Origin of the sequence: Novosphingobium nitrogenifigens DSM 19370 (genome assembly GCF_000192575.1) — a bacterium.
GTDB lineage: Bacteria > Pseudomonadota > Alphaproteobacteria > Sphingomonadales > Sphingomonadaceae > Novosphingobium > Novosphingobium nitrogenifigens.
Genome location: NZ_GL876935.1, coordinates 343,465 through 401,135, shown reverse-complemented (window position 1 = coordinate 401,135; position 57,671 = coordinate 343,465). Strand labels below are relative to the sequence as shown.

Sequence of the window (57,671 nt, the reverse complement as noted above, 5' to 3'; positions counted from 1 at the left end):
CCGCCCTTGGCAAGATAGGCGATGCCGAGCGCATCGAGAGCCGCGTCGCCGCCCAGAGCCGCGAGTTCGGGCACATTGGGCGTGGTCAGCGTCGCGATCTTCATCAACCGTTCGAACGCCGCGATGGTCGCTGTATCGGCCAGGACCGAGCCGCTGGTGGCGATCATGACCGGATCGAAAACCACCGGAACGCCCAGCCGTTCGAGTCGGTCGGCGACAACGGCGGCAATCGCGGGCGAGCCGAGCATGCCGATCTTGATCGCATCGATGCCGATGTCCTGCGCGCAGGCGTCGATCTGGGCCGCGACCATGTCCGGTTCGACTGGCGTCACCTTGGTCACGCCACAGGTGTTCTGCGCCGTCAGCGCGGTCACTGCGGTCATGGCGTGGCCGCCGAGCATGGTGATCGTCTTGATGTCGGCCTGGATCCCGGCGCCGCCGCCCGAATCCGACCCTGCGATCGACAGGACGCGCGCGATCACTTCTTGAAGTGCTTCTGCGTCGATGGCGGATGTTTCGCGTGCAGCGCCTTGGCACGCGTGGGGCGGTCCATCAGTTCGCCGCCGCAATTGGGACAGCGATCGTCAAGATCCTCGGCACATTCGGCGCAAAAGGTGCATTCGAGCGAGCAGATGAACGCGCCGGGAGCATCGGCCGGAAGATCGATGCCGCACTGTTCGCAATCGGGACGCATTTCCAGCATGGTCTTGCCCCTTCCTCAAACGGCCTTGCGCACGGCGGCGCAGATGCGTTCGACCACTTCGGCAACCTGCTCGGCATCGTCGCCTTCGGCCATGACGCGGATCACCGGTTCTGTGCCCGACGGGCGGATGACCAGGCGACCCTTTCCGGCAAGTTCGCTTTCCGCCTCGGCAATGACTTCGCGCACGGTCTCGTTTTCGAGCGGCTTGCCCCCGGTGAAACGCACGTTGCGCAAAAGCTGCGGGACGGGATCGAACAGGTGCAGCACTTCGCTCGCCGGTTTGCCGCTGGAAACGAGTGCGGCCAGAACCTGAAGCGCGGCAACGGTGCCGTCGCCGGTGGTCCCGTGATCGGTCAGGATCATGTGGCCCGACTGCTCGCCGCCGACATTGTAGCCGCCCGCGCGCATCTTTTCGAGCACGTGGCGGTCGCCCACCGCCGCGCGGACGAGCTCGAGCCCGCGTGCGTTGAGAAAACGTTCGAGGCCGAGGTTGGACATGACCGTTGCCACGACGCCGCCGCCGCGCAACTGCCCTTGCGCGGCAAGGCGGCTGCCGATGAGGGCCATGATCTGGTCCCCGTCGACGGTATGGCCCTTTTCATCGACCACGATCAGGCGATCGGCGTCGCCGTCGAGCGCGATGCCGATGTCGGCGCGCACTTCGCGGACCTTGTCCTTGATCGCGTCGAGATGAGTCGAGCCCACGCCCAGATTGATGTTCTTGCCGTTGGGTTCGACGCCGATGGCGATGACTTCCGCGCCCAGTTCCCAAAGAGCCGAGGGCGCCACCTGGTAGGCCGCGCCGTTGGCACAATCGAGCACGATGCGCAGGCCGTCGAGGCGGACGTCGTGAGGCAGGCTCGCCTTGATCGCATGGATATAGCGGCCGCGCGCGTCCTCGATGCGGCGGGCTCGGCCGACCGCGTCGGCTGCGGCCAGCGGCAGGTCTTCCTCCAGCATGGCCTCGATCGCGAGTTCGTCCTCGTCCGAGAGCTTGAAGCCGTCAGGGCCGAACAGCTTGATCCCGTTGTCTTCGAACGGGTTGTGGCTGGCCGAGATCATCACGCCGACATCGGCCCGCATTTCGCGGGTCAGCATGGCGACCGCAGGCGTCGGCATCGGGCCGAGCAGCACGACGTCCATGCCCACGCTTGTAAAGCCGGCGGTCATCGCGTTTTCGAGCATGTATCCCGACAGACGCGTATCCTTGCCGATCACCACGCGATGGCGGTGTTCGCCGCGCTGGAAATACGTGCCGGCGGCCTGCCCGACTTTCATGGCGGTGGCGGCGGTCATGACGCCTGCGTTGGTACGGCCGCGAATGCCGTCGGTGCCGAAATACTTGCGCCCCATGCTTGTGACCCTTTGTCGACTCCAGGGAACGGCCGCGCAGAGACGGCCGAAAACGAAATTGTTGTTGATGCCCGATGCGCGGGACAATTGCCTGCGCCACCTACACCACTAAAGTAACTTGCGCATGAACCAGACACGTCCCGAAGGCAACGCGCCAAATGCCGCTTCCCCGGATACCGTTGCACCGGATACCGGGGCAGCGTCCGGCTTCATCCTGCCCGAAATTGCGCAAGTCCCGGCGGGCTGGACGTTCGCCGCGCTCAGCTTGGGGCTGGGCGGAGGGCTCGTCCTCGCTTTTGCCGCGCCACAGGTCATGCCGGGCGTGCTGGCTGTCGCAGGGCCGGTCGGCGACCTGTGGCTGCGCGCGCTTCAGGCGACGATCCTGCCGCTGGTCGCGGCGCTGATCTTTACCGGGGTAGTGCAGACGGCCAATACGGCCAGTGCCGGAGGAATGGCGCGGCAGAGCCTGGGGCTGTTTCTGGGCGTCCTTGCCTTTGGCGCGCTGGTTGCGCTGACCGTACCGACGCTGCTTCTGACGCTGTTGCCGATCCCGGCGAGCGCGGCCTCGGCCTTGCGGGCAAGTCTGGGGGCAGCCGTTCCCTCGACCTTGCCTGGGATCGTCGATTACCTGCGGTCGATCGTGGCGACGAATGTGTTCGATGCCGCCGCCAACGATCACATGTTGCCGGTGATCCTGTTCATGAGCGTCTTTGCGCTTGCGACGACCCGGCTCCATCCGGTCCAGCGCGATCTCATGGCCGGTTTCTTTGCCGCGCTGGCCGGGGCCATGCTGGTCGTGATCGGCTGGGTTCTTGCGCTCGCGCCGATCGGCGTGCTTGCGCTCAGCCTGACGGTCGCGGCCAAGAGCGGCCCTGCGGCCGTCGGGGCGCTGGCTCATTACATTTTCGTGGTCACGGCTTCGGGCGGCGTGGTGTTCCTTGCCGCCTATCCTTTCGCGGCGCTGATTTCGCGCCTGCCGCTGGGGCGTTTCGTGCGCGAGATGATCCCGGTGCAGGTCTTTGCCCTGTCGACGCAATCCTCGCTCGCTTCGCTGCCGTCGATGCTGGGTGCCTGCGAGCGGCTGGGCGTGCGGGTGACGACGGCCGAATTCGTGCTGCCGCTGGCAGTGGCGCTGTTCCGCGCGACGAGCCCTGCGATGAACCTGGCTGTCGTCGTCTATGTCGCTCATTGGTATGGCGTGCCGCTGTCGCTGGGCACGATGGCGACGGGCTGGGCGATGGCGGTCCTCGTCTCGCTCAGTTCGGTCAGCCTGCCCGGGACGATCAGCTATGTCGCGACCGTCGGGCCGATCGCGTTGGCCATGGGCGTGCCGGTGGCGCCGCTCGCCCTGCTGGTCGCGGTGGAGATTGTTCCCGATCTGATGCGGACGCTGGGCAATGTCACATTCGACGTTGCCGTGACCGCAGCCGTCGATCGCAAAGCCGCCGATTGAACAATCAAGCAATCATGCGATCAGCTTGATTGAAAAAACTGACTGGAAAACCCAGAGACAAGGAGTACGGCCGGTGGGCGTCGTTTCAATGGCGACGCCAAATCGCAACCGTCCAACCGCCACATCCCAACGGAGCGAACATGGCTATCATCCTTTCCCCGCTGCCTTATGAAGACACCGCGCTGGCGCCCGCCATTTCGGCGACCACGGTGCAGACTCACCACGGCAAGCATCACCGCACTTATGTCGATCGCACCAACACCGCGATCGAAGGCACCGAACTTGCCGACAAGAGCCTCGAAGACATCGTCGCGGCCGCCATTGCGACCGGCAACAAGGGCCTGTTCAACAACAGCGCGCAGACCTGGAACCACGGTTTCTACTGGTACAGCCTGAGTGCTTCGGCCACGGCTCCCGAAGGCGAACTGGCTGCTGCCATCGACGCCTCGTTCGGTTCGCTCGACGCGCTCAAGGCCGAGCTGGTCGCGCAGGGTACCGGGCACTTCGCTTCGGGCTGGGTCTGGCTGGTTGCCAAGGACGGCAAGCTGTCGGTCGAACAGACTCACGACGCGGCGAGCTATGCCGAACTCTCGGGCAACCCGCTGCTCGTGATCGACCTGTGGGAACACGCCTACTACCTCGACCACAAGAACGTGCGCCCTGACTATCTGAAGCAGATCGTCGAAGGCCACATCAACTGGGCTTTCGCGGGCGAAAACTTCGCGCGCGGCACGCTCTGGAGCTATCCGGCGGCCTGATCGGACAAATCTCGTGCGGCGGGCATCAGGCCTGTCGCACGGGAATTGCCGCACGGGAATTGCTCATTCGGGGGAGAAGGCTTCGTCGGAGTGGGCCGGGTCGGAATGGGCCGATGGCGCATGGTGATCGTTGCGCGCGGGATCGGACAGGCGACCGGGCTGGAACAGCGGTTCGCCGAACAGGAAGCCGAACAGGTTCGGCCGTCCGAGGTGATCGATCAGCGACGACAGCGTCAAGAGGATCGGCATCGACAACAGGGCGCCCAGAACGCCCCAGACCCACGTAAAGAAACTGAACGAGATCAGGATCGACACCGGGTTGAGCGTGAACCGTGCACCCAGGATCGATGGCGTGACGAGATTGGCCTCGATCGCGTGGAGCGCCAGGAACGCGAGCGCCGGGACCAGCCCCAGCACCACCGTATTGGCGGTGCCCAGCCCCACCAGCCCGAGCAGGAAGAACATCGTCAACGGGCCCATGTAGGGCAGGAAATTGAGCGCGAAGGCAAGGCCTCCCCACATGATCGGCGCGGCAAGGCCCCACCACGAAGCGCCGATGAAGACGATGAGGCCCAGCGCCAGATTGATCTGCGCCACGGTCAGGATGTAACTTGCCACGCGATCCTGCACGTCGCGCATCACGCGGGCCATGCGCACCGACGAGGAATAGTTCGCCCGTTCGCGCAAGAGCCGCCGTCGCATCCGCATCCGCGAGGCGATCATGAAAAACGTCATCAGGATCGTGACCATCGCCTGCAGCACGACGCTGGGCGTGGCGATGGCAAGGCGTTCGATGACGGTCGGTTCGGCCAGCGTTACCGGGCGGGGGGAGGCATTGCTGAACGATCCGGTCACGCGCGAGATCTGACGGTCGACTTCGTTGACCCAGGCCAGGTTCTCGCGCACTTCGGCAAAGCGGTGGGCAACTACGCGCGCCATGGCCGGAACCGAATCGACCATGACGAAGGCCGGTTGCAGGATCAGCAGCAGCGAGATCCCGATCACCGCGACCATGACCAGAATGGCAACGATCGAAGCCAGCATGTTGGGCACGCCGATGTGCGTCAGGCGATCGGCGAGCGGCGACAGCACGATCGAGAGTACGAGTGCGGTCATCGGCGGCTGAAACACCACCGCGCCAAGCGACAGGACGAAAGGCAGGGCCATGAGCAGGCCGGCGAGCAGCAGGAGGACGATCGTCGATTGCAGGCGAACCTGCTGGCGCCGCAGTGCAGCATCGCTTTCGATCAGGCTGACAGGGATGAATGCGCCCTGTTCGCAGTCCTCGCTTGTCCGGGGCTCGCTCATGCGAGGCTATCTGCGGCTTGTGCGGCAACCAATCAAGGCTGCCGCTCGCGCATGTCGAAAAAGGACGGGGGCGGAATGATCGGATATGCGATCCGTCCTGCCGCCCGGCATTGTCACAAGGCCCTTTCGTAGATCACGTATTCCTTGTTCACATGGCTGTCGATGGCGTCGGCAATGGCGATCATGCCCTGGTTGTCGTCGAGAATCCATCCGATCTCGCCTCGACTGGCGCCGTAATTGGCGACCGAGTTGCGGCGGATATATTCGATCATCATGAAGGCCAGCTGGCTGGCAAGGCGCGAGGACTGCAGCTTCTTGCGCACGCCCATCAGCGGCACGCGCATGGTGCGCACGCGCGGCTTGTTGAGCCAGCGCAGCAGCTTGATGAAATTGAACGGAAACAGTTTCCCGTTCATCGGTTTGATGACTTCGTTGAGGTCGGGCAGCGTCATCATGAACGCGACCGGTTCGCTTTCGTATTCGGCGATCATGATCAGGTCTTCGCGGACGATCGGCTTGAGTTTCTTGCTCGCATAGGCGATTTCGGTGTCGGTGAAGGGGACAAAGCCCCAGTTGTCCGACCAGGCATCGTTGAGAATGCCGAGGATCAGCGCCGCTTCGGCATTGAAGTCGGCTTTGTTGATCCCGCGAATGCGGATCTTGGGGTTCTTTTCACCCGACTGCACGATGCGCTGGATCAGCGGCGGGAACTGCTTGGAAATATCCAGTTCGTACGTGCGCAGCGCCTTGGCGGGGGTATAGCCGAGCGCCTTGATATAAGTGTTGTAGCGTTCCGGCTGGTGCCCCATCATCACGGTCGGCGGATGATCGAACCCGAGCGTCAACTGGCCCGGTTCTTCCCAGATCGACATCGACAGCGGCGCGAGCACGCGGGTCATGCCCTTGGCCCGCAGCCATTCCTCGGCGCGCGCGATCAGGGCGCGGGCAATGGTTTCATCTTCGGCTTCGAGCAGGCCCCAGTTGCCGGTGCCGGGCCCCATGCCCTGAACCGGGTCCATCGCCACGGCCAGGCGATCGATATGGGCCGAGATGCGCCCGACCGTGCGGCCGCCGCTTCGAGCGAGGAAGAACTGCACATCGGCATGTTCGAAGAACGGGTTCTTGCCAGGGGTGACGAGCTCCATCGCTTCCATGCGCAGTGGCGGAACCCAGTTCGGGTCTCCGGCATTGATGCGATAGGCAAGGTCGACGAATTCCTTGCGTTCGCGCGCGGTCGCGATCGGTTCGATCGTCAGGTCAGCCATCGATGTCCCTTTCCTTCGCGGCGGATCCTTTCCGGTTCATTTCGACCGCGATCATTGCTCATGGCCATTGCCCTGCCTTGGCTGGACATGCAAGCGAGGTGCGCAGGACTGGAGGCAACAACGACAGTTTATAGTTAAGTCCGTTTTGACTGTTGCCTTGCTTAGGAGGACCCCTTAGCAACCGTGCTGCACTTGCGGCATCGCATTCGCGAAATGGCATCGGGACCGGGGCAGGTATCCGGTTTGCCGTTCGGGGCCACACAGGACCGGGAAGTCATATCCATGTCTGCGCGTAAACGCTTTGCCAGGTCGATCGTGGCGCAAGTCTATGCGCAGGCTTCGACGATTCTTGTCCAATTGGCGCTCGTGCCGATCCTGATCAAGGCTTGGGGAACCACGCTTTACGGAACCTGGCTGCTGCTCTCGGCGGTGCCGTTCTATCTGACGTTCAGCGACTTCGGCTTCACGTTCATTGCCAAGAACGAAATGGTCATGGCCGTGGCGGCGGGCAACAAGCGGGCCGCCGTACGCACGTTCCAGAGTGTCTTCGTGATGCTGAGTGCGGCGATCCCGCTCGCTTTCCTGCTGATCGCGGGACCGGCCACGCTGCTTGACCTGTCCAGCCTGTTGTCCTTGCGCGGCTATCCCAATGCCAAGGCGCATGTGGTCTTTGCCCTATTGGTCGCCAATGTCGCGCTCTATCAGTATTTCCCGTTGATTTGCGGGGGGATACGGGCGGAAAACCGTCCGGCGACCGAGGCGACCTGGGCCGCGACCTCGCGTTTGTGCGAAGGGCTGGCGATCGCGGCGGTCGCCTTGTCCGGTGGCGACCTCATCGCGGCGGCGATGGCGGCGATGGTCAATCGCATTGTCTTCCTGATCGGCAGCTATGCCTGGATGCGGCGTCTGTCGCCATGGGTGGCGTTCGGCTGGAGCGAAGCGCGGATGTCGGAAATCCGCCGGTTGTTCCATCCCGCTCTTGCCTACATGTTCATGCCGGTCGCGCAGGCTCTGTTGATCCAGGGACCGGTGCTGATCGTCGGGCACATGCTCGATCCGGCGGCCGTCGTGATCTTTTCGACCAGCCGCACTTTGGCGCGACTTGGGACGGCCGCGACGAACATGCTCAACAATTCGTTCGTGACCGAATATGCTGCCTTGGCGGGGAAGGACGACCTTCCCGGATTTCGCAAGCTGTTCCGGGGGCAGGTGATGGCCAGTCTTGGTGCCATGGCGGCTTATGTCGTGGGGATCATGGTGCTCGACGTGCCGCTGATGCGCCTGTTCACCCACGGCAAGGTTTCCATTATCGAACCCTTTTTCGCGGTCGTCGTCGCGAGTGTCGTTGCCGAAATGTTGTGGGCGACCCTGTTCACGCCGATTTCGGCCGTCAATCGCCACCGTTCGGTGACGTACTGGTATCTCGGATTCTGCGTCTGTGGTGTTGCCGCCATTTATCCGGCAGCGCAGCATTTCGCATTGGCAGGGGCGGCGGCAGGGGTGCTTGCGGTCTATCTGGCGATCATTCCGGTCACTGCGCTGGTCAGCCGTCCGACCCGGCTTCTGGCGGGGCATGCCGCCCGGATGCACTCGGCATTTCGGGCGTAGGCGGCGTTTCGGGCATAAGTCATCAACGGGAGAGAACGCGATGGGCGACGTGCACAAGCCGCTGGATGCGGAAAGTTCCGCCTCGCGGGAAGGCGGGCCGAGCTTTTCGTTGCGGAACCGGATCGAGCGGATCGTCTGGCAGATCGCGTGGGCGGTGCTCGCTTCCTGGACGCCGCCGCAGGCGCGCGGCTGGCGCCGCTTTCTGCTCCGCGCGTTCGGGGCCAAAGTGGGGCGTGGCGCGAATATCTACAGTTCAGCGACGATCTGGCATCCGGTCAATCTCGAATTGGGTGAGGGTGCGACGATCGGACCGCGCGTGCGCATCTACAACCAAGGGCGTATTTCCATCGGCGCCGAAACGATCGTCAGCCAGGGGGCCTACCTCTGCGCCAGCGGGCACGATTACAACGATCAGCACTTTCAGCTCGAACTGCGCCCGATTCATGTCGGCGCGGGGTGCTGGATCGCGACCGACGCATTCGTGGGGCCGGGGGTGACCATCGGTGACGGGGCAGTTTTGGCCGCCCGGGCCGTCGCGGTCCGCGACATCGATCCCTGGACCATTTGCGGAGGCAATCCCGCCCAACCGATCAAGCCGCGTCCGCGCGGTTGAGGAGGCGCTTATGACCGGCAAGGCAAAACCCGTCCGGCTGGCGATCGTGGTCAGCCATCCGATCCAGTACTATGTCCCGCTCTATCAGCGCCTTGCCCGCGATCCCGATATCGCGCTCAAGGTCTTTTACATGAGCGACATTTCGATCCGGGGTGGCTTCGATCCCGGTTTCGGTGGAGAGGTCAAATGGAACATCGACCTTCTCGAGGGCTATGACCACGAATTCGTCGGCAAGCATTACCGCTCGATCAATCCCAACCGTTTCACCGCGACTGTCGTGCCGGAACTGTTCGGCAAGATCCTGCAGGGGCGTTTCGATGCCGTGCTGCTGAACGGCTATGCGCAGGCGGGCAATCTCTTCGCGCTGGCAGGCGCGCTGCTGAGTCGTACCAAAGTGCTGGTACGCTCGGATTCCAATGCCGAGCTGCTCGCGGGCAAGCCCCAGCGACTGCCCAAGCGGCTTTACGTGAAGGGGTTCTTTGCTGCCTGCCACCGCATGCTGGTTTCCGGGCAGCGCAATCGCGATTTCTATCGCTATTGGGGGGTGCCGGATCGCAAGCTGATCCTGGCGCCGTTCACGGTCGACAACGATCGCTTCTATCGGGACAGCCGCCTCGATGCCGATGCCTGCGCGGCTTTGCGGCACTCGCTCGGATGTCCGGATGATCGTCCCATCCTGCTGTTCGCGTCGAAATTCGTGCGACGCAAGCAGCCCGACCTCACCATCCGTGCTGCGGGAGAGCTCGCCCGCGCGGGGCATCGACTTCATCTCGTCATGGCCGGATCGGGCGAGATGGACGAGGAATTGCGCGCCATCGCTGCGGAATATCCCGAGCTCTCGATCCATTTTACCGGTTTCGTCAATCAGGCGGAAATGCCCCCGCTGCTGGGCGCTGCCGACGTTTTCGTGTTTCCTTCGACCGGAGAGCCGTGGGGGCTGATCGTCAACGAGGCCATGGCCGCCGGATTGCCGGTCATTGTCGGCGATGACAGTGGATGCGCGCCCGATTTGGTCGAGCCGGGCGTCAACGGCTACCTTACCCAGGCGCGCGATCTTGACAGCATTCGCCGGGCGATCGAGCCGCTGGTTGCGGATGCAGGTTTGCGAGCCTCGATGGCTCAGGCCAGTCTGAACCGGATCTCTCGCTGGAGCCTTCGCGAAACGGTTGAGGGCGTGCGCCAGGCGCTGGGCCTTTCGAGGGCATGAAACCGGCCGCGGGAATGAAACCGGGGCCAACCTTACCTAAAATTCATGCGCTGGCCCAAGGCGGGGGGAGGAACATTCGGTACCAACGGGCACTGTTTCAGCGTTGGGGTTCAGCGTTTGGCCATCGGCGCCGGAATACCGCTCTGACGGGCGTCTCATCAGCAGGAGAATATGACATGGCGAATGAGCGACGTTTGCGCTCCATCGGCCTTCCGGCGTTGTTGCTGGCTGTTTTCCAGGGTGTGGGGCCAACGCATTGCGGGCCATCTTTCGGATCGCCGGCGGATGCCCGTCTCGGCGACGAAGTGCTGCCGCCTTCGTTGCAGGCCCGAGAGAATGTCATAACTTCGCACAATCGGGCTCTGGAGGCTCTGGTTGCAGAGCCCGCCCCCGTGGGGCCTGTCGTCACGCTCGACGATGCCGATGTGGTTGCCGCTGCGCGCGACAGCGCGGCGAAGGCCGGGCGCAGTGATCTCTATTTCGATTATTTTCGTTTTCGCACCGCCATCGACAAAGTGCGGCGGACCGCAGCAGGGCGGCTCGACATTCCGGCCGGGACCTATCACCTCTATCCACCGCCCGGCTTCCCCAACAATGGCGGCATCATCGATATGCGCGAGTTGTCCCACGTGGTGGTCGACGGGCACGGGGCCTTGCTCCTGTTCTCCTACGTGGGGCGGGCTGACGCGCCGCTTGCGGGGATCCATCCGCGCTCGGGCATTCATGTCACTGGCGGGCAAGGCGTAGTCGTTCGCAATCTGACCATGGATTGGGACGAAACGCTGGCGGTGCCTGTGACCGTGTCCGCCGATGGGGCGGGCGGAACCCAGCAGTTGCACGTCGATCCGCGCTATCCGATCGATTCGGGGGCAACCTTGCCGATCCGGGCCGTGTTTCCCTTCAAGGTCGGAACCCGCACCTATTATCCCTCGCGCGAGATGGGGCCTGCGGAATCGGTCGTTTGGAGGCGCTGGTACAACGGCGGGCGACGGCCCTATGTTTGCGCGCCGCCTGCTGCCGGAGCATCGGCGGCCGATTGCTTCCGCTACACCGGGCGGCAGACTTATGCGCTGGGCCCCAGTCAGAGGTTCGATCCGTTTCCGGCCGAACCGGGAAACTTTCTGGCCACGGCCCGTGACAATGCTTTTGCCGCGATCCTGATCGATGGGGTCGCCACCGACGTGAGAATCGAGAATGTAACGATCTGGTCTTCGCCCGGAGCGGGGATCGTTGTCATCAACGGCGGGCCGGGTATCCGCATCGCCGGAAACCATATCGTGCGAAAGCCTGATGCGTTGCTACGCCCCGGTGAAGCTCCGCGCCTGATTTCCACGCTTTCCGATGGGATTGACATCAATTCTGCGGGCGGCGGTGTCGTTATCGAGAACAACGAAGTCGCCAATCAGGCCGATGACGGTCTGAATATCGTCGCGTCGCTGCGTCCGGCGCAAGTGACCGGCGCCGATAGCGTGACCGCCAAGGGCGGGGCTGTCGGCACCTATTTCCGTGCCGGAGGGAAGGTCGATATCTACGCCGCGAAAGGCAATGCCCTGCTGGCCACGGATATCGCGATCACGTCGGTGGCGCCGGCCGCGACACCGGGGTTCTATGCTCTGACCCTTGGTGGGCTTGCGCAGCCCTTGCCGCAGGGCGTGCCGCTCCTGTTGCGGGTCCATGATTTCGGGAGCACGAATTTCATCGTCCGCAACAATTACTTCCATGACAACATGGAACGCGGGATTGTCGTTCACGGGCAGGACGGGCTGGTGGCCGGAAACCGGATCGAGCGGACCGCTGAAAGCGGGATCCAGGCGGTTTACGACAATGTGACCGGCAATCCGGAAGGCGCCGCGGTCAGCAATCTTATCATTCGCGACAATGTCATTCGTGATGTGTGCCTGCACTGGTTCGCGCCGGAGGGCCGTTCGGTTGCGCTGCCTGCCGCGATCGCGGTCTATTTCGGCCGCCGGACCGATTTCCGGGGGAATGACTTCATGCCCGGAAATGTGCTGGCTCGCCATATCGCGATCACCGGCAACACTGTGCAGAATGTGCCGGGGCCGGGCATTTTCGTGTCGCAGGCGCAGGACGTCACAATCGCGGGGAACACTCTGACGGCGACCGGACGTCATCCGTTCGGCGTTCCGGCACTCGACAATCGCTCTATCGTTGTCGAGGAATCGAGCGATTTTCACGTCGAGGGCAACACGGCTGATCACGAGTCATTCGTCTCGATGGAGCACTGATCGGCCGCGTGCTGACTGATACTGATTGCTGGGAACGGTGCTCACCGCAAATCGGTATCAGTCGTTCCCCAATTTCTTGCCGGTCAGTTCTTCCAGCTTGTGCAGGCGGTCCTTGCGCGTTTTCAACGGTCGCAACTCGCGATCGTATTCGACGACTTTCGCTGCGACGAGGAAACGGTACCAGAACCCTTGCAGGAAGTGATAGATCAACCCGCTCTGGCCGTCGAGAAAGCCGCGCTGGATGATGTAGCGATAGAGGAAATAGCCTGTCGGCCCGACCCAGAAGGGCAGGCGATTGTAGATCTTTTCCTTGATGAACCGTTTGGACGCGGCCTGGAACGACGCGCTGCGAGTGCTGACAGTGTGTTCGAAGGCGAACAGGCGATAGCGGATGTTGAGCGCGTCGATTGCCTCGCGCGTCGCATAGCCGTTGTGCTTCGTCGTGAAGAACGTCAGGTCGTTGAGATTGACGTCGGCAAAGGGATTGTCGAACGTGACCGTCTCGCCGCGATCGACGATGATGTGCTCGTCCATCCAGCGGTCCTCGATCCGCCCCATGCCGCGTCGCCAGATACGAAGCAGGACCAACGGATAGCGTCCGCCGTGGCGGACCCAGCGGCCCATGAAGATGTGCTTGCGCTTGAGATTGATGCCGGTCACCGACGAAGGGAGGCCCGCGAGCCGTTCGCGAATTTCGGCGGCAAGCGGTTCCTCGATCACTTCGTCGGCGTCAAGGCGCATGATCCAGTCGGCGGTGATGGGGGCGTTGTCGAGACCCCACTGGAATTGCCTGGCATAATTGATGAAGGGATTGGTCAGCACGACCGCACCGAGAGAGCGGGCGATTTCCACCGTTCGGTCGGTTGAACCCGAATCGACGATGTAGACCTGTTGTGCGAACGAGGCGACGGACTGCAATGCACGTGCGATATGCCGCTCTTCGTTATGGGTAAGGATCAGGACATCGAGCGTGGCCATGGCCATCGAACTCCAGACAGGCGGGACGGGATAGGCGGTATCGGGTTCAGCGTGCGGCGGCCATTCGACGACGCAGCATCGCGCGGACGGGAATGTCGAACCTGCGGCTGAGCAGCATGGTAAGAGCAATCCCGAGGGCAAGGTTTGCCGACACCGCGAGGGCAAGCGGCAAAGCGGTCAGCGACAGTTTGTGAAGCATGGCCGCAAAGAAGAACGTGATCGGCTGATTGATCGCGTAGAGCGGAAATGAAATCTCGCCCAGCCAGGCAAAGGTCCGCTCGAGCCATGGCCAGTCGATCCGGCACAAGCCAAGAACGATGACTGCCGGGAAGATCCCGAAAATGCACAAGGTTTGGTAGTCGAGCCGATCGTACGGCAATGTCATTGCAACCGACAACAGGACTGCGCCCATCATCGGCAGAATGTTGGAGTGGACCTTGCGCTTCCCGAGTTTCAGCCAGATCAGCACGCCGATGGAAAAGGGAGCGAGTGTCTTGACGAAGGCCTGGGGCTGGTCGGTCCAGCCGACCGAGGCCTTGTAGCTCCCTGCCCAGAAGCCGTAACCGATGTCGATCGCCGCCATGACGAGGACAATGACAAGAAGGGTGCGCCCGCGAAAGTACCTGGCGGTGGCACAGAACAGCATGTTGACCAGCAGTTCGTGGGTCAGCGACCACGCCGGGCCGTTGATCGGATAGGAGTTTCCGCCCGATGAACCGGCTCCGATACGGGGCAGGGGAAGCAGCAGCAACGCGAAGACGGCACCGCCCAACAGAGCCCCGTGGCCGATCCTTCCCTCATAGAGGCGCCATGCAATGCCCAGTACCGCGCCGACCGCCATCATCGGGTAGAGGCGAACAAGGCGTAGTGCAGCAAAGCGACGCCAGCCGATGGCTCCCGAGACGAGCTTGTCCTGATAGGACAATGCGATCACGAGGCCGCTCAACATGAAGAAGAAGTCGACGGCCATGAACGCGTTGGCGAGCATCGGTCGGTCGGTAAAGGACTCGAGGCTGTGCATGGCGGCGACGAAAAGCGCGGCAATGCCCCGATAGCCATCGAGTGCGACAATATGGTTCTTTTCCCGTTGCGGGGCGGTCTGCGGCGCAGGCGTCATGGGCGGCGTTTCCTGAACGGAGCAAGTATGGCACGACGTGCCGGTTGCTCGACGAAAAGGAACGCCAGGATCGCGGCGCCGAGCGTGACGATGGGGCTGGCGAACTGATCGAGAGGGGGATGGATGATCGCGGCGCACAGCGCGCGAACCGGCCCCTGAAGGATGTAGAGCGCATAGCTTGCGCCGCCGAGCAGGATCATCGGACGTGTGGCGAGAAGACGGGTGAGGGCGCCTTCACCATTGGCCAGAGCGAACAGCAGGAGTCCGGCCAGAGGAGCGAACAGGGCCTTTGTCTGCATGGTGTCGGCCTTGGCCATGACGATCAGTATCGCGAGCGCAAGGACGATTTCGACGGCGGTTCCACGCAGGATCGCGCGCGTGCGATCGCACCGCACGAAGATGGCGCAAAGCGTCATGCCCAGCGCGAATTCGGGCATGCGCAGGATCGGGATCCACACTCGGGTATCGGCGCCGAGCAGCGGCACCATTTTTACGCCGGGGGAAATCGACGGAGTTCCGAACACGACGATGATCACCATGCTGAGCAGCGCCAGGCCATGGATCGCGGCGATCGGCAATCGTCGCAGGAGCGGCCAGACCAATGGGAAAAGCAGGTAGAACACGGCCTCGATCGAGAGAGTCCAGGCCTGCATGACCCAGGTATAGCCATGGCCGCTGGCCGGAGGTGTCCATGCCTGTGTCATGGTCAGGACGGATACAGCATCGATGGGCGACAGTGGTGTCGCCAGAACCGGCAGCATCAGCAGCAGCGAGAGCAGGTAGACCGGATAGATACGGGCCACTCGCGCCAGCATGAAATGCGCGGTCCTGCCGGTGGTGAAGGCTTCATCGAAATGGGAATAGGTGATGATGAACCCGGACAGCACGAAGAACAGCGGGACGCCCAGATAACCGTTGGTCAGGATGTGAACCATGACCTCCGGCGCGTGGATCCGATGGGCGAATCCCGCGCCGAAATGGAACATCAATACAGCACTCGCCGCCAGAAAACGCACGCCTGTCAGTGCGGCGAGATTGCGGTTCAGGACTTGCTCTTGAGGCATCCGTGCTGTCCTTGCCGTTATTGTTGCGTTGCAGCGACAGCGCCGCGCGTGAGTTTTGGGTTTACCGAAAAACGGTCTTTGAGATGCAGGAACGGCTTTTCGATGATGAAGTAACTTGCCGTGGCAGCAAGGCACGAGAACACGACGGCCTGCAATGGCGGCATGACGAAGATCGAAAGCGGCAACGTGAACAATTGCTGCCAGATATAGAGGCTATAGGAAATCCTGCCTCCGAATTGCAGGGGAGGTGTGCGCAGTAATGCCGCGAACCATCCGCCGGCTCCATTGGCAAGACCCAGGATCAGGATTCCCGCTGAAAGCGCCTCGATCGTGCGTCCATAAGTCGCACCCCACAGACCCTTAAGGAAGAACTGGAGCAGCGGACACGCGAGCAGCAGAAATGCCAGATTGGCGAAAAAGAGGGGCGTGTTGAGCCGATCGAGCCACGGTCGGAGACGGGCCTCATTCAGGCTGAGAAGCGCCCCGAGCGCAATGGGGTCGGCTCCGGCGTGGAACATTTCCCCCATGGTGCCGCGTTGCGACGGAAAAGCGAAATAGATCGCGACCCGCTCCAACGGGAGCAGCAATACGATCGCTGCAAGAACAACTCCGACACGATTTCGGAGAAGAAGCAAGGCTGCGGGCCAGATCCAATAGAATTGCTCTTCAAGTGCGAGCGACCAGAAATGAGCAAAGACCGCGCGGCCCTGATCGATCACGTCTGACGGCATCAGGAGGGCGTAATAGTTCCACACATGCATTGCTGCGATCAGCGCTTGCGTCGGGTGAATCGATGCGAAACCCACGACCCCGAGCAAAACGGAAAGGGCGATGTAGGAATACGAAGCGGGCCAGATTCTCAGTGCCCGGCGGATATAGAACGCCTTGAGATCGAGCGTTCCGGTTGCCCCTAACTCGGCACAAAGAAGGCGGGTTATGATGTAACCGCTCAGGACAAAAAAGATCAGGACCGCGATGCCGCCGTCAAAAAAAACGGATTCCAGGTGGAAGTCTTTGTCTGTGTAATTTCCCAAGACATGGGACAGGACGACGAGAAAAGCAGCGACGAATCTGAGGCAGTCGAGTTCCTTGAGGCGATTTTTCATGGCTCTTTCGATCGATCCTGATCAGTGTTTTTACGTAGATTGACGTCCTGGGATTTCGTTCAGCCGAATTGATTTCCTAATCGAAAATCTTCTATCTCGCCAAATGGAAATTATTTTTGCCGATTTAAGCGGAATTGCTGCAGTGAAAATGGTAAACATGATTGTAATGAATTATTCATTGCCATGTCATTGGTCGTGAAAGGGTTGTTCTCTCATGAATCTTTCCTGAATCCATCTGGTGTATCTCTTGGTGAGAGGATAATGGATTGAAGCGGTTTGAGCCAGAAATTCACGCAGGTGCGAGGAAATTTTTTGCATTTGCGTTGGTTTGATCGATAGATGGCGGAATATTGTGGTAGTGTCACGCGTTGATGCGTTGTCTGCAGTTGTTTCTCGGGGCCGATTTCGCATCGATTTGTAACAGGTGGCTTTTTTCACGAGTGGCGGTTTGAAATGATGAGTGATGGGGCGCAGGTGTCTATCCCGCGGAAATACAGACCGGAACTTGATGGGCTGCGTGCGATTTGCGTTATCTTTACGCTATTTAACCACATTTCGGGGTGGCATGGTTCCTGAATGGAGCAGTTGGTTGATCACGCCCCTGATGTCGCAGGAGCGTGAGGCAAAAGGGCATGTGAACCTTACCGCATTCTACAGTCGCCGGTTCTTTCGTATCGTGCCGCTTTATGCGTTGACCATTGCTCTTTACGGGCTGATTCTATTGGCACTGCAACATGACGGAGGGGGCGCAGCTCCGGCATGCTATCCCTTGGCTCATGGCATTTCCCCGTTGGCGGCAGTGGTGAGCCTTGTTGTTGTACGTCCTTGTCTATAGGGGCTGTTCTACTTGCCCCATGTCATTGCCGGGGACCCGAACGTGATTGAGGGTGTGCGTGGTTATTTCGGCCCCACCTTCGAATCCCTGCTGGCGATGTTTGCGCGTTTCGACCGGTTTAGTCGCTGGCTCGGGCAGATTGGCGGGGTGAGCGCAGGGCTGCTCGGCCTTTTCTATCTTGCTTCGATTTTCTGGCCGATGTGGTTCTTGACTCTCGGGGTTTCGGCCTTGGGTGCGTTGTTGATCGGCAGCATGTGGGGCAATCCTGACCAGACCTTGCGGCGGGTGCCGTCATGGCGCCCGCTCGTGGAGGCGGGAAAGCTGACTTATGCGATCTACCTCATCCACGTGCTGTGCATTCATGCCGCGTCCGGCTTTGTCACCCGGTTCGCCGGGCCGTCATTCCTGTGGACGTTCGTGGCGTCCTATGCGCTTGCCCTTGTTGTGGGGGCTGTGGTCGCCGCAGCGGTCGAGCAGCCTTTGATCCGTGTCGGGCGCAAGGTTGCCTCGCGCCTCGCTCGTGCTTGACGCGGGAGCGCCGGTGTCGGTTGGGCATCGTGTCGGTTGGGCAGGGGTGGAGCAAGTTCGCCTTGCGTCCGGCTCGGTGAGCTCAACGGCATTGCCGTTGTGATCGGGCGCGGCTTTGTCAGGCGGTCATGCGGGTGGGGGCATTCGATCGAAAGCCGCCTGTTCCGGGCATGCGCCTGATCTTGCAGAGGCCGCCTGCTCAGGTGGCGAGCGGCATTGTCGAGGGTGAGGTGGAGGGGCGTTTCCGCTTGTGCAGGAGTGTCAGTCCGTAGGCGAACAGCACGATGGGCAAGAAGCCGCGGATGACTTCGGCCAAGGTGCTGATATCCGCTTCCCCATAGAAAAACACGCGCGAGGCAACGAATATCGCCCACGGGTTTTGCCAGATGCTGCCGTTGCAAGACAGTTTCAGAATGGCGAACAGGATCAGGCAGAACAAAGGTGCCAAGATGAGGAGGCCGAATGGTCCGCCTGTGCCATAGGCTGTTCCGAGAATGCCAAGGACAAGGCGCGCGTGGTTGCCCGTCTGGGTAATGCCGAACCGCCAGGCGATCAGTTCGCCCAGTGAGGTGTCGGAGTGCTGTCCGATGATTGCGGATGGAAGTATCGTCTTGATCAGAAGGCTGAGGTAAGTGCCCACGCCGATTGGCTTGCGGGTGCCTTCGCGCGCCATGTTGTCGACCGGCATCAGCAGGGTGAAGCGGTCGGTGTGATAGTCGTGCGGAGAGAGGTAGTCGACGTCAGCCGCGTGCGAGTGCGCCCCGCCGGGATTTGTGATCTTGTCTTGCAACTCATAGAGGCGGATCGGATTGAAGTCGGCTTCTGCCAGGACGGAGAAGGTTAGGCCGATGCGTTCGAGTTTGCTGACTTGCATGCCTCGTACGATGTAAATCGCCGGGGAGAGGTAGAGGAACGAGATGGCGGCAACGACCACGACTGCGGCGATGACGCGGGGGCGCACTTTCACGCGATAGGCGATGCCATTGATCAGGATTGTCGCAACGACAATAAGGAAGGTTGCCTTCTGGTTGTTGACGATTGCGAGCACGAACAGGACTGCCGTCGCCGTGGAGATCCAGAACCAGTCCTTGCGTGCTCCCCGACGCAAGACGAGCGAGAGTTGCATCGCGAAGGCAAGCTGGATGATCGGAACGAAATTGCCCAATCCGCCGAAACCGGAATCGCCGGCGCCGCTGCTCAGATCAGAGGCGGTTGCCGAAACCATCGCGTTGACGACACAGAGCGCCAGTGAAAACAGCATGACCGGAACAGTGAAGCGTTCGAGAAACTGCTGATCGGAAAAGGTCTGCTCGAGAACATTCCACCGACGCAGGCGTGTTCCGGGATAGTGGCGCGTCAGCAGGGTGGAGACCAGAAAATAGGCGCTGGTGATAAGGCCAAATCCGATGACCAGCAGACTCAAGCTTGTCGTCGCTACGAGCAGGTTCCTCTGCACCGGCTGACCGACCACCGTCTTGAGGATCAGGGAAAACGTGCCGTAATAAAGGGATAGGGAAAAGAGCAGGGTGTCGATCGGGTCGAAGGTCCTGTGGCGAAGGGGGATGACGCCGGTCAGTGCGACCAGGTCGATCGCGGCCAGAACAAAGACATTGGCGCCCATCACCAGTTGGATGAGCGAGAAAAACGCGATGATGCCGACATAGATCGCCACGTGTTTCGGCATTGTCAGCAAGGTACGGTGCTCCCCACGCGATAACGTGCAACGGGTTTGGATGTGGTGGGCGCGTTGTCAAGCTTCGTGCGCATCATGGCGCCCTTCATTGGGGCCCGATTCCGGCGTGGTGTTCCATACGTGCGAGGATGCGGGCGGCTGCTGCGCGCACCTCGTAATTTTCGGCGTAGCATTGCGCTGCCGCGCGGCCCATCGCGTCGCGCTCTTCCTGTGACATTGCTGCAAACCGGGCAAGGGCGCCGGCTGTGCTTTCGAGATCCTGGGGGACGACGATGCCGCAGGACTGGCGAAGGATCTCGTCGCACAGGTTGACCTTGTCGCTGACAATGACCGGAGTGCCGCAGGCCATGGCCTCTGCCACGACCATGCCGAAGTTTTCTCCGTGCGAGGGAAGGGCGAAGGCCTCGGCCGCGCGGTAGGCGCCCCATTTGACCGGACCGGAGATCATACCCAGCCAGTGGACGTGGTCGGCGATCTCGAGCTCCCGGGAAAGAGCCTGAAGCTCTGCCTGCCAGCCGATCTGGTCCGGGCCCGCAAAAACGAGATCGACGTCGCCCAGTTGGGCGCGGGTCGCGGCGTAGGCCTTGAGCAGGGTGTCGCATCCTTTCTTGGGGTGGATGCGGCTGATGAAGAGAAGAAAGCGCCGATCGCGAAGGTGGGGGAAGCGGGTGAAAAAGGCCTCCCGCTCAGCCTGCGCATCGTCGCCGGGGCCCTGGCAACCATAGCCGATCACTTCGCCGTTGAGGCGATAGGGGCGATAGCTCCCCTCGGCGAGCCTGCGTTCGGCCTCGGTGGTGAAGAAGACGGCCTTGGCTCCATTGAGCAGGGCGCCTTCGGCGAAGGGCCAGATAGCCTGCTTGATTCGGTCCTTCATCGGATAGGCGCTCCGATGCCAGGGGTCGAGCATGCCGTGGGCAAAGACCAGATAGGGCAGCTTTCCACCGGTCAGGGCGATGCGGGTGGCAAGGCTGGCGTAATTCCACAGGCCGTGCAGCAAGGCCACGTCGTAGTCGCCTGCAATCGAGCGAATTTTCCCGACGGTCTGTGGGGAATATCCAAAGCGGTCGAACAGTGGGGAAAGTCCCTTGCCCTTGTTCGGATCTCCGAGGCGTCCGGACGGTATCGGGGACAGGTCCGGGCTGAGATAGGGGGCTGCCGGAGAATCCAGCGTCAGGACGTCGACCTGATGTCCCATGTCGCGCCAGATGCGGGTCATGGTCCGGGCGGTATTGACCGGACCGCCGCCGGCCGGATCGAGGCTCGCGATGATGTCGAGGATTCTCACGATGTTATCGTGCCGTTAACTTGTTGGATGACCGCAGCATCGTTCGCATCTCCGCACTTTGCCTGTTGAAGCTCGTCCGTGTTTTTTTCTTGCAACTGCTGTTCGGATAAACCGCAAAACGAGAATTTGGGTTGGGTAATGGCGCAAGGGCGGGGCGGTCAAGGGTGATGTTCATGTGCAGCATATCGATTGTGCAGGTGCGAAAAGAGAATATCGAGGTTGACGCGTCGACTGAATGTTTCGGGTGATCCTGCTCCATCATTCTGATGCTAAATGAAAATTTATGGTTTAAGGAATTATACGGATTGACGAAATGTTGCGTCAAACCCTGCTGAAGATGGGGCGTCGTATTGACAATTTTGAGCCCTTGCGCTCAAACGGCGCTACGGAATGCGATGAACGGCGCCCATGATTGTCGTGGTGCCGTTCGAAAAATTCAAAGTAATGATGTCTGTTCTTGGGGTTTGACTTGCACGTGCGGGCACTCAATACGGCGGGGGTCGCATTTTTGTGGGGATTTCGGCAATAACTGGTGTGGATTTTCATTATCCGGTTCTTGTCTTTGTTGTATCGGGAGTTTCACTTGGCTGATCGCAAGGTTGCCCTGATTACGGGTGTCACGGGCCAGGACGGGTCCTATCTCGCCGAATTCCTTTTGGAAAAAGGATATGAAGTGCATGGCATCAAGCGCCGTGCCTCGCTGTTCAACACACAGCGTATCGATCATATCTATCAGGATCCTCACGAAGTCCGTCCCGATCTCAAGTTGCATTACGGGGACTTGTCGGACACGTCGAACCTGACCCGCATCATTCAGGAAATTCAGCCCGACGAGATCTACAACCTTGGCGCGCAAAGCCATGTTGCGGTCAGTTTCGAGGCTCCGGAATACACGGCCGACGTTGACGGGATCGGCACGCTGCGTTTGCTCGAGGCGATCCGTTTTCTCGGCCTGGAAAAGAAGACCCGCTTTTATCAGGCCTCCACGTCCGAGCTTTACGGACTGGTTCAGGAAGTGCCGCAGCGGGAAACCACCCCGTTCCATCCTCGTTCGCCTTATGCCGTGGCCAAGCTCTACGCCTATTGGATCACGGTCAATTATCGTGAAGCATACGGTATGTATGCGTGTAACGGAATTCTCTTCAATCATGAAAGTCCGCGCAGAGGCGAAACGTTCGTCACGCGCAAGATTACCCGGGGGCTATCGAATATTGCCCAGGGTTTGGAATCCTGCCTTTACATGGGCAACATCGATTCCCTGCGCGACTGGGGACATGCCCGGGACTACGTCCGCATGCAGTGGATGATGCTGCAGCAGGATCATCCCGAGGACTTCGTGATCGCGACCGGCGTCCAGCAATCGGTGCGCGAATTCATCATGTGGTCGGCCCGGCACCTCGGTATCACGCTCAGCTTTTCAGGCGAGGGTGTGGACGAGGTCGGGATCGTCGAAAGCGTCACGGGTGACGATGCGCCCGGTGTGGTGGCGGGAGATGTCATCGTCCGTATCGATCCGCGGTATTTCCGTCCCGCCGAAGTCGAGACCCTGCTCGGGGATCCCACTCGTGCGAAGGAAAGGCTCGGCTGGGTGCCCCAGATCAGCGCGCAGGAAATGTGTGCGGAAATGGTCGCTGCCGATCTCAAGGAAGCCAAGCGACATGCCTTGCTGAAGGCGCATGGGTACGATTTGCCCGTGGCCATCGAAGGCTGAGCCGATGCGGGTTTTCGTTGCCGGACATCGCGGCATGGTCGGAGGCGCCATCGTGCGCAAGCTGGCCGAGCGAGGCGTGGAGACGGTGGTGCGCACGCATGCCGAACTCGACCTTGCCGACCAGGGTGCGGTTGCAGCCTTCTTTGCGCAGGAACGGCCCGACGCCGTCATCCTCGCGGCTGCAAAGGTGGGCGGAATCCACGCCAACAACACTTATCCTGCCGACTTCATTTATCAGAACCTGATGATCGAATGTAATGTCATTCATCAGGCCTTTGCGAACGGCGTGCAGCGATTGCTGCAACTCGGGTCGTCGTGCATCTATCCTCGCGAGGCGCCCCAGCCGATGCGGGAAGATGCTCTTCTCACTGGCACGCTCGAGCCGACCAACGAGCCTTATGCGATCGCCAAGATTGCCGGGATCAAGCTGTGCGAAAGCTATAACCGGCAGCACGGTGTCGATTATCGCAGTGTGATGCCGACAAACCTTTATGGGCCCGGTGACAATTTCCATCCGGAAAACAGTCACGTTATTCCAGCGCTCATGCGTCGTTTCCACGAAGCGAAAGTTGCGGGCGATCCGGTGGTGACGATCTGGGGGAGCGGCACGCCCCGGCGCGAATTCCTCCACGTCGACGATATGGCAGATGCTTCGCTGTTCGTTTTCGACCTTCCGAAGGACGTCTACCAGGCGAACACGAAGCCGATGCTCAGTCACGTCAACGTCGGCTGCGGCGAGGATGTCTCGATCCTCGAACTGGCCCGGATCGTCGCAGGCGTTGTCGGTTATGAAGGGGACATCGCCACCGACCCGACCAAGCCGGACGGTGCGCCACGCAAGCTCATGGATGTCGCGCGACTGGCGGGCATGGGATGGACGGCCCGGATCGATCTCGCGGCGGGTCTGCAAGAGACGTATCGTTGGTTCCTCGATCATCAGGCGGACTTTCGCGCAGTTTGAAGCGCGCCGTCGGTCTGGCCGGCATCAACTTGATTTAGGATAGCTTCTCGATGAAAGTGCTGCTGATCGGTCTGAACTACGCCCCCGAACCGGTGGGGATCGGTCCCTACAGCGCGGGGACGGCACAGTTTCTTGCCGAGGCAGGCCATGACGTCACCGTCATTTCGGGCAAGGCCTATTATCCCCAGTGGCGGGTGATTGACGACCACCGCGAGGGTGGGGCGCTGGCCTCGCGAGAGCATGGCGTGACCATCATCCGGCTGCCGATTTATGTCCCGGCCAGGCCCAGCGGTCTCAAGCGCCTGATCCATCATGCCAGCTTTGCGTTGCGCGCATTGCCTACTGCTTTGAAACAAGGGTTCCAGGCCCGTCCGGATGTCGTGGTCTGTGTCGCCCCTTCGTTGATTTCGGCAGTGGTCGCGCGGGCCGTCGCCCGTTTGTACAAGGCGCGGTACTGGCTGCACATTCAGGATTTCGAGGTGGAAGCCGCATTCGCCACCGGACTCCTGCGTCCGACGGGCTTGCTCGCAAAGCTTGCGCACCGGTTCGAGCGATGGAATCTGGGGGGAAGCCGGGTCAGTTCGATTTCGCCGCAGATGTGCGCAAAAGTGCGTTCGTACGGCGTTCCCTCGGAACGGGTTTACGAATTCCGCAACTGGGCGGAAATCGACACGATACGTCCGCTGACGCGCACCTCGTCCTATCGGCAGCATTTCGGGATCAAGACCGACCATGTCGCCCTGTATTCCGGGAATATCGGCAACAAGCAGGGGATCGAGATCCTGATCGATGTTGCGCGCGCGCTGCAGCATCGTCGCGACCTGACGTTCGTGATCGCGGGTGACGGGGCTTTGCTCAAGGATCTTGTCGAAGCGGCGCGGGGGCTGGACAATGTCCGCTTCGAACCGCTCCAGCCCCGGGAGCAGCTCAGCGAACTGCTCGGGCTGGCAACCGTTCATCTCTTGCCGCAGCTTGCAGGGGCGGCCGATCTGGTCCTCCCCTCGAAGTTGACGAACATGCTGGCATCGGGTCGCCCGGTCGTTGCAACGGCCGCATCGGGCACTGGTCTGGCAGAGGAAGTCGAAGGGTGCGGGCTTGTTACCGAGCCCGGCGATGTCGATGCCATGGCGGCGGCGATCGTTGATCTGCTCGATGATCCTGCCGCGCGCGATCGCTATGGGGTCGCCGCACGCAAGCGGGCCGAGGAGCGGTGGAGCCGGCGTGCCATTCTGGCGGCATTCGAAGCGGAATTGCGCAGCATCGCTTCGGAAAAGGCCTCCGCCTGGCAGCGGGAGCCTCGCTTCGCCTCCTGAGGCCTGCGCGGACGGAATGACCTGCAATGCGCGTTCATGGCATTGCAGGTCCGATCGGGTCAGTGGCCGAGAAAACTCACATGGACATCGGTGATCGTCGCCTGCTGGTTCGGTGAAAGCCAGAATGCGAGAACCGGCGCCGGGCAGCTTCCGTCGAACGTCGTCGTGACGGCATATGCGCCGGAAGGCGCGGGTTGGCCGGGGTTTGCATCGCTGAGGTCACTGGCGCAATCGAGCGAAACGCTCATCTTGCGCAAAGTTGCCGAAGAGGTCCCGGGGCTTCGCCAGCTGATCCGATATGTTCCTGATCCAACGAGAATTCGTTGCGCGAGAATCTCGAGCGTCGAGGGACTGCTGACAGTGAAGCGGAGCAGGGGATGGCCATTGGCTTCCCGGTCGCTCTGGATGTTGACGTCTCCGCGATGGGGAACGTTCCAGTCGAGTGAGCTGTTGGGACTGTCAAGGTTGATCAGCGCAAAATCGGGATCATGCACGATGCCTGGTGACGCGCCGCAGCTCATCTTGCGAACGGTGGCCGCCTCGTCGAGATAGCCGGCATCGACCAGACGGGAAATCAGCGACCAGGTGTCCTTGCATGACCAGATCCCGGGACCGGCGCGTCGGATGATGTCCGCGCGATCGGCCAGCTTTTCCGGGGGGAGCGCGTCAATGTGATAGGTGAACTGGTTCGCCCATAAAGGGTGGGTTGCGCGTATGCGCTCGGCCAGCGCGTCGCGACCTTCCTCGTAATCGGAAAGGCTGTCGACGACCTGATTGCGGCCGGTCTCGTCATCGGCCTGACGAAGGAAGGAGTCCGCACGCAGGACGGCGGCCTGAAAATCGCCGACCTCGATTCCCTTTTGCAGCCAGTAGATCTGCGTTCCGCCGTCACGCCAGCCCAGTGCGGCCGAAACGGCGAATGTGCGACTGGCCTTGTCCGTCTCTCCTGCAGCCAGTTGCATGCGGCCCAGGGCGCCGATGATGAATTGATCGACCGGCGCGCTGCGCAGTGCTCGTGCAAGCAGGGCAGACGTTCCGGTATAATCCTTGGCGGCCATGGTAAAACGGCTGCGTTGAACCGCGGCACCGTAGTCATAGGGCCAGCCGATGAGACTGGGCATGCCCGGATGCTGTTCGGCAAGACGGTCGGTGCCGCTTGCCAAGGCTGCGAGGATATAGACCCCAATCCCCAGTGCTCCCGCAAGGGCGGCTGGGGAGCGTGTCAGGCGAGGCAGGGCGATGCCGCGTACCCTTGCATGACTTTTGCCCGATCGGGCGCCGCCGCGTGCCGCAGAGCGGCTGCGACGGCGACGCGACGAGACCTCGGTACCGGTGTCCTCTGCCGACACGGATCAGGCCTTCTCGCTTTCCCGATACTGATAGTAATCGTAGCCATAGTACTCGGAGTAGCGGTTGGTCGCCTTCGACGCGTCGAACATGGTGAGCACACCGCCCAGAATGTTGGCCTTGATCCCGCGCAAGCGATGCAGCGAGGACTTGAGCGAACCGCGGCGGCCACGATCTGCCTGAATGATCATCACGACGCCTTCCACCATGGTGGACAAAAGCGGCGCGTCGGCAAGGCCCAGAACCGGCGGGCTGTCGAGAACCACCACGTCGAAACGTTCCGACAGGTCGTGCAGCAGTTCCTTCATGACTTCGGAGCTGAGCAGGTCGGTCGGGCTCGGCGGGATTGGGCCCGACGTCATGGCGGTCAGATTCTCGATCGGCGTCGGCACCAGCGCCTCGACAATCTGGTGCTGGCGCGTCAGCAGGCTGGACAGGCCGATTTTGTTGGCCGTGCCGAGCGCGCCGTGGAGCGACGGGCGGCGCATGTCGACGTCGATCAGGACGACCGACCGACCGAGCTTGGCAATGCCTTGAGCGATGGCAAAGCTGCTGGTCGACTTCCCTTCCGCAGGCTGGGAGCTCGTGACCAGCAGCGTCTTGGGCAAGCCGTGCGGGGTCGAGAACATGAGGGAGTTGCGCAGCGAGTGGTAGCCTTCGCTGAACGGCGACTTGGGGTCCTGCAGTTCGGCAAGCGGGACCTCCTCGTTCGTGACAGGGATGACTCCCAGCAGCGGCACGCCGAGCTTGCGTTCGATGTCCTCGGGGACGCGAACCGAGTCGTCGGTCTGATGGCGAACCGTGACGACCAGTGCGGCAAGGACGACGCCGGCAAGGAACGCAATCGCGAGGTTGCGCATCAGTTTGGGAGCGCTCGGTTCGATCGGATTGTCGGCGGTGTCGATGATCGAGATGTTGCTGGCAGTGATGCCTGCCGCCGCGCTCAATTCCTTGTAGCGCTGGAGCAGGTTCTCATAAAGCGACCGGTTGGTGTCGGCATCGCGTGCAAGCAGGTTGTATTCGACCGAACGATCCTGCTCTGCAAGCGAGGCGCCCTTGAGGTCGGTAACCTGCTGCTTGAGGCTCTGCTCCGCATTCATCGCGGCATCGTATTGTTGCTTGATCGAATCACGAACGCTCTTTGCCACATCGTTGATCTGGTGATTGATCGTGGCTTCCTGTGCTTTCAGCTTCTGGACGCTGGGATAGTCCTCGAGATGGCGCGAGCGTTCGCTTTGCAGGTCCGCAGCGACTTTGGCGCGTTCGATCATCAGGGAGCTGATGGTCGGATTGGTGAGGACTTCGGGAGCAGTCAGAAGATTGCTGCGCGAGACCGACTGCCAGCGCTGTTCGGCGAGGATGCGGTTCTGTTCTGCCGCATTGGCGGCCGCATTCTGCTGCAGCAGGCTGGCCATGGTCACCGAATTCGGAGTCGTGCCTGCTTCCCCGTCGCCGGAATTGCCCGGGTCGCGGGTCTTGATGAGACCTGCCGCACGCGCGTATCCGTTGAGATCGCGTTCCGACTTTTCGAGCTTGGCTTTCGCCTCGGCGAGCTGCCCCGAAATGAAGTCGCGGGCATAGGCGGAGCTGTCGTACCGACGCTGGAGATTGGCCTGAATGAATTCCTGGGCCCAGGTGTTCGCGATCTTGGCCGCCATTCCGGGGTCGGTGGCGGTAAAGGTGATCGTGGCAAGACGCGAATTGCGGGGAAGGGCGCCGGTTTCGTTGTTCAGCAAGAGCCTTAGCGTCTCTTCCTCGAGCTTGCGGCGTGCCTTGCCCGGGGCCGGAGCGCGTGCACCCATCGCGGCGTAGAACGCCGGGTTGCCGACGAGGTTGAGCCGCTCGGCGACGCGTGTCGCGAGGGCCCGGCTGTTGAGGATGTCCATCTGCGTCTGCAGGAAGCGTTCGGTATCGCCTGCAGAGGTCGTATCCGAGGAATTGGTGTCCTCGTTGGCGGCCTTGCCGAGAACCTGAGCGGTCTGGTTGTCGATCTGGACTGTGGTTGACGCCGTGTAGCGCGGTGTCGTCAACATGGTCATGACGATTGCGATGGCGAGGGAGCCCAGAATGATCGTCGTGATGAGGATCGAGTTGCCGCGGATGATCGCGAGGAGAAGGCGGACGTCGAATCCGGCTTCTTCGCTTTCGCCATGAAGGTTCGATCGATCGAGAGCCACCATGCGAGCGGCGTCGAATTCGGACGATGGGAGAGTGTTCTTTGTCTGCACGGGACCGTCCGAAATTAGAGCCGGTAGAAAACGTTGAAGAGCGGCGCTGCCTGGATGAAGTCGCGATAGAGCGACTTTCCGTGCGACAGACCGACCACCACGTCGTCGCCTGCCAGGATCTGGGGGTCGGGGTCGATACCGGCGCGGATCCGGCTGAGATTGAACCGGCCTGCCATTCGCTGTCCGTCCCGCGTCCTGAAGATGACGACTTCTGTGAGCGAGGCGATCTTGGTCGTGCTGTGGGCCATGGCGATGACGCTGAGCAGGGTGGTGTCCTGGCCAATGACGAAGGCGCCGGCCTGATTCACTTCGCCTTCGACCGAGGCCATGTGCGGAACCGGCGTTGTGACGCTGAGTGTGACCTGCGGGTCCTTGAGATAGCGCTTGCCATAAAGCAGGCTGATTTCATGGCTTGCCTCGGCGGGCGAGAGCTCCGCGACGTGAACCGACCCGACCAGCGGCAACTGCACATTGCCGGCATCGTCGACCACCACCTTGGGGATGGCAAGATCGGGTTCGTCGAAGACGGCAAAGCTCAATTCGTCGCCGGGATTGATCGTGTATTTGGTCGGGCTGACAGCCTGGTCAATCGATGGAGCGATACGATAGGCGGCCGCTCCCGTAGGCAGGTGGTCATAGAGTTTGCCCGCGCAGCCCGAAAGCATAAGGCCTGCGGACAAGGCAACAAGGAGATGGGAAGACTTCATTCGCTTACTCACTGCTGGTTGCCATGATTTCCTGCGCCGTCACTGGAACGGCACCCGACTGCGTGCCAGCCAATGCTGCGACGAAAAACGCCGCCCACTGCTTGACTGCCATTTCTTGCTGCTTTGCACAATCGGAAGAACCCCCATCCTCTCATCTCAAGTTTTTTCGTGATCAGGAAGTGAAAGTGGGGTGAGTAGAGCCACTCCCGCGACGATCAGTGCAACAAGGGTTAGACTTCGCATCGGATAGTCCAGCATTGCATGCAAGCCGATGTGCAGCAACGTCCCCAGTGCGAAGAGAACTTGTGCCCGATGGAGCTTGTCCGGCGTGCGGAACATGGCCGTCCTGGTGCTGCGGACACCGAGCCATGCGACGATAGCGACGGTTGCTGCAAGAGCGAACGCGCCGGGAAGGCCGGCTTCGAGAAGCCATTCGAGCCAGTCGTTATGCGCGCGGATCGGCAAGGCCGGGATCAGGACCTCGAGCCGTTCGGACGCTTCATAGAGCGGGACAAAGCTGCTGATGCCGCCCCCGGCAGGCCACACCTTGGCCGTCGCGGACAAGGTATCCTTCCAGATGTCCCATCGGCCTTCCGTCGGCGTATCGAAACGCGCGATGACGCGGTCGATCGAGGCCGTCTGGACGAGAAGCGCGCCGATAACGACAAGGCCCGCGCAAGTGGCGAAAGCCAGAGCCATGCGACCTTTTTTCGTGGCCGGGGCGAAGTCGGGCCAGAGAATCAGGGCCAGGAAGAGAAAAGTCTCGGGGAACAGGCCGATCCCGGTGCGGGAGCCGGTCAAAAGAACGCTGATGGTCAGGACCGCGACCACGATCGCCGTGGATCCCAGAACGGCGATTTTCGGACGACGTTCCTCGATCAGGGCCGCGGCAACGACACCGCACGCAAGAATCGCGACCTGGAAGAAGTCGGTCGTTGCATTGCGGTTGCCCTGGAAGCCCACCACCCAGCCTTTGTTTGCATCGGCATAGAGCGACCAGCCAAATCCGCCGAGCGACGTGATCTGCAAGGCGCCCAGGATGACGGCAGGGATGCTGACAAGGGCAATGACGAGGCACAAGGCCGTGCGTCCGTTACGGTCGAGGCGCGTGAACTCCAAAAACAGCGTGGCCATGGCCATCATGGTCAACAGGGACGCGAACGTCCGTGTCGGCACCATGGTCAGCGGCATCCAGTTGTCAGCAGCTCCGATCAGGGAAAGTGCCGCGATTTCAGTCGATCGTCCCGGCAGCGCATGCCAGATCGCAGGGGGGAGCGGAACGAGTTGCATGACGGGAATGACAAGGGCAATGCCGGCCAGAAGCCAGGCACTCGCCGGCGCGCGGACAAGTCCGCGGGACCAATCCGGCACGAGAGTAAGCAGGAGAAGCAGGACCGCGAGCAGAATTTGGGTCGGGACTTCGGTTTCCGGGCTGACGGTGCCGCCACCGCCCAGGACGAGCGTGACTGCAAGCATGGCCATGACGATCGCAACGCCTGGCCGTGGGCGGTAATCGAAGAGTTCGCGTGGGCGGCTGCGTGAACGCCGATTGTGATCGAAATGATGTCTGCGACGATCTTCGCCGCTGCGGATTTCGTCCGAACTGGTCGCCATGCGTTGCTTGCTACACCCCGGTAAGTGTCACGTAACAATATTGTGGACGGCCCTATCCACACTTTTCGAAGTTTCGCTTGAAAGACTTGCCGGTTATCTCTGCGCTATTGCGTGGAGTTTGAGGCACATCGTGTCAAACGTTGCATGCCCCAGTCTGACTGGCGCAGATCTTGATCGTATCAAGTCTTGCTGATGGGAGGATACTATCAAGTTCAAGTCTGTCCAGCCGTGTCCGTCCATGGCTGTGCAGGAGAGACAAAAAAAGAGCTCGTGAAAAATTTCACGAGCTCCCTTTTCAAAACGTGCGCCAGTCTCAGCCGTGCGGCGAAACGTACTGAGTGATCGTGGTTGTTCCGTTTTCGCAGATGTTCGAGGCATAGCAAAGCCCGACAATCAGCGCGCCGCCGGCAACGCCAGCAACACCACCGACCAGAGCATCGCTATGGCTGGCAACGCCGGTCGTGCGCGGAGCGCGACGGGCAACCTTGGTCGCCTTCACGCCGGTGGCGTGGGGCAGGGCCGAGCTGGCAACGGTGTCGGCGTTGGCAGAGCCGGACACCAGAAGGCCGAGCACAGCGGCGGCAGTCAGAGCGGTCTTAATGCGAAGCATGTGTTTCTCCTGATTCGGCACGTCAGGTACGTATAACAACTAAGGAGAAATACTGCAACGGCGTAATGCTTGTTTTGTGCCTGCGCTGTCGCCGCATAAAAATCATTTCAGAACAGTAATTTGGCTCCGCAGCTGCGAACTTGCGTCGTGTCCGCCGAAGGTCGTTGCATGTGTTCCCGATGAATTTCTCGAGTTCCGCTCAAAATGGTAACCGTTGCATTCATGAATTTGGCAAGTGCATGCGCTGAACTTGGTTATTTCTGGAAAGCGCGCGTATTCGACTGGTAATTCGACGAGTTACGGGATTTTGAGCGGAGGTGGGGAATGAACGCGCGGCTGGCGCTGGGTGGAGAATTCTTGCAAGAATTCGCAAGAAATGGGCGATCGCGCCTTTAAAAGGCGCGATCGTGGACGAGCACGCGCAGCGTCGCCACCATGATGTGAAGATCGCGCCAGATCGTCCAGCCATCGACATACTCGAGATCGGCCTGAAGCCGGATGGCAAGATCGTGTTCCGTGTCGGTCGCGCCACGGTACCCGCGGATTTGCGCAAGGCCGGTCAATCCGGGCTTGAGCGAATGGCGAAGCAGGTACCGGGAATCCACTTCCCAGAAACGCTTGGTGCCTGCGAGAGAGCCGATGGCATGGGGGCGGGGCCCCACGATGCTCATGTCGCCGCGCAGGACGTTGATCAACTGGGGCATTTCATCAATGCTCGTGCGTCGAATGAAGCGCCCGACCGGAGTGATGCGTTCATCATCCTTGCTTGCAGAGCGGCTGCCGGTAGCATCGAGTTTTTCGACACGCATGGAGCGGAACTTGTAGATCCAGAACAGGCGGTTGTTGCGTCCCTGCCGTTGCTGCATGAAAAAGACCGGGCCACCATCCTGGATGCGGATCGCAAGGGCGATGAGGATGAGGAGGGGGGCAAGGGCCGCAAGCGCAGTCCCTGCGATGGCGATGTCCATCAGTCGCTTGAGTGCACGGTCCCGCAAATTCAAGGGGCCAGCCGATACCACCAAGGCGCCGAAGTCCAGGCCGCGGCGTGCACCGATGGCGCCGAGTGTTGCAACGTCAGGTTCGACGATTTCACCGGAGATATTCGAGCCTTTGAATACCAGCGCCCAATCGCTGCGCCGTTCCGGTGGGCAGCTGACCAGGACGCGATCCATATTGGTCATGAACAGGCCGAGGCGGTCGAGCATATGCGGGTCGAAGCGGTCGGGCCGGAGGCCGTGTTCCGTTGTGTCGATATGCCAGGCGTGGGCGATGCGGAGCGGAGGGCCGCCATCGTTGAAAATAAGCACGTTTTCCGCCGTTGGTCCGCAACGATTGCGGAAATGGGGCTGCACAAACGAGCGTAGCCATGACAACGTGACTGCATTGGCCAGAGTGCTTCCGAGCGTCCACACACGTGATGTCGCCATGCCGGTGCGCAGAAAAAAGGCCAGAAAAATCATAACCATCAGCGAGATGAAGACTGAAGCCACCGCGCGGGACTGGCTGAAACGGAGGGAGGTCAGGGCCCGGGATGAATACGTGCCGGTGTTGGCGGCGATCGTCCAGTACACGGGGATCAGCAATTCAACCTGATCGAGGGTGGCGGGCGACAGGAACCGTCCGAAGGTGAAATAGCCGACTGCAATTTCTGTCCCTATGATGCAGAGCATGTCGAGCACCATCAGGAGAAGGTAGCACTGAAGGCGTCGGCGCTCGAGTGATGGGGCCAGGGGCAATTTAAATCGCTCACCGCCAGTGCTGCTGCTCCGAGGAGGCGTTACGCGATCCAGTGCGGTTGTCGTCATGTTTCCCCTCGATCCCGGACTCCCATCCGGGTGCCAACCAGCATGTGCAGCAAATTGAGTGGTCGGACGCAAAAGTCTTTGTTAATGCGCAGCTAATTCGTAACAGCATTATGCTGCATTGCAAAAAATACGACCAAATTGGAGCTAAGGCAAGCTTCTGTTCGTCGCAATCCTCTTCAACGGTGGCTTTTGTCGCGCATTTCGACCCGTATTTCAATCAGCCTGTCTTGCTTGCGACCACTTTCGGAAAGCGTGTGCGATTTTGAGGCAGTTCCTGTCGATGGAGTCGAGTGTGAATTCGTCTACCGATTCTTGGGGCGGTGTCTTGTAAGTGTCTGTCTTATATTGGTGGTTAAAGGGGGTGAAAGGATGGCTGTCCGGATGCTGGGGTCTTGGGGGTCATGTATTTCGGTGCGAAATAGAGACGGTTTTTCCAAGCCCGGTGAGCGTCGGCGTGGCCGACAGCTGGCTTTCGACGATGGTTTCCGCAAGGCGGTTGGAGGTGCGCCCGCGCATCCTTGAGGCGAGTCTGCGGCAAGCCTTGTGAACCGGTTCCTCGATGCAGTAGTGGGCGAGGATGCCGGCGAGTACGGCAATCAGAGTGGATATCGTTGCTGCCGGTGCGAAATGCGTGCGGTGAAGCAGGCGTGCAAGAATGCCGAGCGAGGCCGATGCTGCATGCGGATGGAACAGGTAGATCGCGAATGAGGCTTTTCCCAGAAGCCTGCCGAAACGGTCGAGAATGCCGCCGGGGCAATCCAGTCGGGTGGCGACAAGGACGATCGGGCCACAGATCAGGGATGTGAAAAGGGCGGAGCGGAGGTCGTCTACATGGAGGTCGAACGCGAAGCCGATGCCCCAAAGGATCGCCATCATGGCAATAGCGAGGGGGAAGGCGAAGTGTCCGACACGTATTGTCGCATTCCCGTCCAGGCGCAGGTGTAGCAGTCCGATCGCGAGGCCGACGAGGAAGGTGATGTTCATCGGGAACGTCGCCAGCCACAGGAATTGATGGGCGGCGTCGATCGACGGACGCGGGCCGGCGACAATGGCGTAAAGCAAGGGGGAGAGGCCCCATAGCCCGATCAGCCATGGCGCTTGCCGAGGGCGCAGGAAAGATATGGCGAACATGATATAGAAGAACAGTTCCTGCCGCAGGGTCCAGATCTGGTTCGGTTCGACGTTGCCGAACGGCAGAAGCAGGAAGGCATTGAGATACGTGGTGTTGAGCGTGAAGTCTCTGCCCACGAACCGGCCCAGCATGTAAAGCGCAATGGCGGCCCACATCACCGGTACAATGCGGAAGAAGCGCTTCTCGGAAAATGCAGGAACGGTGATTTTCGCGGCATACCGTCCGTCGCGAAATTCGAGTGACGTGTAGGCGATGATGAAGCCACTGATGACGAAGAAAAGGTTGACGCCAAGCATGCCGTAGGACGCGAGGGCACTGGCATGCGGGACGTTAAAGTATTTGGGGAACGTCGCCATGCTGACGGTATGGTCGATGACAACGGCAATGGCGGCGAGGCCGCGCAAGTATTGAATGCCGACAATATCACCGGATTTCGAAGTCATCGGCAATTGTGCCCAGCCCAATGCATGGCGCACGTTTGTGCGCCTCGATGTGTAAAAGGCTAACGTCTGGGGCTTGTCACGACAACGTGACGGACCTTGGGTATTAAAACTTATTTGGTGGAAATTATGCCGCTATTTCAACGTGCGGCTGCGCGAACGACTTCGACGACTTCATGGGCGAGGCGCAGGCCCGACAGGCGGTTGTCCGTCAGCATGGCGCGGTGAAGCGCGATCAGGCGCTGGGCCAGACGTTCGAGGCGGGCGCCGCGCCACCGCCCGAGTTGCTGGGCAAGGTCGGCCTTGTCGCGAAAGAAGACGCGGCGAGCCTGGATTTCGCCTTCGAGGAAAGCGCTGATGTCGGTGCGTGTCCCGAGGCGTCCGGCAAGCTGGAACAGGGTGACCACGCGCCGTTCGAACGCCAGCAGCAGGGCTACACCGTTGACGTCCTGCGCCGTCACGCGGGCCAGTTCGTGTCCGACCTGCTTGGTTTGCCCGCCAAGGGCGGCGTTGATCAGCGGGGCAATGCTGTCGTCCTCGGTCGCGGCGCCGATCGCGGCGAGATCCGCAGGCGTCGGCGCGCGCGGGGATTCAGGCGCAGCGTCGAGATAAAGAACCAGCTTTTCGATCTCGCTGCGTGCCATGCGTGTGTCGAGGCCGGTTGCAAGCGCGATCTGTTCAGCAAGGCCGGAGTTGAGGCGAAGTCCGGCGGTATCGCCGAGCGTGCGCACCATTTCGGCAACGGCACGCAAGTCGGGCGGGTGGAAAACCGTCACCAGGGCGTCGTCGCGGTCGGCCAGCAGTTTTGCGATCCGCGATTTGTCGGTGGCGCCGCCGGCGATGGCCAGCACCGGCCAGCCGGGAACGGGATCGGCGATCAGGGTCGAGATCGCTTCGTAGGCCTCGTCGCCGGACATGGTGATGATGATGATGCGATGGTCGCCGAACAGCGATGTCGAGCGGGCCTCGTCCGCGAGCCGGACGGGATCGCGCCTGAGTTCGGCGCCGGTCATCTCGACCTTTTCGGCTGGACCGAGGCGTTCGATCACGCGAGCGGCCGCGTCGCTGGCTCCGGCTTCGTCTGCGCCGCAGAAATAGAAGACACGCGCCTGTCGTAAGGCGCGGTCCATCATCCCGGCAAAGGTCTTGTGCGTCGCCTTCACCGAAGGCGCCGTTATTTCATCTGACGCAGACGCGTCGAGACGCGCGTGACGATCTGGTCGGCAATGTCTTTCGAGAGGTTTTCGAGCGCAGTCTGTTCGGCCGCGATCACCGCATATTCGCTCGAGACGATGTCGATCCCGGCGTCGGCATCGGCGGTCGCGTCGAGCACGATCGTGCCCGATGCCAGATCGACGAGCTGATAGCGCGCGCGCAGGGTGCGCCGTTCACGCGTGATCGAGTTGTTGGACAGGAGCCCGGTGCCCTGCAGGCGCTCGTCGAGGCGAACGTCGAGGCGATAGCGCGGCGTTGCCTTGCCCGCAGCGCCGAGACGGTCGGTCAGGGCATTGTGGACGAGGAAGCCCGATTTTCCCTCGATGGGGGAGACGTCGACCGCAGCCGCCTGACGCGCGACGGCCCCGCTGCTGCCCCCGGCATACATGGGCTTGAGCCCGCAAGCCGAAAGCAGGGCAAGCGACGAGGCCAGCGCGACGAGGCGAAAGGGGCGATTACGCGACAAGGTTCACCAACCGATCCGGAACGACGATGATCTTGCGGATTTCCGCACCGTCGAGGGCACGTTGGACCTTTTCCGAGGCAAGCGCCAGACGTTCGAGATCCTCGCGCGAGGTGCCCTTGGCAACGGTCAGCGTATCGCGCAACTTGCCTTTGACCTGAACCGCGACGGTCACTTCGTCATCGACCAGCAGGGCCGGATCGACTGGTGGCCAGGCGGCGTCGGCAACGAGGCCTTCGCCCATGGCGGACCAGGCCTCTTCGGCCAGATGCGGCATCATCGGCCCGATCAGTTGCAGCAGCATGCGGATCGCTTCGCTGCGGCTTGCCGAAGGGGCGGCCTTCTCGATCACGCCGGTCAGTTCGTAGATGCGCGCGACGGCCTTGTTGAAGCCGAGAGCTTCGATGTCGGCGGCAACGGCATGGACGGTCTGGTGCGCCTTGCGGGCGACGGCCTTGTCTTCGCCGGTTGCTGTGGCGTCATATTGGGCGAACAGGCGCCACAGGCGCTGGACGAAGCGGGCGCAGCCCTCGATCCCGGCTTCCGACCAGGGGAGGTCGCGTTCGGGCGGGCTGTCGGACAGCATGAACCAGCGGATCGCGTCGGCACCATAGCGGGCGACGATCTCGTCGGGGTCGACCACGTTCTTCTTCGACTTCGACATCTTGATGACGCGGCCGATCTCGACCGGGGCGCCGTCGGCGCGGAGCACGGCCCCGTCGCTGCTGCGTTCGACTTCGGTCGGGCTGAAGAAGATCGGCTGCCCGTTTTCGGGATTGCGCCGTTCATAGGTTTCATGCGTCACCATGCCTTGGGTGAACAGGCTGGCGAAAGGCTCGGTGATGTCGATCTTGCCGATATGGGCAAGAGCGCGGGTCCAGAAGCGGGCGTAGAGCAAGTGCAGGATCGCATGCTCGATGCCGCCGATGTACTGTTCGACCGGCAACCACTGTGCAATCACCGCCGGATCGAACGGGGCATCCGTCGGCTGGCTGGCAAAGCGCAGGAAATACCACGAGGAATCGACGAAAGTGTCGAGCGTGTCGGTTTCGCGCCGGGCTGCGTGGCCGCATTGCGGGCAATCGACATGCTTCCACGTCGGATGGCGATCGAGCGGATTGCCGGGAACCGAGAAGTCGACATCGTCGGGCAGCGTGACCGGAAGCTGCTTCTTGGGCACCGGCACGACGCCGCAGATTTCGCAATGGACGAAGGGGATCGGGGTACCCCAGTACCGCTGGCGCGAAACGCCCCAGTCGCGCAGGCGCCAAACCGTCTTGCCTTCGCCCCAGCCTTCCGCTTGCGCGCGGGCGATCACTTCGGCCTTGGCCTGTGCGACCGGCAGGCCGTCGAGGAACGACGAATTGACGAGAATGCCGTCGCCTGCCTCGGCTTCGGCGCCGAACGGGCGGTCGGCGTCCTCGGCATGGGCTGCGACGACGCGCAGGATCGGCAAGTCGTACTTGCTTGCGAAGTCGAAGTCGCGCTGGTCGTGGCCGGGGACGGCCATGATCGCGCCGGTGCCGTAGTCCATCAGCACGAAATTGGCGATGTAGACGGGCAGGTCTTCGCCGGTGAAGGGGTGGCGCGCGGTGATCCCGGTCGCATAGCCCAGCTTTTCGGCGGTTTCGAGTTCGGCGGCCGTCGTGCCGCCCTGACGGCACAGCGCGATGAACTCGGCGGCAGCGGGGTTGGCGGCAGCGACAGCCTGCGCGATCGGGTGCTCGGCGGCGACCGCGACGAAGCTGGCGCCGAAAATGGTGTCGGGGCGGGTGGTGTAGACTTCGAGAGTCTCGCCGTTCGACAGGGCGAAGCGGAACTGCAGGCCCTGGCTCTTGCCGATCCAGTTTTCCTGCATCAGGCGGACCTTTTCAGGCCACTTGTCGAGCGTGCCGAGCCCGTTCAGCAGATCGTCGGCAAACTGCGTGATCTTGAGGAACCACTGGTTGAGCTTGCGCTTTTCGACCAGGGCGCCCGAACGCCAGCCGCGTCCGTCGATGACCTGTTCGTTGGCCAGCACAGTGTGGTCGATCGGGTCCCAGTTGACGGCCGATTCCTTGCGATAGACAAGGCCGGCTTGATAAAGGTCGATGAACAGCGACTGTTCATGGCCGTAGTATTCGGGTTCGCAGGTCGCGATTTCACGGGACCAGTCGAGCGCGAAGCCCAGTCGCTTCAACTGTGCCTTCATGTTGGCGATGTTGTCGCGGGTCCAGCCGCCGGGGTGAACGCCCTTCTCCATGGCCGCGTTTTCGGCGGGCATGCCAAATGCGTCCCAGCCCATCGGGTGAAGGACTTCAAACCCCTTCATCCGCTTGTAGCGCGCGAGGACGTCGCCCATCGTGTAATTGCGCACATGGCCGATATGGATGCGCCCCGAAGGATAGGGGAACATCTCGAGCACATAGCTGCGCGGGCGCGGAGAGGCATCGTCGGCACGGAAAGTCTGGGCGTCGTCCCAGGCCTTCTGCCAGCGAATGTCGGACGTTGCGGGGTCGAAACGATCAGCGGTCATGCGCGCCCTCTACGCAGGCAGGCGGTCTCGCGCAACAGGTGGACGCAAGAGGGCGGCCGTCAGGCGGATTGGCCCGGCACGAAGCCGGGCTCCGCCGGGCGATCAGCCGCGCAGGGTCTTGCGGCGCAAGTCGCGCGCCTTGGTCAGGATGATGTCTTCCAGCTTCTGTACGGTGGCGGCCTGGACCGGAGCGTCGATCCAGTTGCCGCCCTGCAGCACCTGGCGGCTGGCGGCCACGCGCACGGCGTCCGCGCGCAGGTCCTGGTCGAGAATCGAAACCGTCACCTTGACCCGTTCGTTGGGGTTGGACGGATTGGAGTACCAGTCGGTCACGATCACGCCGCCGTTGCTGTCGGTCTGGAGCAGGGGCATGAACGACAAGGTGTCGAGGCTGGCACGCCAGAGGTACGAGTTCACGCCGATTTGCGTGACCTTGCTGTCCGCATATTCGGCGGTGGGGTGCTGCAGCGGCTTGGGGTGGTGACGGTGGGGCGCACAGGCGCCGAGCGAGACGAGGAGCGCGCCGATAAGCAATCCGCGCAAGGTGGTTGCGGGAAGAGTGCCGATCGTGCGGGGGTTTGTGCTGCGGGGGCTGGCGCTCAACGTCACTGTCAATCCTGTCCTTGCTGGCACGGCGGGGTGCGGTGACGCGATCCTGCCGGCACGACCGAAAACGGGCGTAGATCGGCAATCCTCCGCTTTCGGATCGGTGAGATGCCGAAAAGGGTGGCGCGCGTCGCCTTCGGCAGGCCTCTAACACTCCCACATGTCAGGCGGCAAGCGCATTGGAAGACCGTTTCCGCCGGAAGGGAAGCGGCGTGCAGGAAAGGCGGAGGAGATGAGGCGTGTGGATTGCGTGCAACACTTTTCAGCGAATGCTCGGGAAGGGGCTTGCCGACTGGAACTCGGCCGGGGATGCATCTATATCCATGTGAACTGAACGGTCACTTGCGATCGCCAACGGCCTTCGTTGCCGAGAGGCGGGCAAGTGAAGCGGGTAAAGAACAAGGCAGGTAACAGGGCAATGAGCGGTAAGCAGGCAAATGGCGGGAAAGGCGGCGGTTTTCGTCGGCTTCTGCGCGTGCCTGCAAGGGTCGCGGCGGTTGTCTTGCCTTCTCTGTTGCTTGCCCCGACCGTCGTGAACGCATTTTCCAACGGCACCGAATCGCTGCCCGTCAGTCTTGCTGCACGCGGCGGAGTCGGTTCGTTCACGCCGGCCTCGGTTGATCCGCGCCTCGTTGCGCAAGTGTCGGCCCATGCGCTGGTCAATGGAAAGCTGTTCCGCTTCACGCCTGCGGGAACCGAGAATCGCCCCGATCGTGCAGTCACGGTTGCGGTGCGGTTGCCCGAATTGCGCGCGCGCCTGATCGGTGCTCGGTCGGCGCCTGCGGCGGGCAATCCCGGACTTGCTGCTGTGCGGATTGCACCGACGGTGTACAACCTGGGTCTTGCTCGCGGGTATCAGAGCTTTGCTTCGGTCACGGCGAGCCTTCCGCGCGAATCGACGCCGGACAATGCCGAATTGCGGACATTCTCTCTGGCGCCTTCGCAGTCTGCGGCGGCGAACGGTTTTTCGCGCATCGAACCGCGGATCGCTGTTGATGAGAAGGACAAGACCGGCCGTGCCCCGCGTACGCCTGATGGGCAGGGGGATTACCAGGTCGATCTTGGCGGCAGCTATCGTCTGACCGGCAATCTCGATGTGACGGCGGGTATCCGCTATTCGTCGGACCGCGATCGCCTGCGCGCGCTGACCGACCATCGCCAGGACAGTCAGGCGATTTACGTCGGAACCAAGTTCCGCTTCTGAACGAGGGTGTCGAAGATATCCGAATCGGTTATCTTTTGACTTGTCGATGTTCCCCTTATCGCTGATCCGGTTTTGGTGACTGGTGTTGTCCGGTTATGCCGGGTGCTGGTCTGGCCGTTGTTGCGCCTCCTCCATCCTCAACGATGCGGGAATTTTTCCCGAGATGTGTCGATTTCTTTGAAATTCAAGAAATTCGGCCGTGATTATTGCATTTTCATTAATGATGCAGCGCAGCAATCGCTGTGACTCCATTGTTTCGGGTCTTCTTAAGCATTCTTTTTGCGATGCAGCATATTGTATGTGCTTTTTCTATGGTCTGGATGCACGATTTCGGCTGCATCTCATTATTTGGTAATTTTCGGTATCAGGTGACTTGTCGTATATTCGACATGGTCATACTTTAGCAGTCGCCTGATCGGGGTATTTCAACCAGAGGATTCCAAATGGCGCGAGTAGCTATCGTTACGGGTGGTACCAGGGGGATCGGCGAGGCCATCAGCCTCGCACTGAAAGAGCAGGGACGCCAGGTCGTTGCCAACTATGCCGGGAACGAGGAAAAGGCGAAGGCCTTTACCGAAGCGACGGGCATTCCCACGGTCCGCTGGGACGTGGGTGATCATGAGGCTTCGCTGGCCGCGGTGGCCGGAATTGCCGAGCAGTACGGACCTGTCGACATCGTGATCAACAATGCGGGGATCACGCGCGACGGGGTTCTTCACCGGATGAGCTATGACGACTGGAACGAAGTCATGCGCATCAATCTTGGCGGTTGCTTCAACATGGCCAAGGCGGCTTTCCCGGGTATGCGCGAGCGCGGTTGGGGGCGTATCGTCAATATCGGGTCGATCAACGGTCAGGCCGGGCAGTACGGTCAGGTGAACTACGCCGCCGCCAAGTCTGGGATCCATGGCTTTACCAAGGCTCTGGCGCAGGAAGGGGCGAAGTACGGCGTGACCGTCAATGCCATCGCGCCGGGCTACATCGACACCGACATGGTTGCGGCCGTGCCGGCCCCGGTGCTCGAAAAGATCATTGCCAAGATTCCGGTCGGACGTCTGGGCAAGGCCTATGAAATCGCGCGCGCCGTTGCGTTCCTGACTTCGGACGACGCTGGTTTCGTGACCGGGTCGACGATGTCGATCAACGGTGGGCAGCACATGTACTGATCCGGATCGGCGGCGGGCGTGATGTCTGCCGCCGTTTCACAGGATATGACGGACATTTCCTCAATCTATCATCCGCCGGTCAAGCGGTCGGTGGAGATCGCCGGGCACAAGACCTCGATCAGCCTGGAACCCTTGTTCTGGGATTGGCTGCGCAAAGTTGCCGAGGAAGAAGGGATTCCGATCAACGCGCTGGTCGCGCGGATCGATGTCGAGAGGATCGGGGCTGACAATCCGCCCGGTCTTGCCGGGGCGATCCGCCAATGGCTCGCGGCGCGAGCCCTGGGGCGGCACGGCGGCTGAACCGCCGTGCCTTCACGGTCTTTCAGTCGCGCGTTACATCAGTCTCCGGCCCGTTCGACGTCGGCGCCGATCAGGGACAGCTTTTCCTCGAGGCGTTCATAGCCCCGGTCGAGGTGATAGACGCGGTGGACGCGGGTTTCGCCTTCGGCTGCAAGACCGGCGATGATGAGGCTCATCGATGCGCGCAGGTCGGTGGCCATGACGTCGGCGCCGGTCATCTTCTTCACGCCATGCACGACCGCAGTGCGGCCCTTGGTCTCGATTCGGGCGCCCATGCGGTTGAGTTCGGGAACGTGCATGTAGCGGTTCTCGAAAATCGTCTCGGTCAGGACCGAAGACCCTTCGGCCATGCACAGCATCGCCATGAGCTGGGCCTGCATGTCCGTCGGGAAGCCGGGAAACGGCGCGGTCGAGAGCGTCACCGGGCGCAGCGGGCCGTCCGTCGTGATCTGCAATCCGCCGCGTACTTCCTCGACATGGACGCCCGCGTCACGCAGAGCCTGAACGGTCGAGGCCATGTCTTCCATCCGGGCGCCCGCCAGCAGGACGTCGCCGCCGGTGATGGCCGCCGCACAGGCATAGGAACCCGCCTCGATACGGTCGGGCATGACCATGTAGGTTGCCCCGTGGAGGCGTGAAACGCCGTGAATGGTGAGATCGGAAGAACCGATCCCTTCGATTTCGGCACCCATCGCGACCAGCAGATTGCACAAGTCGACGATTTCCGGTTCGCGTGCCGCGTTGTGCAGCGTCGAGGTGCCCTTGGCGAGAACCGCTGCCATCAGGGCGTTCTCGGTCGCACCGACCGAGACCACCGGGAAGGTGTAGGAGCCGCCCGGAAGGCCGCCGTCAGGCGCGATCGCACGGACGTAGCCGGACGCGAGTTCGATTCTCGCGCCGAAGGCTTCGAGAGCCTTGAGGTGGAGGTCGATCGGGCGGTTGCCGATCGCGCAGCCGCCGGGCAGCGAGACGGTCGCTTCCCCGGCGCGGGCAAGCATCGGGCCGAGCACCAGGATCGAGGCGCGCATCTTGCGCACGAGGTCGTAGGGCGCGACGGTCGAGGTAAGGCGTGTGGCCTGAAGCGTCATGACCCGCCCGAAATCTTCCGGACGCGCACCCGCGATCGCGGTCGAGATGCCGAACTGGTTCAACAGGTGCTGAAAACTGTCGATATCGGCAAGGCGCGGCAGGTTGCGGAGCGTGAGCGGCTCCTCGGTCAGCAAGGCACAGGGAAGCAGGGTGAGTGCGGCGTTCTTTGCCCCCGAAACCGGCACGGTACCCGACAGCCGGCGGCCGCCACGAATGATGATCTTGTCCATCTCTGCCGTTTAGAGACTGTGCGGAAATTCGCCAATCCGAATTTTGCCAGCAGGACGTGCTTGATAGTGGGTTAACGCAAAATCAGCAGTTGCACTGAAAATTGTGCGCAGCATAACAGTGGTGAAAGAATTCCCAGGATAGAGTGCGTGCATGACTGAAACGACCATCCGTAAACCCATTCGCAAGGCCGTATTCCCGGTGGCGGGACTGGGCACGCGATTTCTGCCCGCGACAAAAGCTATTCCCAAGGAAATGCTGCCGATTATCGATCGGCCGCTCATTCAATACGCAGTTGATGAAGCGCGCGAAGCAGGCATCGAACAACTGATTTTCGTCACTGGTCGTGGAAAGACGGCTATCGTCGAACATTTCGACACCGCGTTCGAACTTGAGGCAACCATGTCCTCGCGTGGCAAGGATCTTTCGATTCTCGCGCCGACGCGGATTCAGCCGGGCAACCTCGTCACCGTGCGCCAGCAGGTTCCGATGGGCCTGGGCCATGCGATCTGGTGCGCGCGGGCGATCGTCGGGAACGAACCGTTCGCGATTTTCCTTCCCGACGAACTGATGATCGGCTCGCCGGGCTGCATGAAGCAGATGGTCGAGGCCTACAACGAAGTCGGCGGCAATCTCATTTCGGTGCTCGAAGTGCCGGAAGAGGAAGTGTCGAGCTATGGCGTGATCAAGCCCGGCGCCAAGGTGTCGGGCAGCCTGACCGAAGTGGTCGGGTTGGTCGAAAAGCCCAAGCGCGAGGAAGCGCCCTCGAACCTGATCATCTCGGGCCGCTACATTCTCCAGCCCGAAGTCATGCGTACGCTCGAAGGGCAGGAAAAGGGTGCGGGCGGCGAGATCCAGCTGACCGATGCCATGGCCAAGATGATCGGCAATCAGGCGTTCCACGCCGTCACCTTTGCCGGTCGCCGGTATGACTGCGGCAGCAAGAGCGGTTTTGTCGAAGCGACGCTGGAACTGGCGCTCGAACGCAGTGACATGGCGGCTGACGTGCGCGCCGCGATCAAGCGGCTGGCTGCAACTTTCGACTGATACCTGCCTACCATGATGCACATGCCTTGGCGGGTTGCGGCGTATTTGCCGGAAAGACTTACCGGATTTCCCCGGCAAGGCTTTCCGGCTGATTGCGATACTCGTCGCGCAAGAGGCGCTTGAAGAGTTTGCCGGTCGGTTCGCGCGGCAGTTCCGGGCGAAAATCGATCTGGCGCGGCATCTTGACGCGGCTGAGGCGTGGCGCGAGCCATTCGGTCAGTTCCGCCGCAAGTGTGGGGCCTGCCGCATCGAAATCGGCTGGCTGAACGACGGCGACGACGCGTTCGCCCATGTCGGGGTCGGGAACGCCGATGACCGCGACATCGACGACCTTGGGGTGGGTGACGAGCAGGTTCTCGATTTCCTGCGGATAGATGTTCACACCGCCTGAAATGATCATGAAGCCCTTGCGGTCGGTGAGGAAAAGGTAGCCGTCCTCGTCTTCCCAGCCGACGTCGCCCAGACTGGTCCAGCCATGCCGGTTCGTCGCATCGCGGGTCTTGTCCGGATCGTTGTGGTAGCTGAACCGCGTGGCGCCTTCGAAAAAGACTTGTCCTTCGGTGCCCCGTGGGACTTCGTTTCCAGCCTCGTCGCAGATGTGCAGGGTGCCGAGCAGCGCCCGTCCGACCGACCCGGGGCGCTCGAGCCATTCCTCGCTCGAAATGAAGGTAAAGCCGTTGCCTTCGGTCCCGGCGTAATATTCCATCAGGATCGGGCCCCACCAGCCGATCATCGCCCGCTTGACCGGAACGGGGCAGGGGGCCGCCGCATGGACGGCGCAACGCAGGCTCGAAAGGTCGTATCGGCGGCGCACGCTTTCATCGAGTTTGAGCATGCGCACGAAATGCGTCGGCACCCACTGGCTGTCGGTGACGCGATGGCGTTCGATCAGGGCGAGCGCCTTTTCGGGATCGAATTTCTCCATGCACACGACGGTTCCGCCAAGCTTGTGGACGGTGAGCGACCATCGCAACGGCGCGGCGTGATAGAGGGGGGCGGGGGACAGGTAGACGCTGTGCGCGCCGAACCCGAAGACGCCGCGTGCCAGTTCGAACAGGCCGTTGCTGCCGCCGATCGCCGGATCTTCGGGCAAGGGCATGCGCACGCCTTTGGGTTTTCCGGTCGTACCTGAGGAATAGAGCATGTCGATACCGGCCCGCTCATCGGCAATCGGGGTTCCCGGATGGGGCGCAAGGGCCGCGACCAGATCGCGCTCTTCCGTTCCGCCCAGGCGAAGTTGCGGAAGGCCGGGCGCGAGGTGGGCCACGTCGTCAAGGATCGGCGCCAGCGTTTCGGTCCCGGCGAGCAAACCGGCGCCGCTGTCACGGGCGATATAGGCGATTTCCGGCGCAGTCAGGCGGCAGGAGATGGCGACATAGATGAGGCCCGCCCGTTGCGCGCCCCAGCAGAGCGCGAAGAAGATCGGTGTGTTATCAAAGCACAAGGCAACCGTATCGCCGATGCCGAGGCCTCGGGCCCGAAGCAGGTGGGCAAAGCGATTGCTGATCGCGTCGAGTTGTCCGTAAGTCAGAACTTCGCCGCTTAGCCCCATGATCACGGCGGGCTTGTCGGGATCGGCACTCGCATGGACACTCGGATGGTAGTGCATGGCGGTCCTCTCGGCCTGGCCACTGGGGCCGACCTTTCCCCTTGGTTCCACTCTTGTCGGCGGTCTCGGGGCGGTGTGATGGTCTTGGTAGGTTAAATGATCGATTAACCTGCCGCAAGGCCAATCCGAACATGCCGTGCTTCGTGGGCAAGTCACGAAAAAGGGCGCCGAAAACGGCGCCCTCTTGATGATCGCATCATGGTCGGGATGCGATCGGGCCTCTTGCGGCCCTGATCGGGGAAAACTTACCGGCCCGGAGTCGCGGGGGTCGATCCGGCAGCACTTGCCAGCAGAGTGGCGGCATTGGCTTCGGCAACCTGCATGTAGGGGATCGGGTTCACGGCGTCGCCCGCGATGCGGACTTCGTAGTGGAGATGTGAGCCGGTCGAGCGACCGGTCGAACCGACGTAACCGATCACGTCGCCCTTGTGGACGTGCTGGCCTTCGGCAACCGCGATGCGCGACATGTGGCCATAGCGGGTTTCCAGATTGGCGCCGTGTTCAAGCTGAACGAACAGACCATAGCCGCCGAACCAGTCGGCGCGACCGACGATGCCATCGGCAGTCGCGTGGATCGGGGTTCCGGTCGGGGCGGGCAGGTCGACGCCCTTGTGCATGCGGAAACCGCCGAGCACGGGGTGGACGCGCATGCCGAAATTGCTGCTCATCGTGCGGCTGCTGGTCACGGGAACGAGCATCGGGATCGAGGCCGAACCGGTGTCGGCAACAGCGGCCTGCTGCTTGCCGGTGTCCAGAGCACGCCAATTGGCGAAAAGCTGATGGAATTCGTCGTCACCGGCATTGGCGGTGTAGCCGTTGCGGGCCGCTTCGGTCGCGCGGAGCGGCGCGGTGATGTCTGCGGAAGCGGCGCTGTTCGCGAATGCCGGCTGGGCGAGGAGGCTGGCAGCAAGACCCAGCGCGAAAGGAAGGAAACGATTGAGCATTAGGACCCGTGCGAAACCCTGTTTTTCGGTGCCGATGACGCTTTGTGCGACCCGACAGCCTTACCCCGGAAACAGTTCCTTCGGCGGGCGAAGAAACCTGAAAGAGAGACTTTGATCCCCGTCTCTCTTCGTTGCCAGAGGGGTAACGGCAGGTGTTGCAGTCATGCAACCCCCGCCATGAATTCGCACGACAGACCGGCTGATCGACGCGCTGAGTCGTTGAACGGCGGCTTAATGGCACCCCGAAAGTGCAGATCGACCAAGGTTTTCCACAAGGCGGGGGGTGATTCTCCGCGCTCTGCACAGACGCTCGTGAAGTGGTTCGTGCCGAAGCGGACATGGTTTACCTCGTCCGTAAGGATGCGGGAGAGGACGCGCGCGGTGCGCGTATCTCCGACCGCTTCGAACCGCTCTATGGTTACCGGCGTCACGTCGAGACCACGCGCTTCGAGCACCATCGGCACCACGGCGAGACGCGCGGCAACGTCGTGGGCGGTCTCTTTTGCCGCGTCCCACAACCCGTCATGCGCGGGCAGGGCGCCGTAATGACTGCCCAGCGATTGCAGGCGGCGTTCGAGCAGGGCGAAGTGGATGGCTTCGTCGGCCGCCACACTCAACCAGTCGGAAACGAAGCCGGGCCCGCGTTCCCCGCCGAAGCGACCGGCCGCATCGAGTGCGAGGTCGATGGCGACGAATTCGATATGGGCGAGCGCATGGATCAGCGCGAGCCGCCCGCGTTCCGACCCGCCCCGGCCGCGCTTGGGCATGGCATTGGGGGGCAGGAGTTCGGGCTTGTCCGGGCGCGCCGGATAGTCGGGCATCGCGCAATCGAACGAGGCTTCGAGCCGTCCGGCGGCCCAGTCGCGCGCTACCGCCCGCGCGGCCATGACTTTGGCGCGCGGGTCGGCAGTCAGCATCGCGGCGCGGATCGCCCGGCTTACGCTGTTTTCGGCAGAGTTCATCCCAGCTGCCGCGCGGCCTCGAGCACGTCCTCGGCGTGGCCCTTGACCTTCACCTTGGGCCAGATGCGTGCGATCCGACCGTCCGCACCGATCAGCAGTGTGGTGCGTTCCATGCCCATGTAGGTGCGGCCGTACATCGCCTTTTCCTTCCAGATGCCGAGCGCATCGGAGAGGCCGCCTTCTTCGGCGTCGGTTGCCAGCGGGGCTGCGAGGGCATGCTTGTCGATGAACTTGCGATGCTTTTGCGGCGGGTCCTTGCTGATGCCCAGAAGCGCGGTGTCGGCCGCGGCAAAAGCCTCGGCGAGAGCGGAAAAGTCTTTGTTCTCGGTGGTGCAGCCGGGGGTGTCGTCCTTGGGATAGAAGAACAGGACCAGCTTGCGCCCGACAAAGTCGGCAGGGCGAACGGTGGCGCCTTCGGGCGTGGTCAGGGCAATGTCGGGCAGGGCTTCGCCCACGGCAAGTGTCATCACGAGGTCTCCAGGTCTTCGGCAAAGGTCTCGCGCCAGGCGGCGGCGATCGTTTCGCGGGCAGTGGCGATCGCGGCAAGCAGGCTGTCCCAGTCCGCCTGATCGCAGGCGCGGGCGACGATGGCACGGCTGGCGGGCGGGGGATAGGCGCCATCGGGGGCAACCAGTCGCACGACGACCAGCAGCCGCGCGAGCAGGGCATAGGCATCGCCCAGCGCGGCTTCGACGTGACCCGCCTCGGCCAGCATGGCGATGGCTTCGCCCAGATCGGGGTCGATCGCGATCCGTTCGCGCAGTTGCAGGTAGTGGACGATGAATTCGCAGTCGACGAGGCCGCCGCGGGCCAGCTTGACGTCGAGAGGGCCCTTGGGCGGCTTGTGCCGCGCCATGTCGCCACGCATTTTGAGGACGTCGGCGCGCAGTTTTTCAGGATCGCGCGGCATGCACAGCACCGATTGAACTATGCGCGCCAGGTCCGCCCGATCCTGCGCGGTTCCGAACAGCGGGCGTGCCCGGCACAGCGCCATGTGCTCCCAGGTCCAGGCTTCCTCGCGCTGATAGCGTTCGAAGCTTTCGAAGCTGACCGCGATCGGGCCTTGCGTTCCCGACGGGCGCAGGCGGGTATCGACTTCGTAAAGAGCCCCGGCAGCGGTCGGGGCGGACAGGGCCGCGACCACGCGCTGGCTGAGCCGGGTATAATAGAGTGTGCCGCCAAGCGGGCGGGGGCCATCGGATTCGTCGGCAAAGTCGCCGGTGAAGAGGAACACGAGATCGAGGTCGGAGGCATGGGTCAGCGCCCCGCCGCCCAGCCGCCCGAGTCCCAGAATGACGAGACGGCTGTTCGGGACATGGCCGTGGGTGGCGGCGAATTCCGCCTCGGCTGCCGCGCCCAGCACTTCGATCGCGGCTTCGGCCACGCGCGAGAGTGCGGCGGCGATCGCCAGCGGATCGTGGATGTGTTCGATCAGTTGCACGCCGAGTGCGAAACGGATTTCCCCGACCCGCCGCCGTACTGCGTCGAGCAGGCACTGGTAATCGTCGCCCTTTTCGGTGCGGGCGATGCGGGCGGCTATGGTGGCGACGCTGCCGGGCAAGTCGAAGGCAGTGTTGTCGATCAGCGCATCGAGCAGGTCCGCGCGTCGGGCAAGCTCGTCGGCCAGTGTCGGGGCATGGGCGAGAATGCGCATGACCACGTCGAAAAGGCCGGGCCGGGCTTCGAGCAGGCGGAAGATGTTGATGGCCGAGGGCAGGTGATCGAGCAACTGTTCCCAGCGGAGCAGCGCACGATCCGGGTCGGGGGCCGCTGCCAGAGCCTTGAGCAAGGGATGGCGGATGCGCGCAAAGGCGATGCGCGCGGCTTCGCTGCGCAAGGCGCGATAGCGGCCGTTGTTCCATCCCTCGATCCGTGCGGCGAGCGCTTCGGGATCGGCAAAGCCGAGCGCGTCGAGGTCGCGGACAAGGGGAACCGGTTCCGCCGCCACCGCGCCGCGTGGCGCCCATGCCGCGATCAGGGTGTCGAAGCGGCTGCCCACCACGTCCGAAATCGCGGCAAGCTCGTTCACCAGCGTGGCGCCATCAGGCAATCCATCGAGCCGCGCGACGCCGTCGAGTGCGATCGGATCGAGCGGCAGGCTGTGCGTCTGCTGGTCCGCGACCATCTGCAGGCGGTGTTCGAGCGTGCGCAGGCGATCGTAGGACGTGCCAAGCACCTGCGCGTCGTCGGCGGCGATGATCCCGGCCTGGGCGAGCGCGTCGAGGCTCGCCCGCACGCCACGCAGGCGCAGCGCGGGATTGCGGCCGCCGTGAATGAGCTGGTGCGTCTGGGCAAAGAACTCGACTTCGCGAATGCCCCCGCGACCGCGTTTCAGGTCATAGCCGGGGCCGACGCGCTGGCCTCCGGCGTAATGGTCGCGAATGCGGATGGTCAGGCGGCCGATTTCCGCAATGGCCCCGAAATCGAGGCTGCGGCGCCAGACGAACGGGCGGATGGTGTCGAGAAAGGCTTGCCCGCGCGCGATGTCTCCGGCGGCGGCCCGCGCCCGGATGAAGGCGGCGCGTTCCCATGCCAGTGCGCTTGATTCGTAATGCGTGATGGCCGCGTCGAACGAGAGCGCCAGCGGCGTCACTTCCGATTGCGGGCGCAGGCGCAAATCGACGCGAAAAACGTAGCCTTCGCCCGTGATCGTCGAAAGCAGTTCGACCACGCGGCGGGCGACCATCTGTGCGGCCTCTGCCGGGTCGTCGCGCTCTCGGCGGGGCAGGGCCAGCGGGTCGAACAGCAGGATGGGATCGATGTCGGAGGAATAGTTGAGCTCGCCCGCTCCGTGCTTGCCCAGCGCAATGCCGGTAAATCCGGTCGGCACGGCATCGGGCACCCGGCGCAGGATTGCGGCCTTGATCGCCGCGTCGAGCGCGCGATCGGCGAAGGCGCTCAACCGGCCGGTCACTTCGAGCAGGGGCATGGCCCCGGCAAGGTCGGCAAGGGCGATGACGAGGCTGAGCGCGAGGCGTTCTCGGCGCAGGGCTATCCCGACGTCCTCGGTCCCCTCTCCTGCGGCGTGGGCCAGGGCGAGCGCCTCGTCCAGGCGTCCGGCGCCGAGCAGTTCGCCAAGATCGGGGCGCCGGTCGAGTGCGCGGGACAGGAACGGCGCATAAGTCCGCGCCCGATCGATCGCGCCGGTCCAGTCCGGATCAGGCCGCTCGGCAATGGTGGCAGTCATCGGCTCTCTCCCGTCATGCAGGTCTCGATGCATCCCGCCCGGCGGTTGATCAAGGGGGCTGTCGATGATGCCCCCTGTTCATGCCTCTTGTCGAAGAAGCCTGTGTCGAAGAGGCATGGCGCACGGGCGCAACTTCGATTACCGCCCGACGGCTTTTGCCATTGCAGGGAAAGAGGGAAAGACGATGACCGCGACGCAGGCTTCCACCGGATGGCGCATGCCCCCCGAATGGCACCCGCAGGATTGGCTGTGGATCGGCTTTCCCCACATTGCCGAGGAATGGTCTGGCTTCATCGAACCGGCGCAGGAACAGATTGCCGCCTTTGCCAACGCGGTCGCCGAAACCGGTCAGGAAGTGCGACTGATCGTGCGCGATGAAGCCAATGCGGCGCGGGCGCGATCGCTGGTCAGTGCAAAGGTCGTGCTCGAAACGCGCGTCTATGGCGACGTATGGCTGCGCGATACCGGGCCTCTGGTCGTCAACGACGGCTCGGGCGGTCGCATGGCGCGCCTGTTCGGGTTCAATGGCTGGGGCGGCAAGTATCTGATGCCCGGCGACGATGCGATCGGCGCGGATCTGGCCGCGAGTGCGGGGCTGTCCGCGACGCGGGGCGACTGGATTCTCGAAGGCGGGGCGCTCGACGGCGACGGGACCGGACTGGTGGCGACGACTGAACAGTGCCTGCTCAACCCCAATCGCAATCCGCACCTTTCGCGCGGCGATCTCGAAATGCGTCTGGCCCGCGACCTCGGCTTTGATCGCGTGCTGTGGCTGGGGGATGGGCTGCTCAACGACCACACCGACGGCCATGTCGACAATCTCGGTCGCTTTTTCGCGCCGGGACGGATCGCCTTGCCGCGCGCGACGGGGGCTGGCGATCCCAATGCCGCGATCTATGCCGACGCGGTGGCGCGGGCGCGCGATTTCGGGGTCGATGTGGTCGAGGTTCCTTCGCCCGGTCTGATCGAGTGGGATGGCGTCATTCAGCCTGCCAGCTACATGAATTTCGTCATCACCACTCACGCGGTGATCGTGCCGATTTTCGGCTCGCCTCACGATGCCGACGGGGTGGCCGCGATCGGCGCGCTTTTCCCGGGGCGCGAAGCGATCGGGGTGATGGGCGATGCCGTTCTTGCCGGGGGTGGGGGCTTCCATTGTTCGAGCCAGCAGATGCCGGCTCGATAATCGGGCGTTTATCGGGGTATTAACCTTGGTCGGATAAGGAACCCCGCATGAACGAACAGCCCGCGCGCAAGACTGTCCTCGTCGTTTTCGGCACTCGTCCGGAAGCGATCAAGATGTTCCCGGTCGTTCATGCGCTGCGGGCCGATCCTCGCTTTCGCGTCGTGGTCTGCGTTTCTGCACAGCATCGCGGTATGCTGGATCAGGTTCTGGCGATTGCCGGGATCGTGCCCGACCACGATCTCGACCTGATGCGCCCGGACCAGACGCTCGATTCGCTGACGGCGGCTTTGCTCACCGGGCTGGGCCGGGTGATGGATGCTGAACGGCCCGACTGGGTCATGGTGCAGGGCGATACCGCCACCGCCATGGCGGGGGCTCTTGCCGCCTATTATCGCAAGGTCCCGGTCGCCCATGTCGAGGCCGGTTTGCGCAGCCACAATATCTATCACCCCTGGCCCGAAGAGGTGAACCGCAAGATCATCGGCTCGATCGCCGCGCTTCACTTTGCACCGACGGAAACGGCGGCGGCGGCCTTGCGCGCGGAAAACGTCGCGCCCGGAACGATCCATGTCACCGGCAATACCGTGATCGACGCGCTGCACTGGGTCACCGCGCGGATCGCCGCAGAGCCCGGCCTTGCCTCGGGCCTTGCCGATCTTGCAACGCGGTTCGCAGGCAAGCGGATCATCGGCGTCACCAGCCATCGGCGCGAGAATTTCGGCGGCGGGCTGGAAGCGATTGCACAGGCCATCCGCACGATTGCCGAGCGGCAGGATGTGGCCCTGATCTTTCCGGTCCATCCCAATCCCAATGTCGGCCGGGTCATGGACGCAGCCCTTGCGGACTTGCCCAATGTCGCCCTCATCGAGCCGCTTGATTATCCCCATTTCGCCCGTTTGCTGGCGATGGCGGACATCATGCTGACCGACAGCGGCGGGGTGCAGGAAGAGGCGCCCGCTCTGGGCAAGCCGGTGCTGGTCATGCGCGAGACGACCGAGCGGCCCGAAGGCGTGGAGGCGGGGACCGCCTTGCTCGTCGGAACCGACCCGGCGCGTATCGTTACGGAAATTTTCACGCTGCTCGACGATAAGAGTGCGTATTCGCGAATGGCAAAGGCGCACAATCCGTTCGGGGACGGAAAGGCCGCGCCGCGTATTGTGGAGCTTGTTGCCAATGCTGGGTGAAACGAAGCCGCAGGTCTGTGTCGTCGGGTTGGGCTATATCGGCCTGCCGACTGCCGCGATCATTGCCCGTTCGGGCTGCCCGGTTCTGGGCCTCGATGTTTCGCAACACGTCGTCGACACGATCAATCGCGGCGATATCCATATCGAGGAAGTCGATCTGCACGGTCTCGTCCACGGGGTGGTGCAACGCGGGTTGCTGCGGGCCTCGACCCGGATCGAGCCTGCCGATGTCTTCGTCATCGCGGTGCCGACGCCTTTTGCCAAGGACGGCCATCACACGCCCGACGTCTCTTATGTCATGGCAGCCGCTACCGAAGTCGCCGCCGCGCTCAAGGTCGGGGACGTGGTGATTCTCGAATCCACCTCGCCGGTTGGAACGACCGAAGAGATGCGCGATCTCATGGCCAGGCTGCGGCCCGATCTCAAGTTTCCGGGGCAGACGCGCGAAACGCCCGACGTTTCGATCGCCTATTGCCCCGAACGCGTGCTGCCCGGCCGCATTCTCGAGGAACTGACCAACAACGACCGTTCGATCGGCGGCATCACGCCGCGTTGCGCGCGCAAGGCGCTGGCGTTCTACAAGCGGTTCGTGCGGGGGGCGTGCATCACTACCGATGCGCGGTCGGCGGAAATGACCAAGCTGGTCGAAAACGCCTATCGCGACGTGAACATCGCCTTTGCCAACGAACTGTCGATGATTTCGGATCGCATGGGGCTGGATGTCTGGGAAGTGATCCGGCTGGCCAATCGCCATCCGCGCGTCAATATCCTCCAGCCGGGCCCGGGCGTCGGTGGTCATTGCATCGCGGTCGATCCCTGGTTCATCGTCCATGGCGCGCCCGATGACACGCCGCTGATCCGCGCCGCGCGCTCAGTGAACGACGGCAAGATGCACCATGTCATTGACCATGCCGTAGCCTTGGTCGAAGCGCATCCGGACGCGAAGATTGCCTGCCTCGGGCTCGCGTTCAAGGCGAACATCGACGATTTCCGCGAAAGCCCGGCGCGTTTCGTCGCCGCGCGCATTGCCCGCCGTTTCGGCGAGCGGGTTCATATCGTCGAGCCTTATGCCGCCGAACTGCCGATCGAATTCACCGATACCGGGGCGAAGCTCATCGATATCGACACGGCGCTCGAAACCTGTGACGTGCTGATCGTGCTGGTCGACCACGACGTTTTCCGCGTCGTGCCGCTGGCCGAGCGTCAGGGCAAGGCGGTCTATGATACGCGCGGCATCTGGCCCGATCAGCCGGTCGAAGCGGTCGCGACCGGCCTGCGCCTCGCCAGCTGATCCTTATTCTTCGGTTTCGTCGCGCGTTGCCTGCCAGCGCGCGCGAATCGTGCGGGATGTTTCGCGGCTGCCGTCGTGGCTCCAGCCCGGTTCGCGCACGAGATAGAAGAGCTTGGCCCGGAACGGCGCACGCACGAGATCGCGGCCGATCGCCAGCCATTCGTGGAATGCCACGGTCCGCAAGGAAAAGCTGCCGAGCTGGTGGACCACGCCATAGCGCACCGGTTCCTCGTCGCATTCGGGTTCGAACGAGCGGAACAGGCGGTCCCAGACGATGAACACGCCTGCGTAATTGCGATCGAGATAGCGCGGGTTGATGCCGTGATGGACACGATGATGCGAGGGGGTGTTCATCACCGCTTCGAACCAGCGGGGCATCCGTCCGACAGCCTCGGTATGGATCCAGAACTGGTAGACCAGATTGATCCCTCCGACCGTCAGCAACATGCCCGGCGGAAAGCCGATCAGTGCGGGCCAGATGCGAAAGACAAAGGACAGGGCCGGGAATCCGGTCCAGGTCTGACGCAGTGCGGTCGACAGGTTGTAATGCTGGCTCGAATGATGGTTGACGTGTGCCGCCCAGAACCAGCGCACGCGATGGGCCGTGCGATGGAACCAGTAATAGTTGAAATCATCGAGGACGAAGGCGAGAATCCACGTCCACCAGGCGACCGGGATCGTCACCAGTCGATGAGCATAGAGCGTCCCGGCGGCAAGCGCGATGGTTCCCGCCGCCAAGGCCCCGGCAACGGTGCTGCCAAGACCCATGAAAAGCGAGGTCAGCGTATCTGCCGGTTCATAGGCCGCAGGTGAGGTCCGTCGGGCCCAGATCATCTCGAACACGATGGCAAGGATGAAGAACGGCACGGCAAAGGGCACGACATCGAAACCGGTCGTGGCCGCCTCGTTCAACCAGGCCTGAAATGCAGAACCGCTCATGCCCGGCCTCCACGTTGCGAATCGCCGATTCGGCGCAGGCTCGCCGCCCAGGTTTGCGCATCGGGGCCAAGGTCGAGTGTGAGCAGTCCGAATCGGCGGTCGCCGGTTTCCAGCGTCAGATATTGCCGGTCGAGGCGGATGCCCTCGTGGGACGTCAGTTCGCGTCCCACGAAGTGGCAACCGTGCCGACGGATCAGCATGACTCGTCCGGCCGCATTGCGAACGAGTGCCCCGATCCGCGCACGATCGAGCGTCACGTCGACCGCATCGAATCCGGCAATCGCTTCATCGGCGAGTCGGATGGCGTGGGCCCGGTCGGCAATGCGGATGTCCCCGCCCAGCCGCAGGGCCCGGGCAAGGCCATAGACGGCAAGGATCAGCAGCAGACCTGCCACGGTTTCGGCCGCAACGATCAGCGCCGGCCCGATATCGGGTCGGGCGACGAGTGCCGTGACGGTTTCTGCCAGTTTCCCGCTCATGCCGGCCGGGTCAGGCCTTGTTGGCAGCGAGCATGTCGATCTGGGCGCGCAGCGGCGACACGTCGTAACCCGCGCCGGCGGCTTTTGCCGCGATTTCATCGGGACTTACGCCCGCGCGCGCCTTGGTCAGCGCCCAGAGCAGCGTCGAGCGCGTACCCGACCGGCAATAGGCCAGAACCGGCGCGTCACCGGCCTGTGCGAGGGCCTCGTCGAGCGCGACAACCTGGTTGAGCGAGAAGCCTGCGTGCGAAACGGGGATCGCGACATAGGCAATGCCGGCTTCCTGCGCGGCGGCGGCGATGGCGTCGCCGGGCGTCTGGTCCTCGCTTTCGCCTTCGGGGCGATTGTTGACGATCAGGCCGACACCGAGCTCCTTGGCGGCCGTGACATCGGCCAGAGTGATCTGCGGGCTGACGAACATGGAGTCGTCGATCTTGCGAAACATGGCTTGGAGACCTTCCTGTTCACCGCGAGGGGGAGGGTTCCGTTTCGCCTAGCGGCTTCAACCGAGGAAGGAAACAGCGATGGACTTTCTGGAGCTTCTGGCCGGGGCTTCAGGTCCGGTAAAGCATTCGTATCGGAATGTGTCTGGAGAGGGCCGTCAAGCGCCATCGTGACCGGATTTCGACCAAATGATCACTCTTCTTTGGCGAAATCCATAAAGGGCGACGATTCCGTTCGCACTCCGCCGTTTTGTCCGCTATAGTCAAAAAGCAATGGACTGCGTCGGCATTCTTCGCCGGCAAGGATTCCTTGTCGTGCCGCCGGCTCCCGCGTCCGGCCTGCGGTGCCGAGGAAATCAGGGGCGGAAACAAGGTTTATTGAATTTTATGGGTTTTGACAGAGGGCGGCGTCGCGGACGCGACAAGCGCGACGGTTTCGGCGAAGACAATTTCGATCCCTACGGTGGTTTCGGCGGCGGCGGCAATTATGATCGCGGCTTCGGCGGTGGTGGTCGTGGTGGCTTCGGCGGCGGCGATCGCGGCGGTTTTGGCGGTGGTGATCGTGGCGGCTTCGGCGGTGGCGATCGCGGCGGCTTCGGCGGCCCGCGTGGCGGCGGTGGTGGCGG

The 57,671-nt window shown here is 62.3% G+C and carries 49 protein-coding genes (1 of these 49 running past the window's edge); 17 read left to right on the top strand and 32 right to left on the bottom strand.

Annotated elements, in window-relative coordinates; genetic code table 11:
• The 3 genes in view from thiD to glmM are tightly spaced (at most 15 nt apart) and all read right to left on the bottom strand, a layout consistent with a single transcriptional unit that may run on beyond the window.
• A protein-coding gene (gene thiD / locus Y88_RS18015; RefSeq protein ID WP_008071859.1) for a bifunctional hydroxymethylpyrimidine kinase/phosphomethylpyrimidine kinase crosses the window boundary here: on the bottom strand, positions 1–482 show its 5' portion. Its footprint begins 289 nt before the window's first position; the window shows 482 of its 771 coding nt (coding positions 1–482); its start codon is at positions 480–482; its stop codon lies off the left edge, out of view.
• Positions 479–703, bottom strand: a complete 225-nt coding sequence (locus Y88_RS18010) for a DUF1272 domain-containing protein (RefSeq protein ID WP_008071857.1) — start codon at positions 701–703, stop codon at positions 479–481. The genes thiD and Y88_RS18010 overlap by 4 nt, the downstream gene beginning before the upstream one ends.
• Positions 704–718: 15 nt before the next feature.
• On the bottom strand, positions 719–2,056 hold the full coding sequence (gene glmM, locus Y88_RS18005) for a phosphoglucosamine mutase (RefSeq protein WP_008071856.1): 1,338 nt from the start codon (positions 2,054–2,056) through the stop codon (positions 719–721).
• 124 nt (positions 2,057–2,180) lie between these two features.
• On the opposite strand from glmM, the gene Y88_RS18000 reads away from it, so the two are divergent.
• Positions 2,181–3,509 (top strand): dicarboxylate/amino acid:cation symporter, encoded by a 1,329-nt coding sequence (locus tag Y88_RS18000; RefSeq protein WP_008071853.1) that lies wholly within the window; start codon positions 2,181–2,183, stop codon positions 3,507–3,509.
• 140 nt (positions 3,510–3,649) lie between these two features.
• On the top strand, positions 3,650–4,267 hold the full coding sequence (locus Y88_RS17995) for a superoxide dismutase (protein ID WP_008071851.1): 618 nt from the start codon (positions 3,650–3,652) through the stop codon (positions 4,265–4,267).
• A 63-nt stretch (positions 4,268–4,330) separates the two neighbouring features.
• On the opposite strand, the gene Y88_RS17990 is transcribed toward Y88_RS17995, so the two are convergent.
• Together Y88_RS17990 and Y88_RS17985 are read right to left on the bottom strand one after the other, a co-directional pair.
• Entirely contained in the window at positions 4,331–5,575 is a 1,245-nt protein-coding gene (locus tag Y88_RS17990; protein ID WP_008071849.1) for an AI-2E family transporter, read from the bottom strand.
• A 113-nt stretch (positions 5,576–5,688) separates the two neighbouring features.
• Entirely contained in the window at positions 5,689–6,840 is a 1,152-nt protein-coding gene (locus Y88_RS17985) for a GNAT family N-acetyltransferase (RefSeq protein ID WP_008071847.1), read from the bottom strand.
• A gap of 282 nt (positions 6,841–7,122) precedes the next feature.
• Here Y88_RS17985 and Y88_RS17980 point away from each other — a divergent pair, with 282 nt between their 5' ends.
• From Y88_RS17980 to Y88_RS17965, 4 genes are all read left to right on the top strand, one after another.
• On the top strand, positions 7,123–8,448 hold the full coding sequence (locus Y88_RS17980; RefSeq protein WP_157132691.1) for a lipopolysaccharide biosynthesis protein: 1,326 nt from the start codon (positions 7,123–7,125) through the stop codon (positions 8,446–8,448).
• Positions 8,449–8,488: 40 nt separating this feature from the next.
• Positions 8,489–9,061, top strand: a complete 573-nt coding sequence (locus Y88_RS17975; protein ID WP_008071844.1) for an LbetaH domain-containing protein — start codon at positions 8,489–8,491, stop codon at positions 9,059–9,061.
• Between the two features lie 10 nt (positions 9,062–9,071).
• Complete coding sequence (locus Y88_RS17970; RefSeq protein ID WP_008071843.1) at positions 9,072–10,268, top strand: glycosyltransferase family 4 protein; 1,197 nt, start codon at positions 9,072–9,074, stop codon at positions 10,266–10,268.
• Between the two features lie 176 nt (positions 10,269–10,444).
• The gene (locus tag Y88_RS17965) at positions 10,445–12,514 is read left to right on the top strand and encodes a right-handed parallel beta-helix repeat-containing protein (RefSeq protein ID WP_157132690.1); all 2,070 of its coding nucleotides are present in this window, start codon (positions 10,445–10,447) and stop codon (positions 12,512–12,514) included.
• Between the two features lie 57 nt (positions 12,515–12,571).
• Here Y88_RS17965 and Y88_RS17960 read toward each other — a convergent pair whose 3' ends face one another.
• Genes Y88_RS17960 through Y88_RS17945 form a run of 4 tightly spaced genes read right to left on the bottom strand, consistent with a single transcriptional unit; the run spans position 12,572 to position 16,779 of the window.
• Positions 12,572–13,492 (bottom strand): glycosyltransferase family 2 protein, encoded by a 921-nt coding sequence (locus tag Y88_RS17960; protein WP_018075551.1) that lies wholly within the window; start codon positions 13,490–13,492, stop codon positions 12,572–12,574.
• A gap of 46 nt (positions 13,493–13,538) precedes the next feature.
• The gene (locus Y88_RS17955; protein ID WP_008071839.1) at positions 13,539–14,609 is read right to left on the bottom strand and encodes an acyltransferase family protein; all 1,071 of its coding nucleotides are present in this window, start codon (positions 14,607–14,609) and stop codon (positions 13,539–13,541) included.
• Positions 14,606–15,673, bottom strand: coding sequence for an acyltransferase family protein (locus tag Y88_RS17950; protein WP_008071831.1), 1,068 nt, complete (start codon positions 15,671–15,673; stop codon positions 14,606–14,608). Before Y88_RS17950 ends, Y88_RS17955 begins: the two co-directional genes overlap by 4 nt.
• A gap of 17 nt (positions 15,674–15,690) precedes the next feature.
• Entirely contained in the window at positions 15,691–16,779 is a 1,089-nt protein-coding gene (locus Y88_RS17945; protein WP_008071830.1) for an acyltransferase family protein, read from the bottom strand.
• Between the two features lie 889 nt (positions 16,780–17,668).
• Here Y88_RS17945 and Y88_RS17940 point away from each other — a divergent pair.
• A complete protein-coding gene (locus Y88_RS17940) occupies positions 17,669–18,142 on the top strand; it encodes an acyltransferase family protein (protein ID WP_018075553.1) in 474 nt (157 codons plus the stop codon).
• A 199-nt stretch (positions 18,143–18,341) separates the two neighbouring features.
• Here Y88_RS17940 and Y88_RS17935 read toward each other — a convergent pair whose 3' ends face one another.
• On the bottom strand, positions 18,342–19,814 hold the full coding sequence (locus Y88_RS17935) for a hypothetical protein (protein ID WP_008071828.1): 1,473 nt from the start codon (positions 19,812–19,814) through the stop codon (positions 18,342–18,344).
• A 106-nt stretch (positions 19,815–19,920) separates the two neighbouring features.
• The gene (locus Y88_RS17930; RefSeq protein WP_008071827.1) at positions 19,921–21,120 is read right to left on the bottom strand and encodes a glycosyltransferase; all 1,200 of its coding nucleotides are present in this window, start codon (positions 21,118–21,120) and stop codon (positions 19,921–19,923) included.
• 583 nt (positions 21,121–21,703) lie between these two features.
• On the opposite strand from Y88_RS17930, the gene gmd reads away from it, so the two are divergent.
• The 3 genes from gmd to Y88_RS17915 are packed head-to-tail and all read left to right on the top strand — an operon-like array spanning position 21,704 to position 25,105.
• Complete coding sequence (gene gmd, locus Y88_RS17925; protein ID WP_008071825.1) at positions 21,704–22,831, top strand: GDP-mannose 4,6-dehydratase; 1,128 nt, start codon at positions 21,704–21,706, stop codon at positions 22,829–22,831.
• A 4-nt stretch (positions 22,832–22,835) separates the two neighbouring features.
• A complete protein-coding gene (fcl, locus tag Y88_RS17920; RefSeq protein ID WP_008071823.1) occupies positions 22,836–23,792 on the top strand; it encodes a GDP-L-fucose synthase in 957 nt (318 codons plus the stop codon).
• Positions 23,793–23,842: 50 nt separating this feature from the next.
• Positions 23,843–25,105, top strand: a complete 1,263-nt coding sequence (locus Y88_RS17915) for a WcaI family glycosyltransferase (RefSeq protein ID WP_008071821.1) — start codon at positions 23,843–23,845, stop codon at positions 25,103–25,105.
• A gap of 59 nt (positions 25,106–25,164) precedes the next feature.
• On the opposite strand, the gene Y88_RS17910 is transcribed toward Y88_RS17915, so the two are convergent.
• From Y88_RS17910 to Y88_RS17860, 11 genes are all read right to left on the bottom strand, one after another.
• The gene (locus Y88_RS17910; RefSeq protein ID WP_008071820.1) at positions 25,165–26,454 is read right to left on the bottom strand and encodes a hypothetical protein; all 1,290 of its coding nucleotides are present in this window, start codon (positions 26,452–26,454) and stop codon (positions 25,165–25,167) included.
• Positions 26,455–26,457: 3 nt separating this feature from the next.
• Positions 26,458–28,632, bottom strand: a complete 2,175-nt coding sequence (locus tag Y88_RS17905; RefSeq protein ID WP_018075556.1) for a GumC family protein — start codon at positions 28,630–28,632, stop codon at positions 26,458–26,460.
• A 62-nt stretch (positions 28,633–28,694) separates the two neighbouring features.
• A complete protein-coding gene (locus Y88_RS17900; RefSeq protein WP_008071815.1) occupies positions 28,695–29,387 on the bottom strand; it encodes a polysaccharide biosynthesis/export family protein in 693 nt (230 codons plus the stop codon).
• Positions 29,388–29,543: 156 nt separating this feature from the next.
• Positions 29,544–30,869 (bottom strand): O-antigen ligase family protein, encoded by a 1,326-nt coding sequence (locus Y88_RS17895; protein WP_232281137.1) that lies wholly within the window; start codon positions 30,867–30,869, stop codon positions 29,544–29,546.
• A gap of 445 nt (positions 30,870–31,314) precedes the next feature.
• The gene (locus Y88_RS17890; protein ID WP_018075559.1) at positions 31,315–31,611 is read right to left on the bottom strand and encodes a hypothetical protein; all 297 of its coding nucleotides are present in this window, start codon (positions 31,609–31,611) and stop codon (positions 31,315–31,317) included.
• A 392-nt stretch (positions 31,612–32,003) separates the two neighbouring features.
• Positions 32,004–33,293: an exopolysaccharide biosynthesis polyprenyl glycosylphosphotransferase gene (locus Y88_RS17885; protein ID WP_008071809.1), complete on the bottom strand. Its 1,290-nt coding sequence runs from the start codon at positions 33,291–33,293 to the stop codon at positions 32,004–32,006.
• A 522-nt stretch (positions 33,294–33,815) separates the two neighbouring features.
• On the bottom strand, positions 33,816–35,024 hold the full coding sequence (locus Y88_RS17880; RefSeq protein ID WP_008071808.1) for an acyltransferase family protein: 1,209 nt from the start codon (positions 35,022–35,024) through the stop codon (positions 33,816–33,818).
• A 104-nt stretch (positions 35,025–35,128) separates the two neighbouring features.
• Positions 35,129–36,151: a DNA polymerase III subunit delta gene (gene holA, locus Y88_RS17875; RefSeq protein ID WP_008071806.1), complete on the bottom strand. Its 1,023-nt coding sequence runs from the start codon at positions 36,149–36,151 to the stop codon at positions 35,129–35,131.
• An 11-nt stretch (positions 36,152–36,162) separates the two neighbouring features.
• Positions 36,163–36,669, bottom strand: coding sequence for an LPS assembly lipoprotein LptE (gene lptE / locus Y88_RS17870; RefSeq protein WP_008071803.1), 507 nt, complete (start codon positions 36,667–36,669; stop codon positions 36,163–36,165).
• A complete protein-coding gene (gene leuS / locus Y88_RS17865; RefSeq protein ID WP_008071801.1) occupies positions 36,659–39,181 on the bottom strand; it encodes a leucine--tRNA ligase in 2,523 nt (840 codons plus the stop codon). The genes lptE and leuS overlap by 11 nt, the downstream gene beginning before the upstream one ends.
• Before the next feature lie 102 nt (positions 39,182–39,283).
• On the bottom strand, positions 39,284–39,748 hold the full coding sequence (locus Y88_RS17860; protein WP_169333624.1) for a DUF3576 domain-containing protein: 465 nt from the start codon (positions 39,746–39,748) through the stop codon (positions 39,284–39,286).
• Positions 39,749–40,319: 571 nt separating this feature from the next.
• Here Y88_RS17860 and Y88_RS17855 point away from each other — a divergent pair.
• The 3 genes from Y88_RS17855 (at position 40,320) to Y88_RS17845 (ending at position 42,457) form a co-directional block, all read left to right on the top strand.
• Entirely contained in the window at positions 40,320–40,991 is a 672-nt protein-coding gene (locus Y88_RS17855; RefSeq protein WP_232281136.1) for a hypothetical protein, read from the top strand.
• 443 nt (positions 40,992–41,434) lie between these two features.
• Positions 41,435–42,157 carry an acetoacetyl-CoA reductase gene (phbB, locus tag Y88_RS17850; protein ID WP_008071795.1) on the top strand — a complete coding sequence of 241 codons (723 nt, stop codon included), beginning with the start codon at positions 41,435–41,437 and terminating at the stop codon, positions 42,155–42,157.
• A 45-nt stretch (positions 42,158–42,202) separates the two neighbouring features.
• Positions 42,203–42,457, top strand: coding sequence for a ribbon-helix-helix domain-containing protein (locus tag Y88_RS17845; RefSeq protein WP_008071793.1), 255 nt, complete (start codon positions 42,203–42,205; stop codon positions 42,455–42,457).
• A 38-nt stretch (positions 42,458–42,495) separates the two neighbouring features.
• Here Y88_RS17845 and murA read toward each other — a convergent pair whose 3' ends face one another.
• Positions 42,496–43,776, bottom strand: coding sequence for a UDP-N-acetylglucosamine 1-carboxyvinyltransferase (murA, locus tag Y88_RS17840; protein WP_008071792.1), 1,281 nt, complete (start codon positions 43,774–43,776; stop codon positions 42,496–42,498).
• Positions 43,777–43,927: 151 nt separating this feature from the next.
• Here murA and galU point away from each other — a divergent pair, with 151 nt between their 5' ends.
• The gene (gene galU, locus Y88_RS17835) at positions 43,928–44,821 is read left to right on the top strand and encodes a UTP--glucose-1-phosphate uridylyltransferase GalU (RefSeq protein WP_008071791.1); all 894 of its coding nucleotides are present in this window, start codon (positions 43,928–43,930) and stop codon (positions 44,819–44,821) included.
• 58 nt (positions 44,822–44,879) lie between these two features.
• Here the strand turns inward: galU and Y88_RS17830 are convergent, their stop codons facing one another.
• The 5 genes from Y88_RS17830 to Y88_RS17810 all read right to left on the bottom strand — a co-directional run bounded on the left by Y88_RS17830 (position 44,880) and on the right by Y88_RS17810 (position 51,523).
• Entirely contained in the window at positions 44,880–46,430 is a 1,551-nt protein-coding gene (locus Y88_RS17830; RefSeq protein WP_008071790.1) for an acyl-CoA synthetase, read from the bottom strand.
• Between the two features lie 245 nt (positions 46,431–46,675).
• A complete protein-coding gene (locus Y88_RS17825; protein WP_008071789.1) occupies positions 46,676–47,374 on the bottom strand; it encodes a M23 family metallopeptidase in 699 nt (232 codons plus the stop codon).
• Positions 47,375–47,535: 161 nt separating this feature from the next.
• Complete coding sequence (locus Y88_RS17820) at positions 47,536–48,336, bottom strand: ferritin-like domain-containing protein (protein ID WP_008071788.1); 801 nt, start codon at positions 48,334–48,336, stop codon at positions 47,536–47,538.
• On the bottom strand, positions 48,333–48,803 hold the full coding sequence (locus Y88_RS17815; RefSeq protein ID WP_018075563.1) for a peroxiredoxin: 471 nt from the start codon (positions 48,801–48,803) through the stop codon (positions 48,333–48,335). Before Y88_RS17815 ends, Y88_RS17820 begins: the two co-directional genes overlap by 4 nt.
• Complete coding sequence (locus tag Y88_RS17810; protein ID WP_008071785.1) at positions 48,803–51,523, bottom strand: bifunctional [glutamine synthetase] adenylyltransferase/[glutamine synthetase]-adenylyl-L-tyrosine phosphorylase; 2,721 nt, start codon at positions 51,521–51,523, stop codon at positions 48,803–48,805. Before Y88_RS17810 ends, Y88_RS17815 begins: the two co-directional genes overlap by 1 nt.
• A 184-nt stretch (positions 51,524–51,707) precedes the next feature.
• Here Y88_RS17810 and Y88_RS17805 point away from each other — a divergent pair, with 184 nt between their 5' ends.
• The 3 genes from Y88_RS17805 to wecC are packed head-to-tail and all read left to right on the top strand — an operon-like array spanning position 51,708 to position 55,184.
• On the top strand, positions 51,708–52,709 hold the full coding sequence (locus Y88_RS17805; RefSeq protein WP_026166882.1) for an agmatine deiminase family protein: 1,002 nt from the start codon (positions 51,708–51,710) through the stop codon (positions 52,707–52,709).
• Between the two features lie 47 nt (positions 52,710–52,756).
• Positions 52,757–53,893, top strand: coding sequence for a non-hydrolyzing UDP-N-acetylglucosamine 2-epimerase (wecB, locus tag Y88_RS17800; protein ID WP_008071782.1), 1,137 nt, complete (start codon positions 52,757–52,759; stop codon positions 53,891–53,893).
• A complete protein-coding gene (gene wecC / locus Y88_RS17795; RefSeq protein WP_008071780.1) occupies positions 53,883–55,184 on the top strand; it encodes a UDP-N-acetyl-D-mannosamine dehydrogenase in 1,302 nt (433 codons plus the stop codon). The genes wecB and wecC overlap by 11 nt, the downstream gene beginning before the upstream one ends.
• Positions 55,185–55,187: 3 nt before the next feature.
• Here the strand turns inward: wecC and Y88_RS17790 are convergent, their stop codons facing one another.
• The 4 genes from Y88_RS17790 to Y88_RS19430 form a co-directional block, all read right to left on the bottom strand.
• Entirely contained in the window at positions 55,188–56,123 is a 936-nt protein-coding gene (locus tag Y88_RS17790) for a sterol desaturase family protein (RefSeq protein ID WP_008071779.1), read from the bottom strand.
• Positions 56,120–56,602: a hypothetical protein gene (locus Y88_RS17785; protein ID WP_008071778.1), complete on the bottom strand. Its 483-nt coding sequence runs from the start codon at positions 56,600–56,602 to the stop codon at positions 56,120–56,122. Before Y88_RS17785 ends, Y88_RS17790 begins: the two co-directional genes overlap by 4 nt.
• 10 nt (positions 56,603–56,612) lie before the next feature.
• A complete protein-coding gene (locus Y88_RS17780) occupies positions 56,613–57,047 on the bottom strand; it encodes a TIGR01244 family sulfur transferase (RefSeq protein ID WP_008071777.1) in 435 nt (144 codons plus the stop codon).
• Positions 57,048–57,420: 373 nt separating this feature from the next.
• Positions 57,421–57,671: hypothetical protein (locus Y88_RS19430; RefSeq protein WP_040702663.1), on the bottom strand; the 251-nt coding region annotated here is incomplete at its 5' end.

Bases quoted from the DNA above. Each gene is read 5' to 3' on its own strand.
- Y88_RS17785 (WP_008071778.1), bottom strand. From the start codon at position 56,602: ATGAGCGGGAAACTGGCAGAAACCGTCACGGCACTCGTCGCCCGACCC.
- Y88_RS18000 (WP_008071853.1), top strand. From the start codon at position 2,181: ATGAACCAGACACGTCCCGAAGGCAACGCGCCAAATGCCGCTTCCCCG.
- leuS (WP_008071801.1), bottom strand. From the start codon at position 39,181: ATGACCGCTGATCGTTTCGACCCCGCAACGTCCGACATTCGCTGGCAG.
- Y88_RS17955 (WP_008071839.1), bottom strand. From the start codon at position 14,609: ATGACGCCTGCGCCGCAGACCGCCCCGCAACGGGAAAAGAACCATATT.
- Y88_RS17970 (WP_008071843.1), top strand. From the start codon at position 9,072: ATGACCGGCAAGGCAAAACCCGTCCGGCTGGCGATCGTGGTCAGCCAT.
- Y88_RS18010 (WP_008071857.1), bottom strand. From the start codon at position 703: ATGCTGGAAATGCGTCCCGATTGCGAACAGTGCGGCATCGATCTTCCG.
- Y88_RS17965 (WP_157132690.1), top strand. From the start codon at position 10,445: ATGGCGAATGAGCGACGTTTGCGCTCCATCGGCCTTCCGGCGTTGTTG.
- Y88_RS17890 (WP_018075559.1), bottom strand. From the start codon at position 31,611: ATGCTTCGCATTAAGACCGCTCTGACTGCCGCCGCTGTGCTCGGCCTT.
- Y88_RS17810 (WP_008071785.1), bottom strand. From the start codon at position 51,523: ATGACTGCCACCATTGCCGAGCGGCCTGATCCGGACTGGACCGGCGCG.
- Y88_RS17960 (WP_018075551.1), bottom strand. From the start codon at position 13,492: ATGGCCACGCTCGATGTCCTGATCCTTACCCATAACGAAGAGCGGCAT.
- Y88_RS17895 (WP_232281137.1), bottom strand. From the start codon at position 30,869: ATGGCCATGCTTGCAGTCACGCTCGTCCTGGGCGGTGGCGGCACCGTC.
- Y88_RS17805 (WP_026166882.1), top strand. From the start codon at position 51,708: ATGACCGCGACGCAGGCTTCCACCGGATGGCGCATGCCCCCCGAATGG.
- galU (WP_008071791.1), top strand. From the start codon at position 43,928: ATGACTGAAACGACCATCCGTAAACCCATTCGCAAGGCCGTATTCCCG.
- glmM (WP_008071856.1), bottom strand. From the start codon at position 2,056: ATGGGGCGCAAGTATTTCGGCACCGACGGCATTCGCGGCCGTACCAAC.
- Y88_RS17790 (WP_008071779.1), bottom strand. From the start codon at position 56,123: ATGAGCGGTTCTGCATTTCAGGCCTGGTTGAACGAGGCGGCCACGACC.
- Y88_RS17820 (WP_008071788.1), bottom strand. From the start codon at position 48,336: ATGAACTCTGCCGAAAACAGCGTAAGCCGGGCGATCCGCGCCGCGATG.
- Y88_RS17830 (WP_008071790.1), bottom strand. From the start codon at position 46,430: ATGCACTACCATCCGAGTGTCCATGCGAGTGCCGATCCCGACAAGCCC.
- Y88_RS17780 (WP_008071777.1), bottom strand. From the start codon at position 57,047: ATGTTTCGCAAGATCGACGACTCCATGTTCGTCAGCCCGCAGATCACT.
- murA (WP_008071792.1), bottom strand. From the start codon at position 43,776: ATGGACAAGATCATCATTCGTGGCGGCCGCCGGCTGTCGGGTACCGTG.
- Y88_RS17985 (WP_008071847.1), bottom strand. From the start codon at position 6,840: ATGGCTGACCTGACGATCGAACCGATCGCGACCGCGCGCGAACGCAAG.
- Y88_RS17845 (WP_008071793.1), top strand. From the start codon at position 42,203: ATGACGGACATTTCCTCAATCTATCATCCGCCGGTCAAGCGGTCGGTG.
- Y88_RS17995 (WP_008071851.1), top strand. From the start codon at position 3,650: ATGGCTATCATCCTTTCCCCGCTGCCTTATGAAGACACCGCGCTGGCG.
- Y88_RS17900 (WP_008071815.1), bottom strand. From the start codon at position 29,387: ATGAAGTCTTCCCATCTCCTTGTTGCCTTGTCCGCAGGCCTTATGCTT.
- Y88_RS17885 (WP_008071809.1), bottom strand. From the start codon at position 33,293: ATGGTGCTCGACATGCTCTGCATCATAGGGACAGAAATTGCAGTCGGC.
- Y88_RS17915 (WP_008071821.1), top strand. From the start codon at position 23,843: ATGAAAGTGCTGCTGATCGGTCTGAACTACGCCCCCGAACCGGTGGGG.
- wecC (WP_008071780.1), top strand. From the start codon at position 53,883: ATGCTGGGTGAAACGAAGCCGCAGGTCTGTGTCGTCGGGTTGGGCTAT.
- Y88_RS17990 (WP_008071849.1), bottom strand. From the start codon at position 5,575: ATGAGCGAGCCCCGGACAAGCGAGGACTGCGAACAGGGCGCATTCATC.
- fcl (WP_008071823.1), top strand. From the start codon at position 22,836: ATGCGGGTTTTCGTTGCCGGACATCGCGGCATGGTCGGAGGCGCCATC.
- Y88_RS17975 (WP_008071844.1), top strand. From the start codon at position 8,489: ATGGGCGACGTGCACAAGCCGCTGGATGCGGAAAGTTCCGCCTCGCGG.
- Y88_RS17945 (WP_008071830.1), bottom strand. From the start codon at position 16,779: ATGAAAAATCGCCTCAAGGAACTCGACTGCCTCAGATTCGTCGCTGCT.
- wecB (WP_008071782.1), top strand. From the start codon at position 52,757: ATGAACGAACAGCCCGCGCGCAAGACTGTCCTCGTCGTTTTCGGCACT.
- Y88_RS17825 (WP_008071789.1), bottom strand. From the start codon at position 47,374: ATGCTCAATCGTTTCCTTCCTTTCGCGCTGGGTCTTGCTGCCAGCCTC.
- Y88_RS17980 (WP_157132691.1), top strand. From the start codon at position 7,123: ATGTCTGCGCGTAAACGCTTTGCCAGGTCGATCGTGGCGCAAGTCTAT.
- Y88_RS17905 (WP_018075556.1), bottom strand. From the start codon at position 28,632: ATGGTGGCTCTCGATCGATCGAACCTTCATGGCGAAAGCGAAGAAGCC.
- Y88_RS17950 (WP_008071831.1), bottom strand. From the start codon at position 15,673: ATGCCTCAAGAGCAAGTCCTGAACCGCAATCTCGCCGCACTGACAGGC.
- Y88_RS17815 (WP_018075563.1), bottom strand. From the start codon at position 48,803: ATGACACTTGCCGTGGGCGAAGCCCTGCCCGACATTGCCCTGACCACG.
- phbB (WP_008071795.1), top strand. From the start codon at position 41,435: ATGGCGCGAGTAGCTATCGTTACGGGTGGTACCAGGGGGATCGGCGAG.